Source organism: Streptomyces sp. NPDC050211, from assembly GCF_040656035.1.
Lineage (GTDB): Bacteria > Actinomycetota > Actinomycetes > Streptomycetales > Streptomycetaceae > Streptomyces.
Genome location: NZ_JBFALC010000020.1, coordinates 57672 through 113883, shown reverse-complemented (window position 1 = coordinate 113883; position 56212 = coordinate 57672). Strand labels below are relative to the sequence as shown.

The window sequence follows — 56212 nt, the reverse complement described above, 5'->3', positions numbered from 1 at the left end:
GGGTGAAACCGTCGTGCGCGGTGATGAAGTTGACCGAGGCGTAGGGGCGCCGCCCGCCCCACGCGTACAGGTCGCTGGACCCCGACAGCCGGTACCCCAGATCCCGTACGTCCGGCAGCGCGCCCCGCCAGAAGTCCCTAACGGCGTTGCGGTACCGGTCGTTCCACTCCGTCCACAGGGGCGGGAAGGCGCCCACTTGGTAGCCGCCCGACCCCACGTCCCACGGCTCGGCGATCAGCTTCACCCGCCGCAGCACCGGGTCCTGGGCGATGACGGCCAGGAACGGGGAGAGCATGTCGACGTCGTGCATGGAGCGGGCCAGCGCCGCCGCCAGGTCGAAGCGGAAGCCGTCGACGCCCATCTCGGTCACCCAGTAGCGCAGGGAGTCCGTGATCAGGCGCAGCACATGCGGCTGGACCACATGCAGGGTGTTGCCGCAGCCCGTGTAGTCCGCGTAACGGCGCGCGTCGTCCTGCAGCCGGTAGTAGCCCCGGTTGTCGATGCCCTTCAGCGACAGCATCGGGCCCAGCTCGCCCGCCTCCGCCGTGTGGTTGTAGACCACGTCGAGGATGACCTCGATCCCGGCCGAGTGCAGCGCCCGCACCATCCGCTTGAACTCGCCGACCTGCTGGCCCGCCGTGCCCGTCGCCGCGTACGCCGCGTGCGGGGCGAAGTAGCCGATGGAGTTGTAGCCCCAGTAGTTCTTCAGGCCCCGGCGCAGCAGATGGTCCTCGTGCGCGAACTGGTGCACCGGCAGCAGCTCGACGGCCGTGACGCCGAGCTTCACCAGGTGCTCGACGGCGGCGGGGTGCGCCAGACCGGCGTAGGTGCCCCGCAGTTCCTCGGGGATGTCCGGGTGCAGCTTGGTGAATCCCCGTACGTGCAGCTCGTAGATGACCGAGTCCGCCCAGGGCGTCTTCGGGCGGCGGTCGTCCATCCACTCGTCGTCGGTGGCGTCATCGTGGACGACCACGCCCTTCGGGACGTACGGCGCCGAGTCCCGGTCGTCGCGCACGGTGTCCGCGACCTGCTGCTGGGGCCAGTCCCGCACATGGCCGTACACCTCGGGCGGCAGGCTGAAGTCGCCGTCCACCGCGCGGGCGTACGGGTCGAGAAGCAGCTTGGCCGGGTTCCAGCGACCGCCGGTCCAGGGGTCCCAGCGGCCGTGCACGCGATAGCCGTAGCGCTGACCGGGCATCACGCCGGGTACGAAGCCGTGCCAGATCTCGTGCGTCAGCTCGGTCAGCCGGACCCGGGTCTCCTTGCCGTCCGCCCCGAACAGACACAGCTCGACCGCCTCGGCCCCGCCCGCCCACAGCGCGAAGTTGGTGCCGGCCACCCCGTCGGGACCGGTCCGGAACCGGGCCCCCAGCGGCATCGGCGCACCCGGCCACACCTGCGCACCCGGCGGCGCCGCCCGCCGCGCCCCGTTCACGACGGCACGCTCGGTCACGGCTTCCTGTGCGGCAGCGCGCCCCTCGGCCACCGCCTCCTGCTCGGCTGCGCTGGACACGTGACAGCCTCCCACGGCTCGCGGAACGACCCGCGGGAAGAGCGCGCAGCGACAGCCTTTCTCGGCTCCGCTCGCCTCCGGGGCGCTCCAGGCGGGATCGAGAGCCCGACCGTGCTCGACCCTTCGGGCCTGTGCGCGCTCGCCCTCCCGACACCGCCGCGCCCCTTCGGCTCCCTGTCGCTGCCGGGGCTCCCCGTCGTGTCGTCCTCCCCACTCTTCTGCCCAGAGCTTGGGCCGCACTCACGTTTCCCGGGAGCGGGCCCTGTCGTTGGGGTCGTTGTGAGGCACGTACATGGGCGCGCGCGGCGCGCGGGGGCCGCGCTGGCCGCCGTACTGACATGGGCAGGACTGCTGGCCGGGGCCGCCGGATGCACGTCGGACGACGGCTCGGGCGGGGCCGGCATCGACGCGGTCTTCGGCAAGGCCCGGGCACCGGAGGACGTCATCCTCGTCTCGCCGGACGACGGCAGCCGGGGCGTGAGACCCGACACGAGACTGCGGGTACGGGTGCCCAGCGGGCGCCTGGAATCGGTGCGGGTCGTCAAGTCCCAGGACGCGCAGGAGACCCCCGTCTCCGGGCACATCTCCGAGGACGGCCTGCGCTGGGAGCCCGACGACGAGAAGCTCGCGCTGGCCGCCGAGTACACCGTCGACGCGGTGGCACTGGACGGCAGGGGACGGCGCTCGGCACGGCACACGACCTTCACCACGTACGTCCCCGAGGAGCGGTTCATCGGATACGTCGCCCCGGAGAACCGCTCCACCGTCGGCACCGGAATGATCGTCTCCATCGAGTTCAACCGGGAGATCGCAGACCGCGCCGCCGTCGAACGCGCCGTCCACGTCAGCGCGAAGCCCGCCGTCGAGATCCGCCCGCACTGGTTCGGCAACGGCCGCCTCGACTTCCGCCCCGAGCACTACTGGAAACCGGGCACCCAGGTCAGCGTCGCCCTGCGCTTCCGCGACGTCGAAGGCGCACCCGGCGTCTACGGCCTCCAGTACAAGACGTTCTCCTTCACCGTCGGCCGCAGCCAGGTCTCCCTGGTCGACGCCCGCGCCCACACCATGGACGTACGCCGGGACGGCGAGCTGCTCGCGACCGTGCCGATCACCGCCGGCGCCCCCAAGCACACGACGTACAACGGCAAGATGGTGGTCACCGAGATGCTCGACCTGACCCGGATGAACGGCGCCACGGTCGGCTTCAAGAAGGCCAACGGCAAGGGCGAGTACGACATCCCGGACGTCCCGCACGCCATGCGCCTCACCGACTCCGGCACCTTCCTGCACGGCAACTACTGGGCGCCGGACACCGTATTCGGCCGGACCAACGTCAGCCACGGCTGCGTCGGCCTGCGCGATGCGAAGGGCGGCGGCTCGGACACCCCGGCCGGCTGGTTCTTCGACCGCAGCCTCGTCGGGGACGTCGTCGAGGTCGTCCACAGCAATGACAAAAAGGTCGCTCCCGACAACGGCCTCGGAGGGTGGAATATGGGCTGGAAGGAGTGGAAGGCGGGCAGTGCGGTGAAGTAACGGGAGTAGGGGGCGCCTTGGCCGACATTCTGTTGAAGTTCGGTACGGAACAGTGACAATCATGAAGCGACTATGCCGCTGGCCTTGTGGTTAATATGCGCCGAGCGCGCGGGACGCGCCCGGGGAGCGGGCCCGACCAGGCCCGGCAAGGGTCCGGTGGACGGACCCGGCGAGGGGAGAAAGAACTTGAACGTGCGGCCGATATCGGGGGCGTCGGTTGACGCGCGGGGGCGACGCAGGAAGGTGGCGGCATTGATGTGCGGGCTGCTTCTCGCCGTCAGTGCGTGCGGCGGGGGTGGCTCGGACTCGACGTCCGGGCCCGGCAAGGGCAAGGACTCCACCCAGGCCGAGAGCAAGCAGTCGCAGGCCGTCGTGACGATAGCCCCGAAGGACGGCGCCAAGTCGGTCGACACCAACGGCGCCCTCAAGGTCAGCGCCGCCAAGGGCCAACTGACCGAGGTCCAGGTCAAGGATGCCAAGGGCACCGAGATACCCGGGAAGATCACCGACGGCGGGGCCAGCTGGACGCCGTCCACCCATCTCGCCGCGTCCACCACGTACAAGGTCCACGCGGTCGCCGAGGACTCCAAGGGCCGCGAGGCCGCCGAGGACGCCAGCTTCACCACCCTGACGCCCGAGAACACGTTCATCGGTGAGTTCACCCCCGAGGACGGCTCCAAGGTCGGCGTGGGAATGCCGTTCTCGATCCGCTTCACCCGGGGCATCACCGCCCCCGAGGACGTCGAGAAGGCCATCAAGATCAAGACCGAGCCCGCCGTCGACGTCGAGGGCCACTGGTTCGGCAACGACCGCCTCGACTTCCGCCCCGAGAAATACTGGAAGCCGGGCACGAAGGTCACCGTCGATCTCAACCTCGACGGCGTGGAGGGCCGCGACGGCGTCTACGGCGAGCAGGCCAAGACCGTCTCCTTCACCATCGGCCGCAGCCAGGTCTCGGTCGTCGACGTCAAGAAGCGCACCATGGAGGTCAAGCGGGACGGCAAGGTCATCAGGACGATCCCCGTCACCACCGGCAAGCCCGGCTACGACACCTGGAACGGCCAGATGGTCATCACCGAGCAGCTCACGGTGACCCGTATGAACGGCGAAACGGTCGGCTACGGCGGCGAGTACGACATCAAGGACGTCCCGCACGCCCAGCGCCTCACCACCTCCGGCACCTTCATCCACGGCAACTACTGGGGCGGCGACGCCTTCGGCAACTACAACGCCAGCCACGGCTGCATCGGCCTGCGCGACGTCCGCGGCGGCTACGACAGCGGCGTCCCGGCCGCGTGGTTCTTCAACAACTCGATGATCGGCGACGTGGTCGTGGTGAAGAACTCCAACGACAGGATCGTGGACCCGGACAACGGGCTGAACGGCTGGAACATGCCGTGGGAGAAGTGGACCTCTTGAGAGACGCGAGGTGACGCGCCCCGAAAGGGGCGCGGGGAACTGCGCGACCAGCCACAACGAACCCGCACGGTGACGACGGCATTAGCCACCGTTAACCTGCGGAGCATGACCGTGAATCTCGAAGTCGCCGAAGGCGTCGGCACACTCCGTCTCGACCGCCCTCGCATGAACGCCCTGAACATCGAAACCCAGGACCGCCTCAAGGACCTGGCCGAGGAAGCGTCCCGCAGGGAAGACGTGCGCGCTGTGGTGATCTACGGGGGCGAGGATGTGTTCGCAGCGGGCGCGGACATCAAAGAGATGCAGGCCATGGACCACACCGCGATGGTCCTGCGCGCCCGCGCCCTGCAGGACTCCTTCACCGCCGTGGCCCGCATCCCCAAGCCGGTCGTCGCGGCCGTCACCGGCTACGCCCTCGGCGGCGGCTGCGAGTTGGCGCTCTGCGCGGACTTCCGCATCGCCGGGGAGAACGCCAAGCTGGGCCAGCCGGAGATCCTGCTCGGTCTGATCCCCGGCGCCGGCGGCACCCAGCGCCTGGCCCGGCTGATCGGCCCGTCCAAGGCGAAGGACCTGATCTTCACCGGCCGCCAGGTCAAGGCGGACGAGGCGCTGGCGCTGGGCCTGGTGGACCGGGTCGTCCCGGCCGCCGAGGTGTACGAGGCGGCGCACGCCTGGGCCGCGAAGCTGGCGCAGGGCCCCGCGATCGCCCTGCGCGCGGCGAAGGAATCCATCGACACCGGCCTGGAGACGGACATCGAGACCGGCCTGGCGGTGGAACGGAACTGGTTCGCGGGCCTGTTCGCCACCGAGGACCGCGAGCGCGGCATGCGCAGCTTCGTCGAGGAGGGTCCGGGGAAGGCGAAGTTCTTGTAAATCTCTCCCCCAAAGTCCCCGCAGGGCCTTGCAATTGACGCGGTGTCTGATCCGGGTCCCTCGATGGGGCGGTTTATGGGAGCCTTAAGGCAGCCTTAAGCCTGTCTTGTCGAGGGAGTCCGTCGATTGCCGCCAACCGAGCCTTCGCCGCAGCTCAGCGGGGCTGCAACCGACTCCGAACTGCCCTTGGCATATGCCGATCCACCGGTACGGAATGGTGGATTCCGGGGGGCGTATTCCGCAGAGACGCCCCCGGAGGGCGTTCGGGGCGGCCATGATGGGGGCATGGCGGGGCTGGAGGGTATCGAACAGCCGCGGGGACACGGCCGTGCGACCGCGGCGCGCTGGTCGCCGGCGGCCGAGGACGAACACGCTCTCAAGGTACTGGAGTTGTTCGGCAACCCGACGGAGTCGGAGGTGCCGCTGCCGTCCCGCCCCGAGTCCGCGGCCACCGCACGCAGACTGACCCAGGTCGTCGTACTGCGCCAGTGGGGACTCACCCCCAAGATGACGGAGGACGCGGTCTTACTCGTATCGGAACTCGTCGGCAACGCCGTACGGCACACCGGCGCCCGCGTCTTCGGACTGCGGCTGCGCCGCCGCCGGGGCTGGATCCGCGTCGAGGTCCGCGACCCCTCCCGGGGGCTGCCCTGCCTGATGCCGGTCCAGGAGATGGATGTGAGCGGGCGAGGACTGTTCCTCGTCGACAAGCTCTCCGACCGGTGGGGCGTGGATCTGCTGCCGCGCGGGAAGACGACGTGGTTCGAGATGCGGGTCGCCGACAGGTGACCACGCGTGTGGATGACCCCACCGCTTCGGACGACCACACCGTTTGGACGACCACACCACACCGCTTGGGCGGCCACACCGTTTACCGGACCTTGACCGCGCCTTGACCCCACCGCCAACCGGATCAATCGCGAGTTTTCGGACATAACGCCTCTTAAATGGTGCGGGTGACCACCACCGACCGACGGGCGGCGCTCCGTGCCGGAGCCGGCCTCGTTGCTGCCGCGGGCGGGCTCGCCGCAGGGTGTGCCGCACCCGGCGCCACAGCTCAGCACACCCGCCCGCCCAGCCCGTCCGCCCGACCCCCCGCCCCCGGACCCCGCCGCTTCCCCCGGCACCCCGCCCAGATCACCCACGGCCCCCGCGACCACCCCCGCGTCGCCCTCACCTTCCACGGCGCGGGCGACCCCGCCACCGCCCGCTCCCTGTTCGGCGCGGCCGAACGGCACGGCGCCCGGCTCACCGTGCTCGCCGTCGGCACCTGGCTCGACGAGCACCCGGAGCTGTCCCGCCGCATCCTCGACGGCGGCCACGACCTCGGCAACCACACCCACCGGCACCTGGACGTCAACGCCATGTCCGAGGCCGATGCCCACGCCGAGATCACCGAATGCGCCGAGCGGCTGAAGCGGCTGACCGGATCGATCGGCACCTGGTTCCGCCCGTCCCGCGCCGCGCGCGCCTCCCCGCTCGTCGAACGGCTGGCCCGCACCGCGGGCTACCCCCACGTCCTCTCCTACGACGTGGACTCCCTCGACTTCACCTCGCCCGGCCCCGACGCCGTCACCGGCAACGTCATGGCCGGGATCCGGGGCGGATCGATCGTGAGCCTGCACTTCGGCTACGCGGACACGGTCGCCGCGCTCCCCGCCGTACTGGAAGAACTCGACCACCGCGGACTGCGCGCGGTCACCACCACGGAGCTGCTGAGCTGATGCACCGGAACCTCGTCAAACGCACCCTGATCGCGGGCGCCGCCCTCGTCGCACTCGCCGCCTGCGGCACCCAGTCCCCGGACTCGGCACCCCAGGCCCTCAACACCAAGGCGGCCGTACCCGCACCGCCGAAGAAGACCGTCCAGGGCCTGCCCGGCATGCCGCCGGTCCTCGACCCGAAGGACGTCTACGCGGCGGACAGACCGAACCAACTCTCGCCCGTGGTCAAGGACTTCCCGTCCCGGGTCTACGTCCCCAACACCGAGTCCGACACGGTCTCGGTCATCGACCCGAAGACGTACGAGATCATCGAGACGATCCCCGTCGGCCGCCAGCCCCAGCACGTCGTGCCGTCCTGGGACCTGAAGACCCTCTGGGTCAACAACAACCGCGGCCACACCCTCACCCCCATCGACCCGAAGACCGGCAAGGCGGGCAAGGAGGTCGAGGTCCACGACCCGTACAACCTCTACTTCACGCCCAACGGCAAGTACGCCGTCGTCATGGCCTCCCTCGACCGCGAACTCGTCTTCCGCGACCCGCACACCATGGAGCGGATCAAGACCGAACCGGTCACCTGCTACGGCGTCAACCACGCCGACTTCTCCGCCGACGGCAAGTACTTCATCGTCTCCTGCGAGTTCAGCGGCGAACTGCTGAAGGTCGACACGGAGAAGATGGAGGTCGTCGGACAGCAGAAGCTCCCCTTCGACGGCGCCATGCCGCAGGACGTGAAGATCTCCCCGGACGGCAAGAAGTTCTACATCGCCGACATGATGGCCGACGGCATGTGGGTGCTGGACGGCGAGAAGTTCACCGAGCCCACCCTCCTGCCCACCGGCAAGGGCTGCCACGGGCTGTACGTCAGCCGGGACTCCCGCGAGATGTACGTCTCCAACCGCGGCGAGGGCTCCATCTCCGTCTTCGACTTCACACGGAACAAGCTCACCAAGAAGTGGCACCTCCCCGACGGCGGCAGCCCCGACATGGGCGGCGTCTCCGCCGACGGCAAGGTCCTGTGGCTCTCCGGCCGGTACGACGCCGAGGTCTACGCCATCGACACCCGCACCGGCACCCAACTCGCCCGCATCCCGGTCGGCGACGGCCCGCACGGCCTCGCGGTCTACCCACAACCGGGCCGCTACTCACTCGGCCACACCGGCATCTTCCGGTAGTGAAGATCCACAGCCCGCCGCCGCAGACCCGGAATCGTGCCCCGCATGATCCCAACCCGTCTGCGGCGGCGGGCGCCACTTGAGTCTCCACCCACTGGAAGCCCCAGACTCGCGGACATGAGCGAAGACGGCACCGCACTGTTCACCATCGGCGAGCTGGCCAGGGCCACCGGGCTGACCGTGCGCACCATCCGCTACTGGTCGGACGAGGGCGCCCTGCCCCCGGTGACCCGGTCGACGGGCGGCTACCGCCTGTACGACGCCGGGTCCGTCGCCCGCATGGAGCTGATCCGCACCTTGCGTGAACTGGGCCTCGGCCTGGACGACGTACGCAAGGTGGTCAGCGGCGAGCAGGACATCGCGTCCGTCGCGGCCACGCATGTGGCGGCGCTGGACGCGCAGATCCGGTCGCTGAAGGTGACCCGTGCGGTGCTGTCGACCGTGGCGCGACGCGGCTCGACCGCGGAGGAGATGACCCTGATGAACAAACTGGCGCGGCTGTCGGCCGCGGAGCGGCGGCGGATCATGGAAGCCTTCGTGGAGGAGGTGTTCGACGGACTCGACACGGTGGACCCGGACATCAAGCACCGGATGAGGCACGTCACCGTCGACCTGCCGGACGAGCCGACCCCACAGCAGGTCGACGCCTGGGTGGAGTTGGCGGAAATGGTCCAGGACCCGGACTTCAGGGCGCGGATGCGCGAGATGGTGGAATTCAACGCCCGGGACCGCGGCTCCGACACTCCGGAGGGCGCCTCGATGTGGTTCTTCAAACGGCTGGTGGAACTGGCGGAGCAGGCCCGACAGCAGGGCATCGCGCCGGACGCGCCGGAGGCCGAGCCGGTCCTGGACGAGCTGATCGGCCCCGACACCGACAAGGCCGCCGTCCTGGCCCGACTGGAGGCCGGCTTCCACGCCCAGGCCAATCGCTACCGCGAGCTGATCGCCCTGGTGAACGGCCGTGACCCCAAGCCGCGGCACGCCGAGGAGTTCGCCTGGGTGGTCGCCGCGCTGCGTCATCGGGTGGCCCGATAATCTGACCCCCGCACACACGGAACATGCATGACGAAGGGGCGGATCGGTGGCGGACATCGACGAAGCACGCAAGCAGTTCGAGCGGATCGACACGGACGGTGACGGCTTCATCACCGCAGCCGAGTTCAAGACTGCCCTCGCCCAGCAGGGCGACTGGAACGTCACCGAGGCGGTCGCCGAGGTGATCATCGGCAGCCGTGACCTCAACGGCGACAAGCTCCTGTCATTCGACGAGTTCTGGTCGTACCTGAACAAGTGACGTGAGCCGACGAAGGGGCGCCCGTCCGGCAGCGGACGGGCGCCCCTTCGCCATGCCCGGCGCAATAGCAACCCCGGAAGGGCCTGTCATGAAGATCGGCATCATCGGCGCGGGCAATATCGGCGGCAACCTCACCCGGCGGCTCACCGCCCTCGGTCACGACGTCTCCGCGGCCAACTCCCGCGGCCCGCACACGCTCACCGCACTCGCGGAGGAAACCGGCGCCAGGCCCGTCACGGTCGAAGAGGCGGCACGCCGACCGTTGCTGTTCCTCGACGTGGACGGGCCACTCAACCCCTATGCGGCCAAGCCGGAGAAGCGCCCCGACGGCTACACCACACTCAGAGTGCCCGAGGACAGCGGAACTCCGGACGAACACAGAGGGCTCTCGGCCCGGCGGCGACCCCTGCGGGTCTGGCTCAACCCGGAGCACGGGCGACCCCTGCTCCAGCTCGGCTACGAGCTGTGCTGGGCCACGACATGGATGGACCAAGCCAACCGGTGGATCGCCCCGGTGCTCGGCCTTCCCGAACTCCCCTTCGTCGACTTCGGCGACGCCTTGTTCCAGGACCGCCCCGACGGGGTCCACTGGAAGACCGGTCCCCTGGTGGACCACGCCAACGGCCGTCCCTTCGCCTGGGTGGACGACGAACAGAGCGATCTGGACCAGGCATACGTGACGACCCACCACCACGGGCCTGAGCTTCTGCACCACGTCAACCCGCGCATCGGTCTCCGCGAGGACGACTTCCGCACGCTCGCCGACTTCGCCCGGTCCTTGGGTACTCCACTGCGGAACAACCATTAGACGTTTGTGCGCGTTACGCATGTTCGAGTGGCTCGTTGATCGGATTGTGTGTCGGCGAGCGACTTTGGGGGGCATGTGAGGACGTGTGCGGCAGCGGGGAACGGATGGTCCTGCGACCGGACCTCCGACAGGTATCCACTGACGAAAGGGCTGTGCAGGACGCACTACATGCAGCATCTGAGAGGGCGCCACTACCAGCAGCAGAGCAATGGCCGACCACTCACGCCGCTGCGTAAAAGGAGAGCCAACGGCGCCGTCCAGATGATGATCAAGGGTGGACTCATCGAGTGTCTGGGGTGCGGCGAGCACAAGCCCGTAACCGAGTACTCGCCTGTCAACGCATTGGGCGCTCCCCGGCCGTACTGCAAGCCATGCAACGCAGCGCGCGTCCGCCTCAGTAACTACAACGTGACCGTGGAGTTCATTGGCCAGTTGCGCCGGTTTCAGCAGGACAGATGCGCGGTTTGCGGGACGACCCACATGGGTCGGCGGGCCATGGACATCGATCACGATCACGCATGTTGTTCAGGTGGGCGAAGCTGCGGTGAATGCGTGCGAGGCCTCATCTGCAACGACTGCAATGCCCGTGGCCTTGCGTGGTACGAGGGCTTGCCGCCCGAGCTTCGCACCTTCGACCTGTTGAACGCATACCTGGCGGACCCACCCGCCAGGCGGCTCCGGTGCGAACTGACTGCCTCAGCAGGCGGTTAGACACATCAGGCGTTGTCGGCCCATGCCCGCAGCGCCGCCTTGCTCTCGAAGTCCGCCACGTTCTTGTCGATCGGGTTGCTCGTGTACTGGTGGAAGCGCCACTTCGCCTGAATGCGGGGTTTGCCGGCGGCGACGTAGTCGGCGATCCAGAGGCCGTCACCGGCGTACGAGGTATCGTCAACGGTCAACCAAAAATGACGGTTGCAGTAGAGCACAACGCGGTGATTCGGCCGAAGCTCCTTCACCTTCCGGATGAACCGGTCCTTCTCCGCGTTGCTCGCGTGCGTGCCGTCGCCGGTGGTCTCCCAGTCGACGGCGAGGATGTCGCTGCCCTTTTCCGGGGCGTGCTTGACGAAGTACTCGGCCTGGGCGGTGAGGTTGCCGGGCCAGAGGAAGTGGTAGAAGCCGACGACCAGGCCGGCGTCGCGGCCCCTCTTCGTCTGGGCGGCGAGCTTCGGGTTGACGTACGAACGGCCTTCCGTCGCCTTGATGAAGACGAAGGAGAGGCCGTCGGTGTCGTAGGCGGAGGACTGGTAGGAACTCACGTCGATGCCGCGCAGCATGGGCGCTCCCGGAAGTGCTCGTGGGGGGACCGGAGTTGTTGAAGGTATGCCCCACCATGGCACGGGTGATCCGTCCGCGCGGGCGAGCGGCGGAATCTCACCCCCGGGTGCGCACCGGCATCAGCACTCGATGATATTCACCGCAAGCCCGCCCCGAGCCGTCTCCTTGTACTTCACGCTCATGTCGGCGCCTGTCTCCTTCATCGTCTTGATGACCTTGTCGAGGGAGACCTTGTGGGAGCCGTCGCCGCGCATGGCCATGCGGGCGGCGGTGACGGCCTTTACCGCGGCCATGCCGTTGCGTTCGATGCAGGGGATCTGGACGAGGCCGCCGACGGGGTCGCAGGTGAGGCCGAGGTTGTGTTCCATGCCGATCTCCGCGGCGTTCTCGACCTGTTCGGGGCTGCCGCCGAGGACTTCGGCGAGGGCGCCCGCCGCCATGGAGCAGGCGGAGCCGACCTCGCCCTGGCAGCCGACCTCGGCGCCAGAGATGGAGGCGTTCTCCTTGAAGAGCATGCCGATGGCGCCGGCGGCCAGCAGGAAGCGGACGATGTCGTCTTCCCTGTCTCCTTCGGAGGCGGCGCCGGGCACGAAGTTGATGTAGTAGTGCAGGACCGCCGGGATGATGCCGGCCGCGCCGTTCGTGGGGGCCGTCACGACCCTGCCGCCCGCCGCGTTCTCCTCGTTCACCGCCATCGCGTAGAGAGTGATCCACTCCATGGCCAGGGCCTTGGGGTCGCCCTCCGAGCGCAGCTTGCGGGCCGTGTTGGCGGCCCGCCGCCGTACCTTCAGGCCGCCGGGCAGGATGCCCTCGCGGGACATGCCGCGTGCCACGCAGTCCCGCATCGCCCGCCAGATCTCCAGCAGGCCCGCGCGGATCTCCTCCTCGGTCCGCCAGGCCCGCTCGTTCTCCAGCATCAGTGCGGAGATCGACAGGCCGGTCTCCTGCGTGAGGCGCAGCAACTCGTCGCCCGTGCGGAAGGGGTACTTCAGGACCGTGTCGTCGAGTTTGATGCGGTCGGCGCCGACCGCGTCCTCGTCGACGACGAAGCCGCCGCCCACGGAGTAGTAGGTCTTGGAGAGGAGTTCGGCGCCGGAGGCGTCGTGCGCCCAGAGCGTCATGCCGTTCGCGTGGTACGGGAGTGCCTTACGGCGGTGCAGGACCAGGTCCTTGTCGAAGTTGAAGGCGATCTCCCGCTCGTCGAGCAGCCGGAGCCGGCCCGCCGCCTTGATGTCCTCCACCCGCTGGTCGGCGGTCTCGACGTCCACCGTGCGCGGTGACGCGCCCTCCAGTCCGAGCAGTACCGCCTTGGGCGTGCCATGGCCGTGTCCGGTCGCGCCCAGGGAGCCGTACAGCTCGGCCCGTACGGACTCGGTGGAGTCCAGGACGCCTTCGCCTCGCAGCCGGAGGGCGAACATGCGGGCCGCGCGCATCGGACCCACGGTGTGGGAGCTGGACGGGCCGATGCCGATCGAGAACAGGTCGAAGACCGAGATGGCCACGGGGACTCCTCACAGCGGGGGTGGTGGGACACCCGGCGACCCGGCATCCGCGTGGCCGGGTGTCCCACCAGGGGGACTTACTTGTTCAGGCCGGGATACAGCGGGTGCTTGTCCGCGAGCGCGGTGACCCTGGCCTTGAGCGTTTCGATGTCGTACGACGGCTTGAGTACCTCGGCGATGACGTCCGCGACCTCGGTGAAGTCCTCGGTGGTGAAGCCGCGGGTGGCGAGGGCGGGGGTGCCGATGCGGAGGCCCGAGGTCACCATCGGCGGACGTGGGTCGTTCGGGATCGCGTTGCGGTTGACCGTGATACCGACCTCGTGGAGGCGGTCCTCGGCCTGCCGGCCGTCCAGCGCGGAGTTGCGCAGGTCGACCAGGACCAGGTGTACGTCCGTGCCGCCGGAGAGCACGTCGACGCCCTCCGCCTTCACGTCCTCCCGCACCAGACGCTCGGCGAGGATGCGGGCACCCTCCAGGGTACGGCGCTGCCGCTCCTTGAAGTCCTCCGAGGCGGCGACCTTGAAGGCGACCGCCTTGGCGGCGATCACATGCTCCAGGGGCCCGCCCTGCTGACCGGGGAACACCGCGGAGTTGATCTTCTTCGCCAGCTCGGCGGTGGAAAGGATCACTCCGCCGCGCGGGCCGCCCAGCGTCTTGTGGGTGGTCGTGGTGATCACGTGCGCGTGCGGGACGGGGTTCGGGTGCAGCCCGGCCGCCACCAGACCGGCGAAGTGTGCCATGTCGACCATCAGGTACGCGCCGACCTCGTCCGCGATCCGGCGGAACGCGGCGAAGTCCAGCTGCCGCGGGTAGGCCGACCAGCCCGCCACGATCAGCTTCGGCTTGGACTCCTTGGCCAGCCGCTCGACCTCGGCCATGTCGACGACACCGGAGTCGTCCACGTGGTAGGCGACCACGTCGTACAGCTTGCCGGAGAAGTTGATCTTCATGCCGTGGGTCAGATGCCCGCCGTGCGCGAGGTTCAGGCCCATGATCGTGTCACCGGGCTTGAGCAGCGCGAACATCGCCGCCGCGTTGGCCTGGGCGCCCGAGTGCGGTTGAACATTCGCATGTTCGGCGCCGAACAGCTCCTTCACGCGGTCGATCGCGATCTGCTCGACCACGTCGACGTGCTCGCAACCGCCGTAGTAGCGGCGGCCCGGGTAGCCCTCGGCGTACTTGTTGGTCAGAACCGAGCCCTGCGCCTCCATGACCGCGACGGGCGCGAAGTTCTCCGAGGCGATCATCTCGAGCGTGGACTGCTGGCGGTCCAGCTCGGCGTCGACGGCGGCGGCGACGTCCGGGTCCAGCTCGTGCAGGGGGGTGTTGAGGACAGACATGCTTGTACGACTCCTCAGCCGGCGGAAAAGGCGGTGTACTCGTCGGCGGAGAGCAGGTCGGACGGCTCCTCGGCGACACGTACCTTGAAGAGCCAACCGCCTTCGAAGGGGGCGGAGTTCACCAGCGACGGGTCGTTGACCACGTCCTCGTTGACCTCGGTGATCTCGCCGCTGACCGGGGAGTACAGGTCGCTGACCGACTTGGTCGACTCCAGCTCGCCGCAGGTCTCACCCGCGGTCACGGTGTCACCGACCGTGGGGAGGTCGACGAAGACGACATCGCCGAGCGCGTTGGCCGCGTGCTCCGTGATGCCGACTGTCGCGACGCCGTCCTCGGCGGCCGACAGCCACTCGTGCTCCTTGCTGTAGCGCAGCTGCTGGGGGTTGCTCATGGCCTGAATTCTCCTGTACGCGGGGGAGTGCTGGTGAATGGGGGACTGCGGAAGACGGTTGTGAGCAGGGAGGATGTGCCCGGCATCACAGCCCAGTGTCTACTTCTGGCGCTTGTAGAACGGCAGCGCCACGACCCCGTACGGCTCGTGGCTGCCGCGGATGTCCACACCGACCCCGGCCGTACCGGGTGCCGCGTGCGCGGCGTCGACGTAGGCCATCGCGATCGGCTTGCCCAGCGTGGGCGAAGGGGCGCCTGAGGTGACCTCGCCGATCACCTCGCCGCCGGCGACGACGGCGTACCCGGCGCGCGGCACCCGGCGGCCCTCGGCGACGAGCCCGACGAGGACGCGCGGCGGGCTCGACTGGGCCCGGGCGGCGGCCTCGGTGAGCGCCGTGCGCCCCACGAAGTCGCCCTCTTTCTCGAACTTCACCACCCGGCCGAGCCCGGCGTCGAAGGGCGTCAGGGCGGTCGACAGCTCATGCCCGTACAGCGGCATGCCCGCCTCCAGGCGCAGGGTGTCCCGGCAGGAGAGGCCGCACGGGACCAGGCCCGCGCTCTCGCCCGCCTTGGTCAGCGCCTGCCACAGCTCGACCGCGTGCTCCGGCTTCACGAACAGCTCGAAGCCGTCCTCGCCGGTGTAGCCGGTGCGGGCGATGAGAGCGGGGACGCCGGCGACGGTGCCGGGCAGGCCGGCGTAGTACTTCAGTCCGTCGAGGTCGGCGTCTGTGAGGGAGGCGAGGATGCCGGGGGACTCGGGGCCCTGGACGGCGATGAGGGCGTAGGCGTCGCGGTCGTCGCGCACTTCGGCGTCGTACGACTCGGAGCGCTCGATCAGCGCGTCCAGGACGATCTGCGCGTTGCCGGCATTCGCCACGACCAGGTACTCGGTCTCGGCCAGCCGGTAGACGATCAGGTCGTCGAGGATGCCGCCGTCCTCGCGGCAGATCATGGTGTAGCGGGCGCGGCCGGGCTTGACGGCGCTGATGTTGCCGACGAGGGCGTAGTCCAGCAGGGCGGCGGCCTGGGGGCCGGTCACCGTGATCTCGCCCATGTGCGAGAGGTCGAAGAGCCCGGCCCGGGTGCGTACGGCGAGGTGCTCCTCGCGCTCGGAGCCATAGCGCAGGGGCATGTCCCAGCCGGCGAAGTCGGTCATCGTCGCGCCCAGCGAACGATGCAGGGCATCGAGCGCGGTGTGACGGAGAGGCGTACTGCTCATCGGATCTGCTCCCAAAGGCATGACAGGCGAGGACGTTCCTCCCCATCTGTCATCGGAACCTGAGAGGTTCGCCGTGACCGGTGAAGATCACGGTTTGCACCTTGGGTGGAGCCACTGCGGCAGCGGCCCGCTTTTCAGATGTGCCTCGCCCGCGCGGTAACGGGGCCTGAGAGATTCAAGGGAGGGACTTGCTCCTTCGGCGCCCCAGCGACAGCTGTGCTGGGAACTCTCCCGCGCGGATTCAAGCGGCCGGTATGCAGTTGGCGGGCACATCATTGCACGCATCGGCCGACCGCGGCAGGGGGACCTTTCAAGGGGGCCATCCACAGGGACCGCTCAGGGTTCACAGTCGGGCACAGTGGCCTGTAGCAGGCTTGTTGCGGGAAGCGGACGTAAACGGGAGGGCCGCGTATTACCTTCTCTTTACACTCGACGGGGATGGGAACTCCCGACCCCATGGGGAGGACGATCACGGTGAACAGGATCACGGCGTACGCCACCAGCTCGGCCCTCGCGCTGCCCGAGCAGCACACGGCCCCGGCCAGGGAGGCCTGCGGCGCGCACCGGGCACCCGTCGTCCGGGATCTGCGCGACCGTGCCGGCCGCAGCCCGCACGCACTGCTCTTCGGCCCCAGGGACCTCGTCGTGATCACCGGCCTGCCCGGAAGCGGAAAGTCCACGCTGATGGCGCGCACGGTCAAGGGCCTCCGGATCGACTCCCAGGACACCCGCGACCGCTGGGACACCCGCGCGCCCCGCTTCCTGCCGTACGCGGTCTACCGCCCCCTGGTCCGCCTCGCGCACTACACCGGACTGCGCCGCGCCCTGCGCACCGGCACCGGAGTCGTCGTCCACGACTGCGGTACGCAGTCCTGGGTGCGCCGCTGGCTGTCCCGCGAGGCCCGCCGCCGCGGCGGCACCCTGCACCTCCTGCTGCTCGACGTCGCCCCCGACACCGCGCTGGAGGGCCAGCGCGAACGCGGCCGCGGTGTCTCCCGCTACGCCTTCCTGCGCCACCGCACGGCGGCCGCCCGGCTGATCCGCTCCGTGGAGCGCGGCGACCTGCCCGACGGCTGCGGCTCGGCGGTCCTGCTCGACCGCGACGCGGCGGACGTCCTGCGCAGGATCGGCTTCACGGGCTGAGGGTTCACGAGCTGAGCCTTCACGGGCTGAACCCGGTAGTCCACCCGCTAGCCTTTGAGTCACAGCAGTGATCTCGGCAGGCGGTTGACAGCAGATGGACTTCCCAGGGAACTTCCCGGACTTCCCGGCACAGGCACACCCCCACCCGCACGGGGGCTGGCCCGGCAACGAGTTGGAGGAGGTGCTCTCCGCCTCCCTCAACATCCCGGGGGCCGGCGGACGGATCATCGAAGTCCTCGGACGCAGCTTCATCTGGGTCCCGCTCCCCAACGGCGGCGGCCCGGACAGCGTCCCGCTCGACCTGCCCACACTCGAACTCGGCGGCCAGGCCTACGTCCCGGTCTTCAGCTCCGAGGAACAGTTCCGCCAGGTCGCCGGCTCCCACATGTCGTACACGATCGCCCCCGCGGTGGAGTTCGCCCGCGGCCTCCCCCCGCAGGTCGGCATCGCCGTGAACCCCGACGGCGTGGTCGGCATACCCCTCCCGCCCCCCGCCGTCGCCGAACTCTGCCGCGTCGGCCGCACCCCCCTGGACGGCCTCACCAGCGGCGGCCGGGTCAAGCTCTACGAGCCGGACTGGCAGGACGACCCCGTGGACTTCCTGTCCGCGGCAGCCACCGAGTTCGACCAGACCGGCGTGGTGACCACGGCCCGCCGCTGCCTCGCGGCGATCGAAACGGCCGACCCGGTCATGTTCGTCGGCGTCGAACTCAACCAGTGGGAGGGCGACATCAGAGCCCTCCCTCTGGACGCGCTGGGCCGAGCCCTGGCGAAGGTCCCCGTGAGGTGGCCGGTAAACCTGGTTCTCCTGGACGTAACACAAGACCCGGTAGCCGAGTGGATGCGCAACAGAGCCCGCCCCTTCTACCAACGGTGATTGCACCCACCTAGGGGCGCGGGGCTGTATCGATATGCGGCTCCGCCGCGTGGGCGCGACAAGCCACAACGAACCCGCACTCGCCGACAGGCAACCGGCCCCGACCTCTTGGGCGCTTAAGCTGGTTTCATATCCGGGGCAAACTCAGTGAAGGGGCGGTACAAGGTGAGCGCCAGCATCGCGACCGGCCAGGTCGAGCACATGCTGCGCCAGGTGACGCCCGGGCGCTACGACGCCTACGAGGCACTGCTGCGCGCCCTCGCGACCCCCTCCGCCGGCCAGGTCTGGATGCTCCTCTGGCACGGCCAGGCAGGCTCACCGGACGCGCAGTACGGAAACATGGAGGTCGACGGCCACGGCTACGCCCCCTGTGTCACCTCCGCCCAGGAACTTTCGGCCAGCGGCTGGAACCGCTCCTACGAAGTCGTCGACGGAGTGGACGTCGCCCGCACGCTCTACCCCGACCACTACGGCCTCTGGCTGAACCCGCACGCGCCCGGCGGCGGCGTCGGCATCCCCTGGCTCGACCTGCGCCGCATCGCCACCGGCCTGGAGCGGCAGCCCGCGGGGCCGTTGCGGCTGTCGGAGCCCGGCATCGAGATCCCGCAGTTCTACGCCCTGCTCGCGCAGAACGCCCACCGCACCCCGGCCGTCCGCTCTCTGCGCCGCGCCTGGGTGCAGCCGGCGCTCGGGGCGCCGTACCTCGCCATCGGCCTCGATGTATACGACACCAGCCCGGCCGCCGTGGACTCGGTGCGGGCGATGATGCAGCAGTCCATCGGCGCGGTCCCGGACGGCCTGCCGGTGTCGACGGTCGCCATGTCCGACGAGTACGACCCGGTCGCGATGTGGATGCGGTCCCAGGCCCGCCCCTTCTACGACCGCGAGGCCCACGGGGCCCCGGCCCAGGCGCCGGCGGCCGGGTACGGCTACCCGCCGGCCCACGGCGGATACTGAACACATGGCGCGCGGCCACCCTCCGCCACAGGGGCGGAGCCCTTCTTCGCGCGTAGACCGTGACGGAAAGCCATGACTCGCGCCAGATGCCCGACTTGTTCTCGTCCGGCCCCCGTTACCCGCTGTCCGGATAACGGAACCCCGGACGCCGCATCACGGTTACGCATCCTTTCACCGCCAAGTCTGGCAACGCGTCGCCAAAGCGTTGAAGACTCCCCCACCAGGGGTGTTCGAAACCCCAGTACGACGGACTGATCACGCCGCCACAGCGGCAAGTGCGGGCCGGTTACCACCGGTTGAGAGGGGTCCCTGCCAGATGACGGCACCATTGCACGAGCCGACCGCCGAGGCGGCCCCGAGCGCGGCCGAGGAAGCGGCGGTCGCAGGCACCGGCGCGAAGGCCGTACAGGGTCGCTCCCTGGGTCGGATCGCCTGGGAGCGCCTGAAGCGGGACAAGCTCGCTCTGACGGGCGGCGCCGTGGTGCTCCTCCTCGTGGTGGTCGCCCTGCTGGCGCCGGTCATCACCAACCTGCTCGGGCAGGATCCGAATGAGTATCACGAGGAGCTGATCGACCCGCTGTTCGGCACCCCCACGGGTTCGCTGGGCGGCATCAGCGGCGACCACCTGCTGGGTGTCGAGCCGGTCAACGGCCGCGACATCCTCGCCCGCATCCTCTACGGCGCCCGGATCTCGCTGCTGGTCGGCTTCCTGTCGGCCGTCGTCGCCGTCATCCTGGGCACCGTCCTCGGCATCCTCGCCGGCTTCTTCGGCGGCTGGGTCGACTCGGTCATCAGCCGGGTGATGGACGGTCTGCTGGCCTTCCCGCAGCTGCTCTTCATCATCGCGCTGGTCTCCGTCATGCCGAACGAGATGCTGGGCCTGACCGGGTCCAGCGTGCGTGTGTTCGTGATGATCCTGGTCATCGGCTTCTTCGGGTGGCCGTACATCGGACGCGTGGTGCGCGGCCAGACCCTGTCGCTGCGCGAGCGCGAGTACGTGGAAGCCGCCCGTTCCCTGGGCGCCGGGCGACTGTACATCCTGTTCAAGGAGCTGTTGCCCAACCTCGTCGCACCGATCGTCGTGTACACGACGATGATGATCCCCACCAACATCCTCACCGAGGCGGCACTCAGCTTCCTGGGCGTGGGCGTCAAGCCGCCCACGGCGTCCTGGGGGCAGATGCTTGCGAGCGCGATCGACTACTACGAGTCGGATCCCATGTACATGGTGGTCCCTGGTGTGGCGATCTTCATCACTGTCCTCGCCTTCAACCTCTTCGGCGACGGCGTGCGTGACGCGCTGGACCCGAAGGGCTCCCGCTGAACTGCCGTACCTAAAGCGTCCCGTGGCACTGACACGGGGTCTCTCATCAAAACCGGAGGATCCGAGATCGTGACTACCAAACGCACCTCAGGGCGGCGTAAGCAGGCATTTGCCGCTGTCGCCGCGGTCGCCGCGCTGCTGACCACGGCGGCGTGCGGCGGTGGCGACAGCGACAACGGCGAGGGCTCGAAGACCGGCGCGGCCGGCTTCGACGCCGCCAACAACAAGGTCGCCCAGGCCTCCCTGGCCAAGAAGGGCGGCACGCTGAAGTTCGGTGGCGCCCAGGACGCCGACTCGTGGGACACCACGCGCGGTTACTACGGCTTCATGTGGAACTTCGCGCGCTACTACAGCCGCCAGCTCGTCACGGGCAAGACGGAGCCCGGCAAGGCCGGCGCCGAGCTCACTCCGGACCTCGCCACCGGGCTCGCCAAGGTCTCCGACGACGGCAAGACCTACACGTACACCCTGCGTGACGGCATCACCTGGGAGGACGGCAAGCCGATCACCTCCAAGGACATCAAGTACGGCATCGAGCGTGTCTGGGCGCAGGACGTGCTGTCCGGCGGCCCGGTCTACCTGAAGGACATGCTCGACCCCGAGGGCGAGTACAAGGGTCCGTACAAGGACACGTCCAAGGACAAGCTGGGCCTGAAGGCGATCGAGACGCCGAACGACAAGACCATCACCTTCAAGCTGCCGACGCCCAACTCGGACTTCGAGGAGGTACTGGCCCTGATCTCGGCGTCCCCGGTCCGTCAGGACAAGGACACCAAGTCGAAGTACGGCCTGAAGCCGTTCTCCTCCGGCCCGTACAAGTTCGAGTCGTACAGCCCGGGCAAGGACATCACGCTGGTCCGCAACACGAACTGGAAGCAGGAGTCGGACCCGGTCCGCAAGGCGTACCCGGACAAGATCACCGTCCAGTTCTTCTCGGACGCCAACCAGCTGGACGAGCGCCTGCTCAACGGTGACCTGGACCTCGACATCAACCAGACCGGCATGTCGCCGCAGGGCCGCACCACCGCCCTGAAGGAGCACAAGGCCAACCTGGACAACCCGGTCTCCGGCTACATCCGTTACGCGGTCTTCCCGCAGAGCGTGAAGCCGTTCGACAACATCGAGTGCCGCAAGGCCGTCATCTACGGTGCCAACCACGTGTCGCTGCAGACCGCGCGCGGTGGCCCCATCGCCGGTGGTGACATCGGCACCAACATGCTGCCGCCGTCCGTCCCGGGCTCCGAGGGCCAGAAGTACGACCCGTACAAGATGGCGACCGACAACAAGGACGGCAACGAGGCCGAGGCCAAGAAGGCGCTGAAGGCCTGCGGTCAGCCGAACGGCTTCAAGACCACCATCGCCGTCCGCAACAACAAGCCGGTCGAGGTGGCCACCGCCCAGTCCCTGCAGGCGTCGCTGAAGAAGATCGGCATCACCGCCGACATCGACCAGTTCGACGGTTCGCAGACCTCCGGCATCATCGGCAGCCCCTCCAACGTGATCAAGAAGGGCTACGGCATCATCATCATGGGCTGGGGCCCGGACTTCCCGACCGTCCAGGGCTACGGCATGCCGCTGTGGGACAGCAAGTACATCCTGGAGAGCGGTAACAACAACTTCGCGCTGATCAAGGACAAGACGATCGACGGCCTGTTCGACGACTACGTCACCGAACTGGACGACGCGAAGAAGACCGAGATCTCCACGGAGATCAACCACAAGGTGATGGAGGGCGCGTACTACCTGCCCTTCGTCTTCGAGAAGTTCATCAACTGGCGCTCCGACCGCCTGGCGAACGTCTACACCACCGACGGCTACAGCGGTATGTACGACTTCGTCAACCTCGGTCTGAAGTCCGCAAGCTGACACCCGGCACACCCGCCATACGGCACGAAAGGCAGGTGAAGGCCGGCGCAGCGTGATCGTGGGCCACCGGACGATCTCCGGTGGCCCGCGGTCCGCGGCGGGCCGAGAGCTGTGCTCGCTTACCTCATCAGGCGGTTGTTCGCCGCCGCAGTGATGCTCGTGGTCATCATCATGGTGGTCTTCGGCATCTTCTTCCTCGTCCCCAAGTGGGCGGGCGTCGACATCGCCGCGAGCTTCGTGGGCAAGCAGGCCGACCCCGCCTCGGTGGAGGCGGTCCGGCAGAAGCTGGGTCTCAGTGACCCGATCTATGCCCAGGTCTGGGAGTTCTTCAAGGGCATCTTCATCGGCCGCACCTACTCGGGCGGCGGCGACGTCACCGAGTGCGCCGCGCCGTGCTTCGGCTACTCCTTCCGCAGTGAGCAGGCCATCTGGCCGGTGCTCACCGACCGCTTCCCGGTGACCATGAGCCTCGCGCTCGGTGCCGCCGTGCTGTGGCTGATCTTCGGTGTCGCGGCCGGTGTGCTCTCCGCGCTCAAGCGGGGCACCCTGTGGGACCGCGGCGCCATGGTCGTCGCCCTCGCCGGTGTCTCCCTGCCGATCTACTTCACCGGCCTGCTGAGCCTGGCGATCTTCGCCTTCGGGCTGGACTGGATCGACGCGTCGTACGTGCCCCTCGAAGACAGCTTCGGCGGCTGGCTCGGCGGCATGATCCTGCCCTGGATCACCCTCGCGTTCCTGTACGCGGCGATGTACGCCCGGATCACCAGAGCCACCATGCTGGAGATCCTCGGCGAGGACTACATCCGCACCGCGCGCGCCAAGGGCCTCAAGGAGCAGACCGTCATCGGCAAGCACGCCATGCGCTCGACGATGACGCCCATCCTGACCATGCTCGGCATGGACCTCGGCGCCCTCATCGGCGGTGCGATCCTGACCGAGACGACGTTCAATCTGCCCGGCCTCGGCCAGGCGGTGCTTCAGGCGATCAGGAACCAGGATCTGCCCGTCATCCTGGGCGTCACCCTGATCACATCCCTCGCGGTGCTCTTCGCCAACCTCGTGGTGGACATCCTGTACGCCGTGATCGACCCCCGAGTGAGGCTCGCATGACGGAACTCAGCAAGACCGGCGCGGCCGTCGGGGAGCCCACCGGCACCTCGCCCGCCCCGACCGCCTTCCTCGAAGTACGCGATCTGAAGGTGCACTTCCCGACCGACGACGGTCTGGTCAAGTCCGTCGACGGGCTCAGCTTCACGCTGGAGAAGGGCAAGACCCTCGGCATCGTGGGCGAGTCGGGCTCCGGCAAGTCGGTGACCTCGCTCGGCATCATGGGCCTGCACACCGCCGGTCAGTACGGCAAGCGCAAGGCGCAGATCTCCGGCGAGATCTGGCTGGACGGCACCGAGTTGCTCTCCGCCGACCCCGACCACGTGCGCAAGCTGCGCGGCCGCGACATGGCGATGATCTTCCAGGATCCGCTGTCCTCGCTGCACCCGTACTACACGATCGGCCAGCAGATCGTGGAGGCGTACCGCGTCCACCACAACGTGGACAAGAAGGTCGCCAAGCGGCGTGCGGTCGAGATGCTCGACCGGGTCGGCATCCCGCAGCCGGACAAGCGGGTCGACAGCTACCCGCACGAGTTCTCCGGTGGTATGCGGCAGCGCGCGATGATCGCCATGGCGCTGGTCAACAACCCCGAACTGCTCATCGCGGACGAGCCGACGACCGCCCTCGACGTGACGGTCCAGGCGCAGATCCTCGACCTGATTCGCGATCTGCAGAAGGAGTTCGGCTCCGCGGTCATCGTCATCACCCACGACCTGGGCGTCGTCGCCGAGCTCTCCGACGACATCCTGGTGATGTACGGCGGCCGCTGCGTGGAGCGCGGCCCCGCCGAGAAGGTGTTCTACGAGCCCCGCCACCCCTACACCTGGGGCCTGCTGGGCTCGATGCCGCGCCTGGACCGTGAGCAGCAGGAGCGGCTCATCCCGGTCAAGGGCTCCCCGCCGTCCCTGATCAACATCCCGTCCGGCTGCGCCTTCAACCCGCGCTGCCCGTACGCCGACATCCCCAAGGGCGACGTCACCCGCACGGTCCGTCCCGAGCTGGCCGAGGTCGGCAGCCAGCACTGGGCCGCCTGCCATATGACCACGGAGCAGCGGGAGCGGATCTGGACCGAAGAGATTGCGCCGAAGCTGTGAGCGAGGACAAAGTGAGCATCCCTCAGAGCGCAGGCACGGTGGTCACCAAGGGCGACGTCGCCCCCGGCGAGACCCTGCTGAAGGTGACCGGGCTCCAGAAGCACTTCCCGATCCGCAAGGGTCTGCTTCAGCGGCAGGTCGGCGCGGTACGCGCGGTCGACGGGATCGACTTCGAGGTCAAGTCCGGCGAAACCCTCGGTGTGGTCGGCGAGTCGGGCTGCGGCAAGTCGACGATGGGCCGGCTGATCACCCGGCTGCTCGAACCGACCGCCGGGACAGTCGAGTTCGAGGGCAAAGACATCACGCACCTGGGTGTGAGCGGGATGCGTCCGCTGCGCCGCGATGTCCAGATGATCTTCCAGGACCCGTACTCGTCGCTGAACCCGCGCCACACCATCGGCACCATCATCGGCGCCCCCTTCAAGCTGCAGGGCGTCACGCCCGAGGGCGGCATCAAGAAGGAAGTGCAGCGGCTGCTGTCGGTGGTGGGTCTCAACCCCGAGCACTACAACCGCTATCCGCACGAGTTCTCCGGCGGCCAGCGCCAGCGCATCGGCATCGCCCGCGCGCTCGCGCTCAACCCGAAGCTGGTCGTGGCCGACGAGCCGGTCTCCGCGCTGGACGTGTCCATCCAGGCGCAGGTCGTCAACCTCCTCGACGACCTCCAGCAGGAACTGGGCCTGACGTACGTGATCATCGCGCACGACCTGTCGGTCGTCCGGCATGTGTCGGACCGGATCGCGGTGATGTACCTCGGCAAGATCGTCGAACTCGCCGACCGTGAATCGCTGTACCGGGCGCCGATGCACCCGTACACCAAGGCGCTGATGTCGGCCGTGCCGATCCCGGACCCGCGGCGCAAGAACGCCAAGAGCGAGCGCATCCTCCTCAAGGGCGACGTGCCCTCGCCGATCGCCCCGCCGAGCGGCTGCCGTTTCCACACCCGGTGCTGGAAGGCGACGCAGATCTGCACGACCACCGAGCCGCCGCTGATCGAGCTGAAGCCTGGCCAGCAGGTCGCCTGCCACCACCCGGAGAACTTCGAGGACCAGGCACCGCAGGACACCGTCCTGCTCACCGCGGCCAAGGAGGCGGCGGAGCTGGTGTCGGACGAGGTGCTCGCGGAGTCGGCGGAGACCAGCGCGGCGGTGGCGGCCGAGGTGGAGGCCGCTGCGGACGCGGCGCCCGAAGCCTCCGCAGCCCCCGCGGACGAGGCGCCCGCCAAGGAGAAGTGAGCCCCCTCAGCGAGTCCTTTAAGTGAGCCCCCGCCTTCGTTTGTAAGGCGGGGGCTCACTTCTGGGTGAGAATATGCGGGTGCTCCAGCAACTGTTCACCCCATCCGTCCAGCACACGCTCGACCTGATCGGCATCTTCGTCTTCGCCATCTCCGGCGCGCTGCTGGCCGTCCGCAAGAACTTCGACGTGTTCGGCATCGCCGTACTCGCCGAGGTCACCGCGCTCGGCGGCGGGCTCTTCCGCGACCTGGTCATCGGCGCCGTACCGCCCGCGGCCTTCACGGATCTGGGGTACTTCCTCACCCCGCTGCTCGCCACGCTCCTGGTCTTCTTCCTGCATCCGCACGTGGAGCGGATCCAGGTCGGCGTGAACGTCTTCGACGCGGCGGGCCTCGGTCTGTTCTGTGTCTCGGGCACGACGAAGGCGTACGAGTACGGGCTCGGCCTGACCGCCTCGGCGACGCTGGGCCTGGCGACGGCGGTCGGCGGGGGTGTGCTGCGGGACGTCCTGGCCAACGAGGTGCCGTCGCTGCTGCGCTGGGACCGCGACCTGTACGCGGTCCCGGCGATCGTCGGCGCCACGATGGTCGTCCTGTGCATCCACTACGACGTGCTGACCCCGCTCGCCAGCGGGTTCGCGGCCCTCACGGCCTTCGTGCTGCGGTTGCTGGCGATGCGCTTCCACTGGCGAGCGCCGCGCGCGTGGAATCGGCGCTCGACGGTACGCGAGGAGTGACCGGCAGCTGCCGGGTCAGCCACTCGAAGGCCGGGACCACCTGCGGCTCCCACAGCGCCATCGTGTGACCGCCCGCGCTGCGCGGCACGAACACCACATCCACGGACGTCGGCGGCTTCGCGACCTGCTTCAGGGCCATGGCCGCCTCGTACCCGTCGTGCGGCTGGCCGGAGAGGTAGAGCGCGACCGGAGGCGGGGTGGGGGCCTTGCGCAGCAGCAGATACGGGTTGTTCGCGCGGCGCAAGGCAGGGGACTTCGCGGTCAGCGCGGCGTGCTCGGCCTTCGGGTCGTTGTAGCCGGACATGCTGACGGCGGCGCGGTAGCGGTCGGGATGGGCGACGGCGAGCTTCGTGGCGCAGTGCCCGCCCGCCGAGTACCCGGCGACCGCCCAGCCCTCGGGCGCGGACTGCGCCCGGAAGTTGTCCATCACCATCCGTGGCACATCGACACTCAGCCAGCTGTCGGCGTTCACCTTGCCCGGGATGTTCGCGCAGCCGGTGTCCACCCCGGGCAGCAGGGTGGTGCGCGGCGCCACCAGGATGAACGGCGCGACCCGGCCACTGCGCATCAGCGGCAGCAGCTGCTCATGCGCGTCCATCGTCCTGAACCACGCCCTCGCCGAACCGGGATAGCCCGGCAGCAGCTCCACCACCGGGAACTTGTGATCCCGGTAGGCCGGCTGGTCGTACTGCGGCGGCAGCCAGACGTAGACCTCGGCGCGCACACCCGAGACACGGCCCGCCAGATGCGTGACGCGCACACCGCCGGCCGAACCCATGCCCGGCCCGAGGGCTGGGGCGAACGACTGCCGGACCGGGGGCAGGTCCTTGAGGGAGATGCCGCCCGTGCCGTCCGGGCCGAGGTCGGCGGCCTGCTCCACGTGGTCGCTGGTGCCGAGCAGATCGCCCCAGTTGTCGTACAGCATGTTCTGGTTGTTGACCAGCACGAAGACGAGCGCGACGGCCGTGCCCTGGGCGAACAGCAGCATCAGCATCCGGGCCAGCGCGCGCAGGGCCCGGGGGCCGCGGATCCGCGACCAGAGGACGAGCGGCAGCGCGACGGCGACGAGGGACAGCGCGACCAGGGTGTAGAGGAACGGGGTCCCGGTGAGGCTCATGTCCCTACAGAGGGGAAGAGACGGCCTCAGGTTTACGGACCAGTACGGACACTTACCGAGAAATTGCGCGGTCCTCACCAGGAGAGGGGTGCTCGGGGCCCGAGAAAAGCTACCGCTTAGTATTTACCTGTTGTACCGTTCAGCCATGCCAGAAGCAGCCTCCGCCCCGGCCGCCCGGGCCACGATCGGCGACAGCGAGTTCGACCGCGACACCGCGCTCACCCCACGCGGACCCGGCGTCTACGACATCGACCTCTCCGCCGGCTGGACGATCCTCAACGCCGTCAACGGCGGCTATCTGCTGGCCGTCCTGGGCCGCGCCCTCGCGGACACGCTCCCGCACGGCGACCCCTTCACCGTCTCCGCGCACTACCTCACCGCCTCCCGCCCCGGCCCCGCGACCGTCCGCACGGACGTCGTCCGCACCGGCCGCACCCTCTCCACCGGCCAGGCCTCCCTCTTCCAGTACGACGACGAGGGCCGCGAAGTCGAACGCATCCGCGTCATCGCCTCATTCGGCGACCTCGACACCCTGCCGGACGACGTCCGTACGGCGGCCCTGCCGCCCGCGATCCCGCCCATGGACCAGTGCTTCGGCCCTGAGGACGGACCGGCCCCGGCCTCCGGCACCCCCGCGATCACCGACCGGCTGATGATGAAGCTCGACCCCTCGACCCTGGGCTGGGCGCTCGGATCCCCGTCCGGCAAGGGCGAGATGCGGGCCTGGTTCGGGCTGGCCGACGGCCGCGACGCCGACCCCTTCTCGCTGCTCCTCGCGGTGGACGCGCTGCCGCCGACCGCCTTCGAGCTCGGCCTCGGCGGCTGGGTCCCCACGGTCGAGCTGACCGTCCATGTCCGCTGCCGCCCCGCACCGGGCCCGCTGCGGGTGTCCCTCACCACCCGCAACCTCGCCGGCGGCTTCCTGGAGGAGGACGCCGAGGTCTGGGACAGCGAGGACCGACTGGTCGCGCAGTCACGGCAGTTGGCGCGCGTCCGGCTCTGATGACGCTTCTGTCACGGGGCTGTACCGGCGAGTAGGGTCGTGCCTGCCGTGAATCCGCAGGTCAGCGCGTTGTGTTGAGACGCACTTTGCCGGATTGACAGGCCTCGTACAGGGCGGCCCCAAGGAAGCCCTAAGCGCCGTTGATTGAGTGCCCGCCTCAGGACTCCCTCATCGTTCTTGGAGTTGTTTCTCATGAAGCGTGCGCGCCTCGTCCCCGCCGTGGCCCTGCTGGCACTGTCGCCGCTGCTGCTCACGGCCTGCGGCGGTTCGGACGACTCGTCGTCCACCTCGAACAGCGGCAACTCCGGGCAGCAGCAGACGGCCTGTCCGTCCGGAATGCCGAGCGGCAACCCGTCCGCCATGCCCAGCGGCAATCCCTCCGGCGCGCCTTCGGGCGTGCCGTCCGGTGCTCCCGGCGGCGGGCAGGGCGGTCCCGGCGGTGGCGGCTGCGGTGGCGGCCCGGGCGGGGGCGGTGGCGCCCCCAGCGGTCAGCCGAGCGGCCGGCCGACCGCACAGGCCACGAAGAGCTGACCACGGATCTCGTACGACGACGGCGGCGCCCCCGGTCAGCGGGGGCGCCGCCTTTCCGTGCGTGTCAGTCGAGCCAGTGCTGCCGGCCGATGCTGATGAGCCGCAGTTGCCGGCTCGCGACATGGGCGACGCGCTCGCGCTCCTCCGGCGGGGCGTCCAGGGCCTCCAGGAAGAGGGAGGCCGTGAACAGCATCTGGTCGACGTAGAGGCTGGCCAGCATCGAGAGGTCCTCGTCCGTCCACCCCTCGGCCTGGGGGTCCTTGACCAGCTGGGCCTTCACCTCCTCGGCGAACAGGGCGATTTGGTCACGGATGGCCTCGCGCACCGACCGGACCCCGCCGCTGCGCTCTCGGGCGATGAAGCGGATGTGGGCGGGGTGCGCCTCCACATGACCGGCGATCAACTCGATGGCGCGGGCTATGCGTTCGTCGGGATCGTCCGTCGCGGACACGAGCATCCGGATCATCGGGTGCAGACTGCCGAGCGCCTCCTCGACCAGTGCGACGCCGAGGTCCGCGATGGAGCGGAAGTGCCGGTAGAAGGCGGTCGGGGCGACGCCGACCTCGCGGGTGACCTCACGCAGGCCCAGGCTGCTCAGGCTCTGCTCCTCCAACAGCCCCAGGGCGGCGTCCAGGAGCGCCTGCCGGGTCTTCTGTTTCTGGGCCTGTCGGACGCCGAGGGTGTGACTCATGCCATGCAGTTAACAACTGTTCTCCGTAATTGGAAAGCCGTACGACGCGCTAGACTTGCAAGTCAGTGAACACTTGTAACTACAACCGTTCACTGAACCGTAACGGAGGGGGAACCCACCCATGCTGTTCATCGTCGCCGCACTTCTGCTGCTGGGCGTCGTGCTGGGCACCGTGGCCCACGCACCGCTCACCTTCACCGCCGTCGCCGCCGTAGTGATCGCCGTCTGGCTCGGCATCTTCGCGCTCCGCGAGCGGCACGGCCGCCGGCGCGCGTCATCCGTCAACTGACCGCTCATCCAGCCCGTCGGGAGCTGATCACCATGCAACTCACCGCACCTGCAACCCGTCAGACCACCGCCCGCGACACCGACGGCATGGCCGTCGCCTCCTTCATCCTCGGCCTCGTGGGCCTCCTCGTCCTCAACGTCTTCCTCGGCCCGATCGCCATCGCCCTCGCCTCCGCAGCCCTCTGGCGCGGCACGACCCGCAAGGGCCGCGCCTACCTGGGCCTGGGCCTAGGAATCGCCGACCTAGTGGTCCTGGTGGCCTTCATGCAGGCGGACAACACGGTGTCCTGGAGCTTCTGACCGCTGTACCGCTGTGGGCAGTCGTTCCGCAGGGCGATGGGGGTCCCCCCCGCTCGAGCGAAGCCGAGAGTGGGGGAGGGTGGGCACAGCCTGCAGCGCCGGGCGCATCGCAACGGGGTCCAGGCACAACCGTCGCCCAAGCCGAGCGCAGCGGCCCCGTAGAATCGGCGTCACCATGGCATACCTCGACCACGCCGCAACCACCCCGATGCTCCCCGAGGCAGTCGAGGCACTCACCACGCACCTCGGCGTCACCGGCAACGCGTCCTCCCTCCACGCATCGGGCCGCCAGGCAAGGCGAACCGTGGAGGAGGCCCGCGAAACCCTCGCGGAAGCCCTCGCCGCCCGCCCCAGCGAGGTCGTCTTCACCTCCGGCGGCACCGAGGCGGACAACCTCGCCGTCAAGGGCCTGTACTGGTCCCGCCGAGACGCCGACCCGGCCCGCATCCGGGTCCTCGCGAGCCCCGTCGAACACCACGCCGTTCTGGACGCCGTGCACTGGCTCGGCGAACACGAGGGCGCCACGGTCGAGTACCTCCCGGTCGACCCGTACGGCCGGGTCCACCCCGAGGCGCTGCGCGAAGCCATCGCCCGCAACCCCGACGACGTGGCCCTGGCCACCGTCATGTGGGCGAACAACGAGATCGGCACGGTCATGCCGATCCGCGAACTCGCCGAGACCGCCGCCGAGTTCGATGTCCCCCTGCACGCCGACGCCGTCCAGGCCTTCGGCCAGGTCCCCGTCGACTTCGCCGCCTCCGGCCTCGCCGCGATGACGGTCTCGGGCCACAAGATCGGCGGCCCGTACGGCATCGGCGCCCTGCTCCTCGGCCGCGAGTACAGCCCCGTACCGGTGCTGCACGGCGGCGGTCAGGAGCGCCACGTCCGCTCCGGCACCCTCGACGTCCCGGCCATCGCCTCCTTCGCGGTCGCCGGCCGCCTCGCCGCCGAACAGCGCGAGTGGTTCGCCCGGGAGATCGGCGGCCTGCGGGACGACCTGATCGAGGCGGTGCGTACGGCGGTCCCGGACGCGATGCTCGGAGGGGACCCCGCACGGGAGGGCCGCCTCCCGGCGAACGCCCACTTCACCTTCCCTGGCTGCGAGGGAGACTCGCTGCTCCTGCTCCTGGACGCCCAGGGCATCGAATGCTCCACCGGCTCGGCCTGTACCGCCGGCGTGGCCCAGCCCAGCCACGTCCTCCTGGCCACCGGCACCGACCCGGACCTCGCCCGCGGCACCCTCCGCTTCTCCCTCGGCCACACCTCCACGGAAGCCGACGTGGAGGCGCTGGCCAAGGCCATCGGCCCGGCGGTGGAACGGGCCCGCGCGGCGGGGCTGACCTAGACCGGCGTCAGGCCGACGCCGTACGGGCCTGCCGTACGAGCTTCATGTACCGGTCCCAGTCCCAGTGCTCCCCGGGGTCGGTGTGGTCCGTGCCCGGTACCTCCACGTGCCCGATGATGTGCTCGCGGTCGACGGGTATGTCGTACCGCGCGCATATCCGGGCCGTGAGCCGCGCCGACGCCTCGTACATCTCGTCCGTGAGGTCCTGGGGCCGGTCCACGAAGCCCTCGTGCTCGATGCCGATGCTCCGCTCGTTGTAGTCGCGGTTGCCCGCGTGGTACGCCACGTCCAGCTCGCGGATCATCTGCAGGACGCGTCCGTCCTGGGCGACGATGTAGTGGGCCGCGGCCTGGTGGCCCGGGTCCTGGAAGGCCTTCACCGCGCTGTCGAAGCTGCCCTGGGTGACATGGATGATCACCATGTCGACGCCGTAGTCGTCGGGCCGGTCCGCCAGCCGCCAGTTGGCGTCCGACGCCGCCTCCCACCGGGCGCCCGCGTAGTCGACCGCGCCCGCCTTGCGCGGCTTCTCCACCCCCGGCACCCGCCACCACAGGCGCCCCAGTTCGTCGCGCGCCAGCACGGCCGTGCCCACCGCGGTCGCGCCCAGGCCGGCCAGCAGCGCCCGCCGCCCGATGCGCCGGTCGCCGTCCTTGCCCCCGGAGTTCTCAGCCGTGTTCCCGGAGTCCTTGGTCGCTCTTCTCGCCCCCATGTGATCGTGAACGGATACTCGGCGGCCTTGGTTCCCGCGGGCCCTTACCCTGGAAGGGTTATGACTGAGATCCCGCAGCGCCCCCGCCCCCTCCGCGTACTCGCCGCCATGTCGGGCGGCGTGGACTCCGCCGTGGCCGCCGCCCGCGCCGCCGAGGCGGGCCACGACGTGACCGGCGTCCACCTCGCGCTTTCCGCGAACCCGCAGTCCTTCCGTACGGGCGCGCGCGGCTGTTGCACCATCGAGGACTCCCGCGACGCCCGCCGCGCCGCGGACGTCATCGGCATCCCCTTCTACGTCTGGGACCTCGCCGACCGCTTCCGCGAGGACGTGGTCGAGGACTTCGTCGCCGAGTACGAGGCGGGCCGCACTCCGAACCCCTGCCTGCGCTGCAACGAGAAGATCAAGTTTGCCGCCCTCCTGGACAAGGCCCTGGCGCTCGGCTTCGACGCGGTGTGCACCGGCCACTACGCCCAGGTGATCGTGAACGAGGACGGCGCCCGCGAACTGCACCGCGCCTCCGACATGGCGAAGGACCAGTCGTACGTCCTCGGCGTCCTGGACGACCGGCAGCTCGCCCACGCGATGTTCCCGCTCGGCGACACCGTGACGACGAAGGACGAGATCCGCGCGGAGGCCGAGCGCAGGGGGCTGGCGGTGGCCAAGAAGCCCGACTCGCACGACATCTGCTTCATCGCCGACGGCGACACCCAGGGCTTCCTGGCCAACAGGCTGGGCAAGGCGGAGGGCGACATCGTCGACGAGTCCGGCGCCAAGCTGGGCACGCACGAGGGCGCGTACGGCTTCACCATCGGCCAGCGCAAGGGGCTGCGGATCGGCCACCCGGCCCCCGACGGCAAGCCGCGCTACGTCCTCGACATCTCCCCGGTGGACAACACGGTGACCGTCGGCCCCGTCTCCGCCCTCGACGTCACCGCACTGACCGCGATCAAGCCCCGCTGGTGCGGCGCGGCCCCCTCCGGCCCCGGCACCTACACGGCCCAGCTCCGCGCCCACGGCGGCGAGACCGAGGTCACCGCCGAACTGATCGACGGCTCCCTGGAGGTGTCGTTCACCGTCCCGGTCCGTGGAGTCGCCCCCGGCCAGGCGATCGTCCTGTACGACGGCACGCGCGTGGTGGGCTCGGCGACGATCGCGTCGACGACGCGGGCGAAGGCCGTACCGGCGTGACCCGCGCGGGACGTACGGCGTAACCGCCCTCCACGCGCGCGTGCCCGTCGGCGGATGCCCGCCTACTGCGCTACTGCGCGTAGAACTCGGCGAGCACCGGCGCCAGGGACTGCGGATCCACCAGGTGCGTCTGCCCCTCCAGGCTCCGGTACGTCCCGTCGGGCACCGCCTCCGCGACCGCCTGCGCCGCCTCGCTCAGCCACGCGGGGCTCTCGTCGCCCGCGACGGCCAGGACGGGGACGGTGATCGCGGCCAGCCGGTGCCGGGGGACGAGTCCGTCGCCCATGACGGCGTTGTCGTACCCCAGGCTCGGCGCGATCGACTCCATGCCGGCCCACATGGGGGACTGGCGGGCGCCCTGGATCATCTCCTCGGCCAGCCCGGTCAGCCGCAGGAACAGCTCGACGGCGTCGCCGCGCCTCCCCTCCGCCAGTGCCCGAGTCAGCCCTTCGGTGTACTCGGCGCGTTCCTGCGCTCCGCCCTCGTACACCGCGAACGGCGTCTCGTAGACCGCGACTTTGCTGACCGGCAGCCCGCTCGCCGCGGCCTCGAGGGCCAGCGCGCCGCCCGACGAGATGCCGTACAGCGCCGCCTGACCGCCGACCGTCTCGATGAGCGCCGCGAGGTCCTCGATCTCCCGCTGCACCGCGTACGGCGGCGTGTCACCGCTCTCGCCGCGCCCCCGGCGGTCGTACACGACGGCCGTGAAGCCGTCGGCGAGCTGCCCGGCCAGCGGTGCCACCGTGTGGCCGGTGGACATCGCGCCGCTCACCAGAACGACCGCCGGGCCCCGGCCCGTGCGTTCGTATGCGATCGGGGTGCCGTCGCGCGAAAGCGTCTTTTTGTCCATGCCGGGAAGACTGCCACCCGGCGATGAACTAGTCAGTCACGACACCGCTCCTCACACCACTTCGACGTCGTAGAAGCAGAGATGGTCCTTGATCTGGGCGACGTCCGGCTTGGGGTCGGGGTACGACCAGACGAGGTCGGCCGCGTCGGGCAGCGACCAGTAGGAGGCGGTTCCCTTGAAGGGGCAGTAGGTGTGGGTCTCCGAGGGGGTCAGGAGGTCGAGGCGTACGTCCTCGGCGGGGAGGTAGTAGCGCGCGGGACAGCCGGTCTCGCGCAGGATCAACGGGCGGTCGGACTCCGCCAGTACCTGGTCGCCGCTGACCACCCGTACGCGCTGGGTGCCCTGTTCGATCGTGATCGTGTGTCCATCAGCCATACCCGGAAAGCACCCGCGGAGCGCTGGTTCTTCCCGCGTACGGTGACTTCATGCGAATCTGCGTCTTTCTCTCCGCCGCCGACCTGTCCGACCGTTACACGCGTCCCGCGCGGGAGTTCGCGAAGCTCATCGGCAAGGGCGGCCACACGCTGGTGTGGGGCGGCTCCGACGTGGGCCTGATGAAGGTGGTCGCCGACGGTGTGCAGGAAGCGGGCGGGCGGCTCGTCGGGGTCTCGGTCGAGTTCCTGTCCGCCAAGGTCCGTCCCGGCGTCGACGAGATGGTGATCGCGAAAGATCTCGCCGAGCGCAAGAAGCTGCTGCTGGAGAAGGCCGACGCCGTGGTGATCATGGTGGGTGGTACGGGGACGCTCGACGAGGCCACGGAGATCCTCGAGCTGAAGAAGCACGGCCACACCGACAAGCCGGTGGTGCTGCTCAACACCGCGGGCTTCTACGACGGGCTGAAGGAACAGTTCCGGCGCATGGAGGACGAGGGGTTCCTGCCCCGTCCGCTGACCGACCTGGTGTTCTTCGCGGAGGAGCCGGTGGGGGCGATGGCGTACCTGGAGACTGTGACATCAGCGGCTACCGCCGCGGGCCGGGGCGTGGCCTGATGCGACCATGGCGCACATGGCTACACATGTGATCACCGGGGCGGGCAGCGGCATCGGTTCGGCGGTCGCCCGCCGCCTCCACGCGCGCGGGCACGAACTCGTCCTGCACGCGCGCGACGCGGGCCGCGCGAAGGAACTGGCCGCTCAGTTCCCGGGTGCCAGGACACTGGTGGGCGACCTGGCCGACCCGGACAGGCTGAGCTGGGCCTTCTCGCACCAGACGCTGCCCGACCGCGTGGACTCCCTGCTGCACATCGCGGGCGTCGTCGATCTCGGCCCGGTCGGCGAGCTGACCCCCAAGTCCTGGCGCCACCAGCTCAACGTCAACCTCATCGCCCCCGCCGAGCTGACCCGCCACTTCCTGCCCCAACTCCGCGCCACCCACGGCCACGTGGTGTTCGTCAACTCGGGCGCGGGGCTCAGGGCCAGCGCCGACTGGTCCGCGTACGCCGCCTCCAAGCACGGCCTGAAGGCCCTCGCGGACGCGTTGCGCAACGAGGAGCACGACAACGGGGTCCGGGTCACCTCCGTCTATCCCGGTCGCACGGCGAGTCCCATGCAGGCCAAGGTGCACCAGCAGGAGGGCAAGGAGTACGACGCCGCGCAGTGGATCGACCCCGAGTCGGTGGCGACGACGATCCTGATGGCCCTTGACCTCCCGAGGGACGCGGAAATCAACGACCTGACGGTGCGCCCCGGCCGCTGACAGAGGTTTTCTCGCCCCCGCCGCCCCTACCCGTCCCATCCCTGGGGGCTGCGCCCCCAGACCCCCGCTTCGGCCTGAACGGCCTCGTCCTCAAACGCCGGACGGGCTAGTTAGCTATTGGAGCCGCTTCTATGCATCTTGACCACTCTCACGAGGGCGTTTCCGCCATCAGCGCCGACGCCCGCCGCCCCGACGGCTCCCGTCGTGCCCTCCGCATAGGGCTCGGTGGACCCGTCGGTTCTGGGAAGACCGCTACCGTCGCCGCGCTCTGTCGTGCCCTGCGTGACGAACTGTCCCTTGCCGTGGTCACCAACGACATCTACACGCGCGAGGACGCCGAGTTCCTGCTCAAGGAGGCCGTGTTGCCGCCGGAGCGGATCACCGCGGTGGAGACGGGGGCCTGTCCGCACACGGCGATTCGGGACGACATCTCGGCGAATCTGGAAGCCGTCGAGGATCTGGAGGACGAGGTCGGCCCGGTCGATCTGATCCTCGTGGAATCCGGTGGGGACAACCTCACCGCCACCTTCTCCAAGGGGCTCGTCGACGCGCAGATCTTCGTGATCGATGTCGCCGGAGGGGACGACATTCCGAGGAAGGGGGGACCCGGCGTCACCACCGCCGATCTGCTGGTCGTGAACAAGACCGACCTGGCACCGTACGTCGGCTCTGACCTGGCGCGGATGGCGGCCGACGCCAAGGCGCAGCGGGCCGAACTGCCGGTCGTGTTCCAGTCGTTGAGGAGCGAGGCCGGTGTGGCGGACGTCGCCGGATGGGTGCGGGCGCAGCTGGCTTCGTGGAGGGCGTGACCGTGACCGGTGTGCGGGCGACCGCGCGGATCGGCGCCCGGGAGGACGGACGCGGTGGTACGGCCCTGCCGGTGCTGGAGGGCGAGGGGCCGATCGCCCTGCGGCGTACGCGGGGGAGTGGCTCTCAGGCGCATGTCATGCTCGTCGGCGCGATGAGCGGGCCGCTCGGCGGGGACCACTTCACGGTGGTCGCGGACGTGGCCGAAGGAGCCCGGTTGCGGGTCGGGTCGGCCGCGGCGACCATCGCGCTGCCCGGGCAGACGAAGGGCGAGGCGCGCTACGACGTGCGGCTCTCCGTCGCCGACGGAGGTGAACTGCGCTGGCTGCCCGAGCAGTTGATCTCAGCGGGCGGCAGCGATCTGTGTGTCGGCACACAGGTCGACCTCGCTGCGAGCGCCCGGCTCGTGCTCCGCGAGGAACAGGTACTCGGTCGCGTCGGTGAGGAACCCGGGAGGCTCACCAGCCGTCTCACTGTGCGGATCGCAGGGCGGACCGTCCTCGACCAGGAGCTGGTCTGCGGGCCCGGGGCGCCCGGAGGCTGGGACGGGCCCGCCGTCCTCGGCGGGCGTCGGGCCGTGGGGCAACTGGTCGTCGTACGACCGGAGTTCGCGACCGAGCCCGCGGTGGCCCGGGTCATCGGGGACACGGCCGCCGTGACTCCGCTCGCCGGGCCGGCCGCGCTGGTCACGGCCGTCGCGCCGGACGCGCTGCGGCTGCGCCGGGTGCTGGACGAGGCGTTGGTGACGCTCGAGGGAAGTCCCGCCGAGCGAACAGCGTAATCCGGTTATCGGATTGGCAAAGAACTCCCGTCAACCCTGTTCTCAGGGATCACACAGCCGAGAGGATCCCCGTACTCAACTCAACGACGTACGGGGAGGTCCCACTTGAGGGACATCAGACCGAAAAGGCGGGCTGCCGCTCTCGGCTCGGCCGGAGTGCTCGTCACGGCGACCCTGGTCGCCGGAGCCGTCGCCGCGCCCTCGGCCAGTGCGGACGCCCGGCACGGCAAGGACCGTGAGGGCTTCGGTGTCGCCGTCGCCGCGGCCCGTGCCGCGAAGGCCGGGATCGACTGGCAGGACTGCCCCGCCGACTGGGGACTGGAGAAGCCCATCCAGTGCGGCTGGGTCACCGTCCCGCTCGACTACGCCAAGCCGTTCGGCAAGCAGATCAAGCTCGCCGTCGACCGCATCGGCAACACGGGCACCAAGGCGGAGCGCCAGGGAGCGCTCCTCTACAACCCCGGCGGCCCCGGCGGTTCCGGCCTGCGCTTCCCGCGCCGCGTCACGACCAAGGCGCCGGTGTGGGCGAACACGGCCAAGGCGTACGACTTCGTGGGCTTCGACCCGCGCGGCGTCGGCAAGTCGGCGCCCATCTCCTGCGCCGACCCACAGGAGTTCGTGAAGGCGCCCAAGCTGGACCCGGTGCCGGATTCCGAGGCCGACAAGCTCGCACAGCGCAAGCTGGCCCGCGAGTACGCCGAGGGCTGCTACGAGCGCAGCGGCGAGATGCTGCCGCACATGACCACGCCGAACACCGCACGCGACCTGGACGTGATCCGGGCCGCGCTGGGAGAGAAGAAGCTCAACTTCCTCGGCGTCTCCTACGGCACCTACCTCGGCGCGGTCTACGGCACCATGTTCCCGGGCCATGTCCGCCGGATGGTCGTCGACAGCGTCGTCAACCCGTCGCGGGAGAAGATCTGGTACGAGGCCAACCTCGACCAGGACGTCGCCTTCGAGATGCGCTGGAAGGACTGGCAGGACTGGGTCGCCGCCAACGACGCCACCTTCCACCTCGGCACCACCCGCGAAGCCGTCCAGGCGAAGTGGCTCGAACTGCGTGCCACGGCCAAGAAGAACCCCATCGGCGGGGTCGTCGGACCGGCCGAGCTGATCGGCTTCTTCCAGGGTGCGCCGTACTACGACTCCTCCTGGGTGCCCGTCGCCACGGTGTTCAGCAAGTACTTCGCGGGCGACACCCAGGCGCTGGTCGACGCGGCCGCTCCCGACCTGTCGGACACCGCGGGCAACGCGGCCTCGGAGAACGGCAACGCCGTCTACACGGCCGTCGAGTGCACCGACGCCAAGTGGCCCACCAGCTGGAAGAAGTGGGACCGCGACAACTCGAAGCTGCACCAGAACTACCCGTTCCTGACCTGGTCCAACGCCTGGATGAACCTGCCGTGCGCCACCTGGCCGGTCAAGCAGCAGACCCCGGTGAACGTGAAGACCGGCAAGGGCCTGCCGGGCGTGCTGATCGTGCAGTCCACGCGTGACGCGGCCACCCCGTACGGGGGAGCCGTCGAACTGCACAAGCGCTTCAAGGGCTCCCGCCTGATCACCGAGAAGAACGCGGGCTCCCACGGCGTGACCAGCCTGGTCAACCCGTGCATCAACGAGCGGGTGGACACCTACCTGCTCACCGGCAAGCTGGGCGGCGCCGACGTGACCTGCGCACCGCACGCCACGCCGAAGCCGTAGAGAGTCGTACGACATGAGGGGCGGCCGGAGTCTCCGGCCGCCCCTTGCTCACGCCTCCAGCCAGGCGTCCTCCGCCGCGTAGTCGAAGAGGTCGCCGTACGTCTGGAGCATCCTCGGGTACGCCTCCCGCCAGTCCCGCCCGGCCAGTTGGCGCTCGATCCAGGCGACCGTGTCGGGGAGCGTCTCCGCGTACCGCGCCACCGGGCGGTAGCCCAGCTCCCGTTCGGCGGCGGACATGGCGCAGACCACGGGCGCCGGCACCGACCACGGAGTGTCGCCCACGGTCGGTGCCGGAGGCGGCCCGTCCACGAGCACGCTCTCCGTCTCCACACCCATGACCGCGTCGATCGCCCCGGCGATCTCCGCCACCGTCGGCGCGTCGGGATCGACGGCGTTGAGCACCCGCGTGCCGGGCTGCGCGGCGGCCAGCCGGATCAGTTCCGCGATGTTGTGCACGCTCGCCGGATGGAAGCGGCTCCCGCCACCGAAGGGGAGGATCCGCCGGGTCCGGCCGTCCAGGTTGCGCTTGACGAAGTACAGCTCGCGCGGGGTCTGGCAGTGCGGGCCGTGGATCGCGCCCGCGCGCAGCAGAGTCGTCGGCAACTGGTTTCCGGCGGCGAGGAGTTCACGCTCCAGCGCGGCCTTGCGGGTGCTGTACGAGGCGTCGCCCGGCTGGACCGTGCGCTGGTCCTCCGTCAGCGGCACCGGATATGCGGGGAAGCCGTCCGGCTCGTCCTGCGTGTCGAAGTTCCGGCCCTTGTCGTCCTCGTACACCGACACGCTGGAGATCACCACGGCCGAGCCCACGCGACCGGCGAGCGAGGTCAACTGCCGTGCGTGCTCGGTCCCGTAGGCGACCATGTCCACCAGCACGTCATGGCCGTCGCCGACTGTGCTGTGGTGATCGGAGCGACAGGACGGATCGGGCGGCCCGCGGTGGGTGCGCTGGCCCGGGATGAAGGTGATCTCGTCGCCCGTACCGTCGTCGTATGCCGGTCGACCCGCGCCACCCGCACCCCCTCTGGCCAGCCCTCGTCCCGCCCGCCGCCCCGCGAGACGGCGGTCACGCAGAGTTCAGCCCAGCGGCAGCCGCGGGAACCGGCGCTCCTTGGCCGCGCCCGCCGCGGCCTGCTCGGCCTTGACGACGGCCGCGTACTGGTCGACGTACTCCTGCTCGGAGAGCGAGAGGATCGCGTACATGATCTCGTCGGTGATGGCGCGCAGGATCGCCTTCTCGTTCTCCATGCCGGCATAGCGGGAGAAGTCGAGGGGCTTGCCGAAGCGGATCACCACGGGGTGGATTTTCGGGATCTTCTTTCCGGGCGGCTGGGCCTCGAAGGTGCCGATCATCGCGCAGGGGATGACGGGTACCTGGGCCTTCAGCGCCATCACCGCCACTCCGACCTTGCCCTTGTAGAGGCGGCCGTCGTGCGAGCGGGTGCCCTCCGGATAGATGCCGAGCAGCTCGTCCTTGCGCAGCACGCCGAGGCCCTCGCGGATCGCGGCCTGGCCCGCCTCCTTGCCGGAGCGGTCGACCGGGATCTGCCCGGCACTGCGGAAGAAGGTCGCGATCAGCCGGCCCTTGAGACCGGGGCCGGTGAAGTACTCGGCCTTCGCCAGGAAGGTGATGCGCCGCTTGAGGATCGCGGGCATCAGGAAGTGGTCCGAGAAGGAGAGATGGTTGCCGGCGACGATGGCGGGGCCGGTCGCGGGAATGTGCTCGAGTCCCTCGATCCGGGGGCGGAAGACCAGTCTCAGCAGCGGACCCAGCAACACGTACTTGAGCACGTAGTAGAACAAGGGGTGGCTCCTCACTCCGGTGGTTCGGCTCAACCGCCGTGTTCTAGCAGGTCAACCGGCACGTCGTGGGCTGTCAGTGTAGGGGCAGGCGGCACCGGCCGGAACCGTCGTGCCCCTTCTGTGGCTCTGGAACAACTATGGGCGTATCACCACCCGGGGACGATGCCCGTGAGCCGAAGAGGATGTAATGCTCCGCATTCATTTCACCCCCCATGACCTGCAGAATATTCGAATTCTCCGCAGACCGGATCCGCTGTGGGAGCTGATCTGCAGTGTGTGCCGCCTGAAAACAGGCCAGGGGCCGCTGGAATTCGGCCACTGGCGTCGCTCGGTGCACGCCAGAATGGAAGGGGACCGGGTTCTGGGGGCGGCGCTGCAGCCGTTACGGACACTGGTCCCCAGCGTCGGATACATTCCCGATTTCCTCACACCCCCGGCCGCCGGCGGGGAGCTGTCCGACGTACTGGACCTGGTGCGTGGCACCCCACGTCGGCGGATCGCAGGCGAGCTGACCCGGCTCGGCGAGCGCCGGGCCCTGCCGGGCTGGACCGTGACGCTGGGCAGGCCGGGGGACGAGGGGCTGGCCGCGCTGACCCGCGCGCTGGACGCGTACTTCGGCGCCGCGCTGCGGCCGCACTGGTCCCACATCCGAGCGGTCGTCGGCAACGACATCGACCTGCGCACCCGCACCCTCCTGGACGGGGGCACCCAGGCACTGCTCAACGGCCTGTATCCGCTGGCCCGTTGGAACGCTCCCGTCCTGGAGGTCGACTACCCCGTACGGCGCGACCTCCGCCTCGAAGGCCGCGGACTGCTCCTCGTCCCGTCCTTCTTCTGCTGGCGCCGGCCCACCGCCCTGGCCGACCCCGCGCTGCCTCCGGTGCTCGTCTACCCCGTGGCGAAAGCCCCGTTGGACGTCGCCCGGGCCACCGGGGAAGGCGTCGAACGCCTGCTCGGCCGCACGCGGGCCGCCATCCTGGCCGATGTCGCCCGGCGGGACGGCCGTACCAGCTCCGAGATCGCCGAAGCGATCGGTATCGCGCCGGCCAGCGTGAGTTACCAGATCGGCGTCCTGCGAGCCGGCGGACTGGTGGACAGCCAACGCGCCGGTAAATACGTCCTCCACGCGGCAACCGCATTGGGCTTACGGTTACTCGACGCGCGGTGACGCGGCGGTGCGACATTTCGAACCACATTGAAGTGTTTGAGCTTCGCCTCCGCCGATGCGAATGTGACGGCTGTCCTTGCGATCGACTGTTTGAGGCCTGTGCGTTGCGCCGGGCCGAACCAGGGGGAAACGCATGAGATATGCCGCAGGACCTGGGAGAAATCACGCGCCACGCCGCCGGGCGATATGGGCGGCCGTCCTCGCACTGCTGGCCGGAGTGTTCTCGACGGCTCAACTCGCCGGTGCCGACCGCGCGTCCGCGCTGCCGCCGCCGCCCCAACCGGCCATGAACTGCGACAAGCCGTGGGTGATCATCAATGCCTATGGCACGGCCGAGTATGTGACACCGGGCGTGACCACGCCTTACGGATCCATCGGAGTCAATGACACCTACGTCAGGGCGGTGAACGCGGCGCTCAATGCGCAGGGAGTGCCGGACAGTGACATCACCGCGCGCAATCTGCCCTATCCCGCGTCGGCGGTCGACTGGGACCTGCCGTGGCCTCCCTTCCTGGGAGACAACCCGGGACCCGACGACTACTGGGAGTCGATGTGGAAGGGCCGCGACGAACTGGTCCGTGAGATCGAGTTCTACTCCGACTGCCCGAGCCGCCCGACGCTGGTGCTGATCGGATACTCGCAGGGTGGTCAGGTGATCAAGAACGCCCTCGCCAACTCGGCCGTCGCCGGGGACCAGCGCCGTTCCGACTCGGTGGGCGCCGCCATCACCATCGGGGACGCGTCCCGCCACAACGGCCAGGTCGGGATGGCGCAGAACAGGCAGATGCTGACCCTCAACCGCGACTACCAGGAGACCACCACCACCATCGACCGCGGCGGACTGATGCAGCGGGTGTCGGTGCCGTCGGTGTTCGCCGGGTTCATCGGTGACGGACGGTACTTCGACGTCTGCCGCACCGACGACCTCGTGTGCAACAAGCCGGGACGCCCCGGCACTGGCAACTGGCTGGCCGAGTTCGGCCTGAGCATCGACGACGGTACGACCAACCCGCCGCACATCGCCTACCGGGACAACGCCCGCACCAACGGGAACCCCAGGATCGTGTGGCAGAACCAGCAAGGCGCACGCGTCGCGGCCGATGTCGCCGAACGTGCCGTGGCCTCGGCGGTCGCCCAGCGGAACATCGTCCACCCGCCGCCCGAGCCGGAAGTGCCGCCCGGCACCACCCCGGTCGAGATGTGGGCGACCGATGTCAACGTGCGCACGGCCCCGACGACCGACGCCGCGATCACCCACCGGTTCCCCGGTCCCACCACCGTCTACGCCCAGTGCCAGAAGCACGCCGAGTCGGTGACGGACGGCGGTGTCACCAACGACGTCTGGACCTATCTGCCCGTCCAGCACGGCTGGATCAGCAACGTCTATCTGCGGGGACCCGCGTGGATTCCGGGTGTGCCGGAGTGCGCGGGCTCCACCCCACCGCCCGAGCAGGGGCTCTACCACTGCGACATCGGCGGTGACCCCGAGAGCTGGTGCGCCCGGGTGACCGGCATCGACCAGGGATCGTTCCTCGGCATGTACAACGAACCGAACTACGATCACGGGCGGAGCTCGTCCTACCAGGGCCACAACGGCGACGAGTTGATCGTGCTCTGCTGGACGACGGGCGCGGTCGACGCCGACGGAACCGGCAACCGGTACTGGTTCTTCGCCGACACCGGCGGAGCCCTGCCGGGCGGTTACGTCAACGACCACTACCTGACGACGGGCAAGTTCGCGGACTGGAGCCAGGTCATCCCGCCCTGCTGAAACCTGAGCGGATCGTCGTACGGCTCAGCGCCATCACAGCCGTACGACGATCAGCGCCGTGTCGTCGGTGGCACCTCCCGGCGGCAGCAGTTCCAGCAGGACGGCGTCGGCGAGGGTCTCGGGGTCGGCCCCCAGATGGCGGCCGAGTGATTCGGCGAGGCGGGACAGGCCGGTGTCGATGTCCTCGTGGCGGCGTTCGATCAGGCCGTCCGTGTACAGCACGAGCGTCGCGCCCTCGGCGAAGGTGGTGCGGGCCTCCGGTCGGGGGATCGGGCTCGGGCGGGCGTCCAGCGGGGGATCGGTGGCGCGGTCGAGGAACTCCACCCGGCCGTCGGGGTGCAGCAGCGCGGGCGGGGGGTGTCCGGCGCTGCTGTAGGTGATGGTGTGGGCGTCGAAGTCGATGAACGTGGTGACCGCGGTGGCCGATTCGGCGCCGTCGACCACGTGGGCGTAGCGGCCCAGGACGTCCAGGGCCTGCGCGGGCCCGTCGGCGACGCGCGAGGTGGCGGTGAGCGCGCTGCGCAGCTGGCCCATGACACCGGCGGCCTCCAGGCCGTGGCCGACCACGTCGCCCACGGAGACGCCGATGCGGTTGCCGCCCACCAGGTCGACCAGGTCGTACCAGTCCCCGCACACGTTCAGAGCGCCGACGGCCGGACGGTAGCGGACCGCGGCGCGCTGGTCGCCGACCTGGCGGCGGGCGGGGAGCATCGCCTCCTGGAGGGCGAGTGCGACCTCGCGCTCGCGGGCGTGGGCCTGGCGCAACCGGTCGTTGAGTTCCTGGAGTTCACGGCCGCGCGTGTACAACTCGGCCTCCAGTACCCGGGCGCGGCCCCCCATGGGACCGCCGCGGGCCCGGATGAGTTCGGTGACCTCTTCGACCCGGTGCACCACCAGCACGACTGTGCCGTCCGGTCCGAACACCGGCGCGTTCACCGGGCTCCAGTAGCGCTCCTCCCACTGCCCGGGGCGCTCGGGGGATTCGACGTCGTACCGCTGCAGTGCCATGGTGTCGCGCTCGCCCGTGGCCACCACCCGGCGCATGGAGGTCTGCACGTTGTGCATGCCCTTGGACGTCGGGTTGTCGGGGTTCTCCGGGAAGACGTCGAAGATGTAGCGCCCCACGACCTGCTCGCGCGTGCGCCCGGAGATGCGCAGGAAGTCCTCGTTGACGTCCGCGTACACCAGCTCGGGGGTGAGCAGCGCGACCATTCCGGGCAGGCCCTTGAAGACCGCCTCGTAGTCGATCGACGCGTCCTTCATGGCTGCCGCCTCACCGCCGGTTCACCCCAGTTTCGCACGATATAAACCGGGGTTTGTGGCTCATTGCGGTTCCGTCAGGGACTGCTCGGCCCAGATGATCTTCCCCTCGGGCACGAACCGGGTGCCCCAGTGCTGGGTGAACTGGGAGACCAGCAGCAGCCCGCGCCCGCCCTCGTCCGTCGTGCGGGGATGACGCAGATGGGGTGCGGTGGCGCCGCCGTCGAAGACCTCACAGACCAGGGAGCGCTCCCTGATCAGCCGCAGCCGCACGGGCCCGTCGGAGTGCCGGATGGCGTTGGTGACCAGCTCGCTGACGACCAGCTCCGTGGTGAAGGCCAGCTCCTCCAGGCCCCACTCCGTCAGCTGCCGGGCCGCGGCCTTGCGGGCGTCGGCGACCATCGCCGGATCCATGGGCAGGTCCCAGTCCGCGACCTGGTCGGCGCCCAGCAGCCGGGTACCGGCCATCAGCAGGGCCACGTCGTCGTGCGGGCGTTCCGGGGACAGCGCGTCGACCACGGTCCGGCAGCGCAGGTCGAGCGAGGACGCGCGCTCCTCCAGCGCGCGGCGCAGCCGGTCCCGGCCCGCGTCCAGGGCCCAGTCCTCCTCCCCGCGTGCCAGCAGTCCGTCGGTGTGCAGCGCGAGCGTGCTGCCCTCCGCCAGCGCCAGCTCGACCGCCTCGAAGGGCGGTCCGCCCGCACCGAGCGGCGACCCCTGCGGAAGGTCGACGAAGGTCACGGAGCCGTCGGGCAGGATCACGGCGGGCGCGGGATGCCCGGCCGCGGCCATGGAGCACTGCCCGTCGACGGGGTCGTACACGACGTACACGCACCCGGAGCCCGCGGTGCCCGCCTCTCCGGAGTCCGGCGCGACGCCTTCCTCGCGCGCCGACCGGGCGGCCAGGTCGTCGAGGTGGGCCAGCACCTCCTCGGGCGGCAGATCCAGCGCGGCGAGCGTCCGTACGGCGGTCCGCAGCCGTCCCATGGCGGCGGCCGCGTCGATGCCGTGACCGGGCACCTCGCCCACGACGAGGGCGACGCGGGCACCGGAGAGCTGGACGACGTCGTACCAGTCGCCGCCGAGGCCGGTCAGCTCGTCGGCCGGGCGGTAGCAGGCGGCCACCTCCACCGCGTCCTGCTCGGGCAGCCGGTGCGGGAGCAGACTGCGCTGCAGCACCAGCGCCGCGTCCCGCTCGCGGGTGTAGCGCCGGGCGTTGTCCACACAGGCGGCCGCCCGCGAGACGAGATCCTCGGCCAGGGCGAGGTCGTCCTCGTCGAACGGTTCCTGGCGATGGCGCCGGAAGAACGTGGTGACGCCCAGCGTGGTGCCCCGCGCCCGGATCGGCACGATCACGACGCTGTGCAGCCCCAGCTCCAGGAAGGTCGCCTCCCGGCCGCCCGGGATGTCCGTGGCCCACTCCCGGGCGAGCGGGTCGAGCCGCTCCTCGCGCCAGGACAGACCGGTGCTGAGCGAACGGACGGGGGGCGACCCGGCGACGTAGGCGGCCACGGAGCCGACGGGGACGACCGCCTCGGGGACGTTCTCGTGCACCGACCGCTGACCGGCCCGGCGCAGCGGCACATGGTCCAGGTCGCCGATCGGCCCCGGCGTCAGCTCCGCTCCCCGCAGCACCGGCTCCAGCAGGTCCACGGTGACGAAGTCCGCGAAGTCCGGCACGGCCACGTCGGCCAGCTCCTGCGCGGTCCGCATGATGTCCAGGCTGCGGCCGATGTGCTCGCCGGCCCGGTCCAGCAGCGCCAGCCGCTGCCGGGCACGGTGCCGCTCGGTGATGTCGACGACGGTGTAGTACACGCCCATCGGACGGCCCCGGTCGTCGTGCAGCCGGGTGAACGACATGACGTGCGCCGTCTCCCGGTGCGGCGCGGACCGCACCTGGCCCACGTGCTCGTAACCGACCACCGGCTCACCGGTCTCCAGCACGTGCCGCATCTGCGCCTCTATGCCGTCGGCGTCCAGGCCCGGCTGGATGTCCGCGAGACGCAGCCCGAGCCGGTGCACGGGCGGTCCGCCGCCGTACTGCTCCAGGGCCGCGTTGGACCACACGAAGCGCAGGTCCGTGTCGACGATGGCGATGCCGACCGGCGACCGGTCGGCGATCTGCTCGAGCACCGAGCGGCTCATGTCCCAGCCGGGCGCCCCCGCCAGCTCCGAGAGCAGCACCAGCCACCGCGTCCGGCTCCCGGGCTCCTCCGCGCCGGTGATCCGCACCATGAGCCTGACCTGCTGTCCGTCGCCGCGCCTGACCGTCAGCAGGCCCGCCCAGCCGCCGTCCCTGCGGCACCGCTCGACGATCCCCGGCATCCGCTCCGCGTCCTCGGCGGACAGCAGGTCGGCCACGCTCGTCCCGATCACCTCGGAGGCCGCGTGGCCCAGCAGCCGCCTGGCCTCGTCGGTCCAGCCGGTCACCACGCCCTGCGCGTCGAGCAGCAGGGGCGCGGCGTCGGCCACGTCGAACCGTGGCCGGGCAAGGTCGTGCTCCTCATATGTGCCCACGGCCGACCTCTCTGTCGCTGAGAGTGGTCTACCACCTCTTGTCCCCATCTTCACCCTTCGGGACGGACCGGGGCGCGGGCGGTGTGGTGACCGGGTGGCAGGGCGCGTACGGACCGGTGCCGCGCGCCCTGCCACCCTCGTTCAGGCCCCCAGCACCTTCTCCAGCGCCACCAGAGCCTGGGTGAGTTCCCCGGCGGTGATGGTGAGCGGCGGGGCGAGGCGGATCGTCGAGCCGTGGGTGTCCTTGACCAGGACGCCCTCCCGCATGAGGCGTTCACTGACCTCACGCCCGCTGCCGAGGGCCGGGTCGACGTCGACGCCCGCCCACAGCCCGCGCGAGCGGAAACCGACGACGCCCTTGCCGACCAGCGCGGACAGCCCGTCCCGCAGCACCGTGCCCAGTTCGGCCGCCCGCTTCTGGAACTCACCCGTCTCCAGAAGCTCGACGACCGCCGTGCCCACCGCCGCCGCCAGCGGGTTGCCGCCGAACGTCGACCCGTGCTCGCCGGGCCGCAGCACACCCAGCACATCCCGGCGCGCGACCACCGCCGACACCGGCACGATGCCGCCGCCGAGCGCCTTGCCGAGCAGCAGGACGTCGGGGACCACCGACTCGTGCTCGACGGCGAGCGTACGGCCCGTGCGGCCCAGCCCCGACTGGATCTCGTCCGCGATGAACAAGCAGCCCTTGCGGCGGGTCAGCTCACGTACGCCGGCCAGATAGCCGGCGTCCGGGATGACCACTCCGGCCTCGCCCTGGATCGGCTCGATCAGCACCGCCGCCGTCGTCTCGTCGACGGCCGCCTCCAGCGCGGCCAGGTCGTTGTACGGCACGATCCGGAAGCCCGGTGTGAAGGGGCCGAAGCCGGTGCGGGCGGTCTCGTCGGTGGAGAAGCTGACGATGGTCGTCGTACGGCCGTGGAAGTTCTCCGCCGCGACCACGATCGTCGCCCGGTCGGCGGGGACGCCCTTCACGTCGTACGCCCATTTGCGGGCCACCTTGATGCCGCTCTCCACGGCCTCGGCGCCCGTGTTCATGGGCAGCACCATGTCCAGGCCGGTGAGTGCGGCGAGCCGTTCGGCGAACTCGGCGAGCTTGTCGTTGTGGAAGGCGCGCGAGGTCAGCGTCAGCCGGTCGAGTTGGGCGTGGGCGGCCTCGATCAGGGCGGGGTGGCGGTGGCCGAAGTTGAGGGCCGAGTAGCCGGCCAGCATGTCGAGGTAGCGGCGGCCCTCGACGTCCTCCACCCAGGTGCCCTCGGCGCGGGCGACGACCACGGGCAGCGGGTGGTAGTTGTGCGCGAGGACCGGCTCCTCGGCGCGGATCAGGTCGGCGGAGGAACGGGTGCGGGCGGGCGCTGTCATGGGCGGATCTCCTGGGTGCAGCACTTGATGCCACCGCCGGCCTTCTGGAACTCGGAGAGGTCGACGGGGACGGGAACATAGCCGTGGTCGTCCAGCTTGGCGGCGAGGGACTCGGCCTGGGGCGCGATGAAGACATGGCGTCCGTCGGACACGGAGTTCAGCCCGAACGCCATCGCGTCGTCGCGGGTCGCGAGCACGGCGTCCGGGTACAGCCGCGCGAGGACCTCACGGCTGCCCGGCGAGAAGGCCTCCGGGTAGTACACGATGGTGTCCTCGTCGAGGACGAACAGCGCCGTGTCCAGGTGGTAGAAGTACGGGTCGACCAGCGTCAGGCTGATCACCGGGTGCCCGAAGAACTCCTGCGCCTCGCGGTGCGCCTCCCGCGTCGTCCGGAATCCGGTGCCGGCCAGGACGTACCGGCCCGTCCAGACCAGGTCTCCCTCGCCCTCGCAGACCGATTCCGGACGGTGGACGGCGAAGCCCGCCGCCTTGAACCACATGTCGTAGTGCGTGGACTCGGGGCGCCGCTCTGGTGCGTGGAAGAGCGAGCCGAAGACGCGGCCGTCCACGACGACCGCCGAGTTCGCGGCGAACACCATGTCCGGGAGACCGGGCACCGGCTCCACGGTGTCGACGGTGTGGCCGTGGGCCCGGTAGGTGCTGATCAGGGACTGCCACTGCTCCTGGGCCAGATCGACGTCCACACGGACGTCGGGATGCATCCAGGGGTTGATCGCGTACTGCACGGCGAAATGTCTGGGTTCACAGACGAGGAAGCGCCGCCGGCGCGGGACACGGCTTTCGGACACAGAGGGGTTCCTCCGCTTCCTGGGGTGTCGACTGGGGTTGACACCACGTTAGGAAGTGACCGATACGCCCGACAAGAAACAAAGCTTGCGTGTCCGCGCAGGAATGCTGCGTCTTTACGATCCTCAGCGCACGTCTCATGCGCCCTCGGGGGCGGGCTGGCTGGCGCCCGCCTCCGGACTCTCCGGGATCAGATGGGACAGCACCATCACACTGATCGTCTTCCGGATGAACGGCTCCGCACGGATCCGCTCCAGCACCTCCTCGAAGTGCTCCACATCCCGCGCCCGCACATGCAGCAGCGCGTCCGCACCGCCGGTCACCGTCATCGCCGCCGTGATCTCCGGATGGTTGCGCACCACCTCCGCCAGCCGCCGCGGCGGCGCCGCCCCCTCGCAGTACACCTCGACATACGCCTCCGTGCGCCAGCCCAGCGCCGACGGCTGCACCGTCGCCGTGAACCCGGTGATCACCCCCGTCTCCCGCAGCCGGTCCACCCGCCGCTTGACGGCCGTGGCGGACAGCCCGACAGCCGTCCCGATCTCGGCGAAACTGGTTCGCGCGTTGGCCATCAGCGCGGTGATGATCTTCCGGTCGAGGTCGTCGAAGGAATCGGCCCTGCTGTTCATGGCCGCACTGTATCCAGCGGAAACGTCCCCCCGAGCACGTGCGCAGGCGTACGAATTGCTCCTAGACTCCGGGTTCATGCTGCGCGCCCTCGCCGTCGACGACGAACGACCCTCGCTGGAGGAGTTGCTCTACCTCCTGAACGCGGATCCCCGGATCGGCACAGCCGAGGGCGCGAGCGACGCCACCGAGGCGCTGCGCCGCATCAACCGGGCCCTGGAATCGGGCCCGCACGGCCCCGAGGCCATCGACGTCGTCTTCCTCGACATCAACATGCCCGGCCTCGACGGACTCGACCTGGCCCGGCTGCTCACCGGCTTCGCCCAGCCGCCGCTCGTCGTGTTCGTCACCGCCCACGAGGACTTCGCCGTGCAGGCCTTCGACCTCAAGGCCGTGGACTACGTGCTCAAGCCCGTCCGCAAGGAACGGCTGGCCGAGGCGATCCGCCGCGCCGCCGAGCTGCGGGACAGCGCCCCGCAGCACATACCCGTGCACGAACCCGACCCCGACCACATACCCGTCGAGCTCGGCGGCGTGACCCGCTTCGTCGCCGTCGAGGACATCACCCACGTCGAGGCCCAGGGCGACTACGCCCGGCTGCACACCGACAAGGGCAGTCACCTCGTACGCATCCCGCTGTCCACCCTGGAGGAGCGCTGGCGCTCCCGCGGCTTCGTCCGCATCCACCGCCGCCATCTCGTCGCCCTGCGCCACATCGGCGAGCTCCGGCTGGACGCCGGCACCGTGAGCGTCGTGGTCGGCTCCGAGGAACTCCAGGTCAGCCGGCGCCACACCCGCGAACTGCGGGACCTGCTGATGAGGAGGCCGTAGCCGTGCCGAACCAGGACCCCGCCGAACGGCGCGTCGTCGTCACCGGCCCGCCGCGCCGTAGCCGCCCCACTTCCGGCTACTACCGCCCCCGCACCGAGATCGACGAACAGACCACCCTCGGCCACACCTACGTCCGCTCCCTGATGCGCACCCAGCTGCGCGCCGCCCTCGCCGTGTTCGCCGTCCTCGGACTCCTCATCGGCCCGCTGCCGCTGCTCTTCGTGACCGTGCCGGACGCCCACGGCGTCCAATGGGCCGTCCTCGGCTTCGGCATCTACGTCCCGCTCGTCCTGCTCGCCCGCTGGTATGTGGGGCGTGCCGAGCGCAACGAGCGGGACTTCGTGCGCCTCGTCGAAGACCGCTGAAGCCGCGGACCGATGAACTCGAGCTACGCCGTCCCCGCTGTCGCCCTCGTCGTCCTCGCGACGGTCTTCGTCGGCGCGTTCGGCCTGCGCATCTCCCGCACCACCTCCGACTTCTACGTCGCCTCCCGCACCGTCGGCCCCCGCCTCAACGCGGCCGCCATCAGCGGCGAGTACCTCTCCGCCGCGTCCTTCCTGGGCATCGCGGGCCTGGTCCTGGTGCAGGGCCCCGACATGCTCTGGTACCCCGTCGGCTACACGGCGGGCTATCTGGTGCTGCTGATCTTCGTCGCCGCCCCGCTGCGCCGCTCCGGCGCCTACACGCTGCCCGACTTCGCCGAGGCCCGCCTCGCCTCCCAGGCGGTACGGCGGCTCGCGGGCGCCTTCGTCGTCGGCGTCGGCTGGCTCTACCTGCTGCCCCAGCTCCAGGGCGCCGGACTGACGTTGACTGTCCTGACCGGAGCGCCGGACTACCTCGGCGGGCTGATCGTCGCGGTCGTCGTGGTCGCCACGGTCGCCGCCGGCGGCATGCGCAGCATCACCTTCGTGCAGGCCTTCCAGTACTGGCTCAAGCTCACCGCCCTGCTGGTCCCCGCCCTCTTCCTGGTCCTCGCCTGGCAGGGCGACGGATCACCGACCCGGGCCTTCGAGGAACCGGCCACCTTCCGCGAACAGCGCGTCGTCCGCGTCGACGACAGCCTCGACATGAAGCTGGACGCTCCGCTGACGGTCACGGTGAGTGGCACCGTCGACGGCCGCGCCCACGAGGACACCGAACTGCGGCTCCCCGCGGGCACCCACCACATCGACGCCGGCACCCGGCTGACCTTCGCCAAGGGCGCCCCCGTCCCCGAGGCCGACCGCGTCGGTGACGGCAGCCTGTCACCCTCGCAGGCCGAGAGCCGCGGCGAACGCCCGCTGTACGCGACGTACGGACTGATCCTCGCCACCTTCCTCGGCACCATGGGCCTGCCGCACGTCGTCGTCCGCTTCTACACCAGCCCGCACGGAGTCGCCGCCCGCCGCACCACCGTCGCCGTCCTGGGCCTGATCGGCGCCTTCTACCTGCTGCCCCCGGTCTACGGCGCCCTGGGCCGCCTGTACGCCCCCGAGCTCACCCTCACCGGCGACGCGGACGCCGCCGTACTGCTCCTGCCCGACCGCATGATCGGCGGCCTCGGTGGTGACCTGCTCGGCGCGCTGGTCGCCGGGGGAGCCTTCGCCGCGTTCCTGTCGACGGCGTCGGGACTGACGATGGCCGTGGCGGGCGTGCTCACCCAGGACGTGCTCCCGTCACGTGGCGTACGCCACTTCAGGCTCGGTACGGTCCTCGCGATGGCCGTACCCGTGGCCGCCAGCGTCCTGGTCGGCGGACTGCCGGTCGCCGACGCCGTCGGGCTGGCCTTCGCCGTGTCCGCGTCGTCGTTCTGCCCGCTGCTCGTGCTCGGGATCTGGTGGCGGCGGCTCACCCCGCCCGGTGCCGCCGCCGGAATGCTGGTGGGCGGCGGCTCCGCACTCGTCGCCGTCGCCGCGACCATGGCGGGCTTCCCGGGCAGCGGCGCCTTCCACGCCCTGCTCGCCTGGCCCGCCATCTGGTCGGTGCCGCTGGGCTTCCTCACCATGGTGCTGGTGTCCCTGGCCACACCGAGCCGGGTACCGGCGGGCACGGCGGCGATCCTGGCCCGGTTCCATCTGCCGGAGGAGCTGCGCACGGAGGTGAAGGCATGAGCGGATTCATCGCAGGTCTGTGCGTGGCGATCCTTCCGCTGCTGGCCGCCGGGTTCTGGCTCGGCCGCCGCACCGCGCGCCCCGAGAGCCTCGTCGGCCTCGGCACCCCGGTCGAGCACGCCACCTTCCAGACCCTGCACACCGCCTCCCTCGCCGCGCCCCCGCTGCGCGCGGGCCTGACCGAGGAGACCGCCCGCAAGTCGGCCCGCAGACTGCGCACGCTGCTCGGCACGGACGCGCTGTGCCTGGCGGACCAGAAGGAGGTGCTGGTCTGGGACGGGGTGGGCGGGCATCACCGGGCGGAGATCATGGACCGCCTCGCCGGCCCCCTGGAGTCGGGCCGGGGCGAGGCCTTCCCGCTGACCTGCGAGACGCCCGACTGCCCGGTCCGCTGGGCCGTCGTCGCCCCGCTCACCGTCGACGACCGGGTGCACGGAGCGCTCGTCGCCTGCGCGCCCCGGGAATCGGCGGTGCTCGTGCGCGCCGCCGGTGAGGTCGCCCGCTGGGTCTCCGTCCAGCTGGAGCTGGCCGACCTGGACCAGTCCCGCACCCGCCTGATCGAGGCCGAGATCAAGGCCCTGCGCGCCCAGATATCCCCCCACTTCATCTTCAACTCGCTCGCGGTGATCGCCTCGTTCGTGCGCACCGACCCCGAGCGCGCCCGCGAACTGCTCCTGGAATTCGCCGACTTCACCCGCTACTCGTTCCGCAGGCACGGCGATTTCACCACCCTCGCCGACGAGCTCCACGCCATCGACCACTACTTGGCGCTCGTGCGGGCACGCTTCGGCGACCGCCTCTCCGTCACCCTCCAGATCGCCCCGGAGGTGCTGCCGGTCGCCCTGCCCTTCCTCTGCCTCCAGCCGCTCGTCGAGAACGCCGTGAAGCACGGGCTCGAAGGCAAGGCGGCCTCCGCGGGCAAGTGCCACATCAGCATCACCGCACAGGACGCCGGAGCCGAGGCGCTGGTCGTCATCGAGGACGACGGGGCCGGAATGGACCCCGTCGCCCTGCGCCGCATCCTCGCCGGCGAGGCCAGCCCGTCGGGCGGCATTGGCCTGTCCAACGTCGACGACCGGCTCCGCCAGGTGTACGGAGACGACTACGGCCTCGTCATCGAGACCGCCGTGGGAGCGGGCATGAAGGTGACCGCCCGGCTGCCGAAGTACCAGCCGGGCGTGCACTCGGCGAGTCGGCTGACCCGCCCCTGACGCTCACGTGCTCTTGGTGACGATCATTCCGAGGGTGATCAGCCCCAGTACGACCCAGCCGAACCACAGCCAGCCACTGCTGCCGAGCGCCACCGTATAGGCGGTCACCACGACCAGTCCGCCGACCGTGAGCACCCCCATCGCCTTGGTCGATCCGTCCGAAGAACCGGGCATCGCAACACCCTCCTCATGGTCCGTCCCCCCCCATGGTGCCCCCGTTCTGCCTCCGCACGGTGCACACGACGAAATGCGTTCCCGACTTCCATGGCCCGGCGCTCGTCCACGACCCCGCCAGATACACCGACGGATCGAAGCCGTAGTCCCGCGGCGGCACATCCCGCGCACACGCCGCATCCGACTCGGTACGCGCCTCCGTGAGCGTGACGTCGGCGCCCAGCCGGGTGAATCCGAGCACCATCTCGTCGTACGGACCCTCGCAGGAGACCAGTCGCGCAGCCCGGTTCGACGGTACGTCCAGACAGTCCCGCTTCTGCATCGTCGACGTGTCCGCGAACTCCGTCCCCACCTCGCGGTGCCCGCCCAGCGGCCCGTACACCGGCCCGTGCGCACCCAGCACCAGACAGGCGGTCCGCCCCCCGGCCGCCTCGAACCCCGCCCCGGACGGCACGACGGCAAGACTCCGGACGTCCGCGAGCTTCCCGCGGATCTCCTGCGTCCGCTCCTCACAGCGCGCAGCCCCCTCGACGGCAGCCTCCTTGGCGGACGCGGTCTCGACGAACGCCATCACCTGCCCGTCCGGCGCCCGGCCACCGCAGCCGGCGTCCACGGTCAGGCGCGGCGTGCCCTGGAACCGGGTCGCCGTGGGCCAGTCGGCGAGCACACAGTCACCGTCCTTCAGCGGCTCGGCCAGCCCTACGGCCGCTCCGTACGGCAGCCGGGTCCCGTCCGCGCCGCTGCCCGTCCGCTGGGCCATGGCGTACCAGACGCCGCTTCCCGCGAGCGCCAGCCCGAGCAGACCGGCGACGACGGCCCGAACGGCGTTCGGACGGGAACGTCGGCGCCTGCCGGGCGGCGCGAGGACAACGGGCCCGAACCCCTGAGGAGGAGGCTCCGGTGCGACGGCCCAGGGTGGCTGTGACCCGAGGTCGGTCTGAGTCCGCGCATACGGCTCGGCCTGCGGCGTCACGATCCGCGACAGCTCCGCCTCCGCCTCCGCCGCGGAGATCCGCTGCCCTGGATCCTTGACGAGCATCGCCTGGATCACCGGCCCGAGCGCACCCGCGCGCTCCGGTGGAGGCGGCTCCTCGGTCACCACCGCGGTGATCTCCGCGAGATGCGACTCCCGCTCGAACGGCCCCATCCCCTCGACCGCGTGATACAGCGTGCAGCCCAG

At 70.0% G+C, this 56212-nt stretch carries 55 protein-coding genes, 2 pseudogenes and 1 riboswitch (2 of these 58 only partly in view); of the genes and pseudogenes, 37 read left to right on the top strand and 20 right to left on the bottom strand.

The features are described 5' to 3' along the window. Positions 1 to 1513, bottom strand: the 5' portion of a protein-coding gene (gene glgX / locus AB0I98_RS21585) for a glycogen debranching protein GlgX (protein ID WP_362944087.1). It extends 752 nt beyond the left edge of the window; the window shows 1513 of its 2265 coding nt (coding positions 1–1513); its start codon is at positions 1511 to 1513; its stop codon lies beyond the left edge, outside the window. A 279-nt stretch (positions 1514 to 1792) separates the two neighbouring features. On the opposite strand from glgX, the gene AB0I98_RS21580 reads away from it, so the two are divergent. The 11 genes and pseudogenes from AB0I98_RS21580 to AB0I98_RS21530 all read left to right on the top strand — a co-directional run bounded on the left by AB0I98_RS21580 (position 1793) and on the right by AB0I98_RS21530 (position 11050). Continuing rightward, a complete protein-coding gene (locus tag AB0I98_RS21580) occupies positions 1793 to 3046 on the top strand; it encodes an Ig-like domain-containing protein (protein WP_362944085.1) in 1254 nt (417 codons plus the stop codon). A 186-nt stretch (positions 3047 to 3232) separates the two neighbouring features. Then, positions 3233 to 4465: an Ig-like domain-containing protein gene (locus tag AB0I98_RS21575; RefSeq protein ID WP_362944083.1), complete on the top strand. Its 1233-nt coding sequence runs from the start codon at positions 3233 to 3235 to the stop codon at positions 4463 to 4465. Between the two features lie 105 nt (positions 4466 to 4570). Beyond that, the gene (locus AB0I98_RS21570) at positions 4571 to 5338 is read left to right on the top strand and encodes an enoyl-CoA hydratase-related protein (protein ID WP_362944081.1); all 768 of its coding nucleotides are present in this window, start codon (positions 4571 to 4573) and stop codon (positions 5336 to 5338) included. Positions 5339 to 5623: 285 nt separating this feature from the next. After that, the gene (locus tag AB0I98_RS21565) at positions 5624 to 6127 is read left to right on the top strand and encodes an ATP-binding protein (protein ID WP_362944079.1); all 504 of its coding nucleotides are present in this window, start codon (positions 5624 to 5626) and stop codon (positions 6125 to 6127) included. A gap of 158 nt (positions 6128 to 6285) precedes the next feature. After that, the gene (locus AB0I98_RS21560) at positions 6286 to 7062 is read left to right on the top strand and encodes a polysaccharide deacetylase family protein (RefSeq protein ID WP_362944077.1); all 777 of its coding nucleotides are present in this window, start codon (positions 6286 to 6288) and stop codon (positions 7060 to 7062) included. After that, positions 7062 to 8237, top strand: a complete 1176-nt coding sequence (locus AB0I98_RS21555; protein WP_362944075.1) for a YncE family protein — start codon at positions 7062 to 7064, stop codon at positions 8235 to 8237. The genes AB0I98_RS21560 and AB0I98_RS21555 overlap by 1 nt, the downstream gene beginning before the upstream one ends. A gap of 117 nt (positions 8238 to 8354) precedes the next feature. Then, positions 8355 to 9272 (top strand): MerR family transcriptional regulator, encoded by a 918-nt coding sequence (locus tag AB0I98_RS21550; protein WP_362944073.1) that lies wholly within the window; start codon positions 8355 to 8357, stop codon positions 9270 to 9272. Positions 9273 to 9318: 46 nt separating this feature from the next. Next, complete coding sequence (locus AB0I98_RS21545; protein ID WP_301984412.1) at positions 9319 to 9531, top strand: EF-hand domain-containing protein; 213 nt, start codon at positions 9319 to 9321, stop codon at positions 9529 to 9531. 52 nt (positions 9532 to 9583) lie between these two features. Next, positions 9584 to 9775, top strand: a pseudogene (locus AB0I98_RS21540) (NAD(P)-binding domain-containing protein); the annotation flags it as partial. 18 nt (positions 9776 to 9793) lie between these two features. Next, positions 9794 to 10339, top strand: a complete 546-nt coding sequence (locus AB0I98_RS21535) for a hypothetical protein (protein WP_362944111.1) — start codon at positions 9794 to 9796, stop codon at positions 10337 to 10339. A 168-nt stretch (positions 10340 to 10507) separates the two neighbouring features. Then, complete coding sequence (locus tag AB0I98_RS21530) at positions 10508 to 11050, top strand: endonuclease domain-containing protein (protein ID WP_362944071.1); 543 nt, start codon at positions 10508 to 10510, stop codon at positions 11048 to 11050. A gap of 5 nt (positions 11051 to 11055) precedes the next feature. On the opposite strand, the gene AB0I98_RS21525 is transcribed toward AB0I98_RS21530, so the two are convergent. The 5 genes from AB0I98_RS21525 to gcvT form a co-directional block, all read right to left on the bottom strand. Next, the gene (locus AB0I98_RS21525) at positions 11056 to 11613 is read right to left on the bottom strand and encodes a glycoside hydrolase family 25 protein (RefSeq protein WP_362944069.1); all 558 of its coding nucleotides are present in this window, start codon (positions 11611 to 11613) and stop codon (positions 11056 to 11058) included. A gap of 120 nt (positions 11614 to 11733) precedes the next feature. Continuing rightward, entirely contained in the window at positions 11734 to 13116 is a 1383-nt protein-coding gene (locus AB0I98_RS21520; RefSeq protein ID WP_362944067.1) for an L-serine ammonia-lyase, read from the bottom strand. Between the two features lie 77 nt (positions 13117 to 13193). After that, positions 13194 to 14456, bottom strand: a complete 1263-nt coding sequence (glyA, locus tag AB0I98_RS21515; protein ID WP_362944065.1) for a serine hydroxymethyltransferase — start codon at positions 14454 to 14456, stop codon at positions 13194 to 13196. Between the two features lie 14 nt (positions 14457 to 14470). Then, positions 14471 to 14848: a glycine cleavage system protein GcvH gene (gcvH, locus tag AB0I98_RS21510; protein WP_362944063.1), complete on the bottom strand. Its 378-nt coding sequence runs from the start codon at positions 14846 to 14848 to the stop codon at positions 14471 to 14473. 99 nt (positions 14849 to 14947) lie between these two features. Beyond that, positions 14948 to 16066: a glycine cleavage system aminomethyltransferase GcvT gene (gene gcvT / locus AB0I98_RS21505; protein ID WP_362944061.1), complete on the bottom strand. Its 1119-nt coding sequence runs from the start codon at positions 16064 to 16066 to the stop codon at positions 14948 to 14950. Positions 16067 to 16210: 144 nt separating this feature from the next. Beyond that, positions 16211 to 16310, bottom strand: a riboswitch (glycine riboswitch). Between the two features lie 230 nt (positions 16311 to 16540). On the opposite strand from gcvT, the gene AB0I98_RS21500 reads away from it, so the two are divergent. The 9 genes from AB0I98_RS21500 (at position 16541) to AB0I98_RS21460 (ending at position 26408) form a co-directional block, all read left to right on the top strand. Next, positions 16541 to 17209 (top strand): AAA family ATPase, encoded by a 669-nt coding sequence (locus tag AB0I98_RS21500; RefSeq protein WP_362944059.1) that lies wholly within the window; start codon positions 16541 to 16543, stop codon positions 17207 to 17209. Between the two features lie 94 nt (positions 17210 to 17303). Beyond that, a complete protein-coding gene (locus AB0I98_RS21495; RefSeq protein ID WP_362944057.1) occupies positions 17304 to 18086 on the top strand; it encodes an enhanced serine sensitivity protein SseB in 783 nt (260 codons plus the stop codon). A 165-nt stretch (positions 18087 to 18251) separates the two neighbouring features. After that, the gene (locus AB0I98_RS21490; RefSeq protein WP_362944055.1) at positions 18252 to 19043 is read left to right on the top strand and encodes an enhanced serine sensitivity protein SseB C-terminal domain-containing protein; all 792 of its coding nucleotides are present in this window, start codon (positions 18252 to 18254) and stop codon (positions 19041 to 19043) included. Between the two features lie 316 nt (positions 19044 to 19359). Continuing rightward, a complete protein-coding gene (locus AB0I98_RS21485; RefSeq protein ID WP_362944053.1) occupies positions 19360 to 20367 on the top strand; it encodes an ABC transporter permease in 1008 nt (335 codons plus the stop codon). A gap of 69 nt (positions 20368 to 20436) precedes the next feature. Continuing rightward, complete coding sequence (locus AB0I98_RS21480; protein ID WP_362944051.1) at positions 20437 to 22233, top strand: ABC transporter substrate-binding protein; 1797 nt, start codon at positions 20437 to 20439, stop codon at positions 22231 to 22233. A 111-nt stretch (positions 22234 to 22344) separates the two neighbouring features. After that, positions 22345 to 23343 carry an ABC transporter permease gene (locus AB0I98_RS21475; protein WP_362944049.1) on the top strand — a complete coding sequence of 333 codons (999 nt, stop codon included), beginning with the start codon at positions 22345 to 22347 and terminating at the stop codon, positions 23341 to 23343. After that, the gene (locus AB0I98_RS21470; protein WP_362944048.1) at positions 23340 to 24437 is read left to right on the top strand and encodes an ABC transporter ATP-binding protein; all 1098 of its coding nucleotides are present in this window, start codon (positions 23340 to 23342) and stop codon (positions 24435 to 24437) included. Before AB0I98_RS21475 ends, AB0I98_RS21470 begins: the two co-directional genes overlap by 4 nt. A gap of 11 nt (positions 24438 to 24448) precedes the next feature. Next, positions 24449 to 25672 carry a dipeptide ABC transporter ATP-binding protein gene (locus AB0I98_RS21465; protein WP_362944046.1) on the top strand — a complete coding sequence of 408 codons (1224 nt, stop codon included), beginning with the start codon at positions 24449 to 24451 and terminating at the stop codon, positions 25670 to 25672. Between the two features lie 79 nt (positions 25673 to 25751). Further along, the gene (locus AB0I98_RS21460) at positions 25752 to 26408 is read left to right on the top strand and encodes a trimeric intracellular cation channel family protein (protein ID WP_362944044.1); all 657 of its coding nucleotides are present in this window, start codon (positions 25752 to 25754) and stop codon (positions 26406 to 26408) included. Here the strand turns inward: AB0I98_RS21460 and AB0I98_RS21455 are convergent. Continuing rightward, positions 26317 to 27525 (bottom strand): alpha/beta hydrolase-fold protein, encoded by a 1209-nt coding sequence (locus AB0I98_RS21455; protein ID WP_362944042.1) that lies wholly within the window; start codon positions 27523 to 27525, stop codon positions 26317 to 26319. The genes AB0I98_RS21460 and AB0I98_RS21455 overlap by 92 nt on opposite strands. A 145-nt stretch (positions 27526 to 27670) precedes the next feature. On the opposite strand from AB0I98_RS21455, the gene AB0I98_RS21450 reads away from it, so the two are divergent. Continuing rightward, entirely contained in the window at positions 27671 to 28528 is an 858-nt protein-coding gene (locus tag AB0I98_RS21450) for a thioesterase family protein (protein ID WP_362944041.1), read from the top strand. A 192-nt stretch (positions 28529 to 28720) separates the two neighbouring features. Then, positions 28721 to 29059 carry a hypothetical protein gene (locus AB0I98_RS21445; RefSeq protein WP_362944039.1) on the top strand — a complete coding sequence of 113 codons (339 nt, stop codon included), beginning with the start codon at positions 28721 to 28723 and terminating at the stop codon, positions 29057 to 29059. A gap of 64 nt (positions 29060 to 29123) precedes the next feature. On the opposite strand, the gene AB0I98_RS21440 is transcribed toward AB0I98_RS21445, so the two are convergent. After that, complete coding sequence (locus tag AB0I98_RS21440; protein WP_362944037.1) at positions 29124 to 29750, bottom strand: TetR family transcriptional regulator; 627 nt, start codon at positions 29748 to 29750, stop codon at positions 29124 to 29126. A gap of 121 nt (positions 29751 to 29871) precedes the next feature. Here AB0I98_RS21440 and AB0I98_RS21435 point away from each other — a divergent pair, with 121 nt between their 5' ends. The 3 genes from AB0I98_RS21435 to AB0I98_RS21425 all read left to right on the top strand — a co-directional run bounded on the left by AB0I98_RS21435 (position 29872) and on the right by AB0I98_RS21425 (position 31683). Further along, complete coding sequence (locus tag AB0I98_RS21435; RefSeq protein ID WP_362944035.1) at positions 29872 to 30039, top strand: hypothetical protein; 168 nt, start codon at positions 29872 to 29874, stop codon at positions 30037 to 30039. A 32-nt stretch (positions 30040 to 30071) separates the two neighbouring features. Further along, positions 30072 to 30338, top strand: coding sequence for a DUF4190 domain-containing protein (locus AB0I98_RS21430; RefSeq protein ID WP_362944033.1), 267 nt, complete (start codon positions 30072 to 30074; stop codon positions 30336 to 30338). Between the two features lie 175 nt (positions 30339 to 30513). Next, on the top strand, positions 30514 to 31683 hold the full coding sequence (locus AB0I98_RS21425) for a cysteine desulfurase family protein (RefSeq protein ID WP_362944032.1): 1170 nt from the start codon (positions 30514 to 30516) through the stop codon (positions 31681 to 31683). Between the two features lie 7 nt (positions 31684 to 31690). Here AB0I98_RS21425 and AB0I98_RS21420 read toward each other — a convergent pair whose 3' ends face one another. Further along, positions 31691 to 32392: a peptidoglycan recognition family protein gene (locus AB0I98_RS21420; RefSeq protein ID WP_362944030.1), complete on the bottom strand. Its 702-nt coding sequence runs from the start codon at positions 32390 to 32392 to the stop codon at positions 31691 to 31693. 60 nt (positions 32393 to 32452) lie between these two features. Between AB0I98_RS21420 and mnmA the strand changes: the two genes are divergently transcribed. Next, positions 32453 to 33583, top strand: coding sequence for a tRNA 2-thiouridine(34) synthase MnmA (gene mnmA, locus AB0I98_RS21415; protein ID WP_362944028.1), 1131 nt, complete (start codon positions 32453 to 32455; stop codon positions 33581 to 33583). 70 nt (positions 33584 to 33653) lie between these two features. Here mnmA and AB0I98_RS21410 read toward each other — a convergent pair whose 3' ends face one another. Together AB0I98_RS21410 and AB0I98_RS21405 are read right to left on the bottom strand one after the other, a co-directional pair. Continuing rightward, the gene (locus AB0I98_RS21410) at positions 33654 to 34433 is read right to left on the bottom strand and encodes an alpha/beta fold hydrolase (RefSeq protein ID WP_362944026.1); all 780 of its coding nucleotides are present in this window, start codon (positions 34431 to 34433) and stop codon (positions 33654 to 33656) included. 51 nt (positions 34434 to 34484) lie between these two features. Next, the gene (locus tag AB0I98_RS21405) at positions 34485 to 34808 is read right to left on the bottom strand and encodes a DUF427 domain-containing protein (protein WP_362944024.1); all 324 of its coding nucleotides are present in this window, start codon (positions 34806 to 34808) and stop codon (positions 34485 to 34487) included. A gap of 50 nt (positions 34809 to 34858) precedes the next feature. On the opposite strand from AB0I98_RS21405, the gene AB0I98_RS21400 reads away from it, so the two are divergent. The 5 genes from AB0I98_RS21400 to AB0I98_RS21380 all read left to right on the top strand — a co-directional run bounded on the left by AB0I98_RS21400 (position 34859) and on the right by AB0I98_RS21380 (position 39417). Further along, positions 34859 to 35422 (top strand): TIGR00730 family Rossman fold protein, encoded by a 564-nt coding sequence (locus tag AB0I98_RS21400; protein WP_362944022.1) that lies wholly within the window; start codon positions 34859 to 34861, stop codon positions 35420 to 35422. A 7-nt stretch (positions 35423 to 35429) separates the two neighbouring features. Further along, entirely contained in the window at positions 35430 to 36128 is a 699-nt protein-coding gene (locus AB0I98_RS21395) for an SDR family oxidoreductase (protein WP_362944020.1), read from the top strand. Positions 36129 to 36259: 131 nt separating this feature from the next. Next, positions 36260 to 36937 carry an urease accessory protein UreG gene (gene ureG / locus AB0I98_RS21390; RefSeq protein ID WP_328441763.1) on the top strand — a complete coding sequence of 226 codons (678 nt, stop codon included), beginning with the start codon at positions 36260 to 36262 and terminating at the stop codon, positions 36935 to 36937. Continuing rightward, positions 36901 to 37716 (top strand): urease accessory protein UreD, encoded by an 816-nt coding sequence (locus AB0I98_RS21385; RefSeq protein ID WP_362944018.1) that lies wholly within the window; start codon positions 36901 to 36903, stop codon positions 37714 to 37716. Before ureG ends, AB0I98_RS21385 begins: the two co-directional genes overlap by 37 nt. 105 nt (positions 37717 to 37821) lie before the next feature. Then, positions 37822 to 39417 carry an alpha/beta hydrolase gene (locus AB0I98_RS21380; RefSeq protein WP_362944016.1) on the top strand — a complete coding sequence of 532 codons (1596 nt, stop codon included), beginning with the start codon at positions 37822 to 37824 and terminating at the stop codon, positions 39415 to 39417. A gap of 48 nt (positions 39418 to 39465) precedes the next feature. Here the strand turns inward: AB0I98_RS21380 and AB0I98_RS21375 are convergent. Together AB0I98_RS21375 and AB0I98_RS21370 are read right to left on the bottom strand one after the other, a co-directional pair. After that, a pseudogene (locus AB0I98_RS21375) lies at positions 39466 to 40484 on the bottom strand (NAD(P)-dependent oxidoreductase). 7 nt (positions 40485 to 40491) lie between these two features. Further along, positions 40492 to 41217, bottom strand: a complete 726-nt coding sequence (locus AB0I98_RS21370; protein WP_362944014.1) for a lysophospholipid acyltransferase family protein — start codon at positions 41215 to 41217, stop codon at positions 40492 to 40494. Positions 41218 to 41548: 331 nt separating this feature from the next. Between AB0I98_RS21370 and AB0I98_RS21365 the strand changes: the two genes are divergently transcribed. Together AB0I98_RS21365 and AB0I98_RS21360 are read left to right on the top strand one after the other, a co-directional pair. Next, positions 41549 to 42385, top strand: a complete 837-nt coding sequence (locus AB0I98_RS21365) for a helix-turn-helix domain-containing protein (protein WP_362944012.1) — start codon at positions 41549 to 41551, stop codon at positions 42383 to 42385. A 133-nt stretch (positions 42386 to 42518) separates the two neighbouring features. Further along, complete coding sequence (locus tag AB0I98_RS21360) at positions 42519 to 44156, top strand: cutinase family protein (RefSeq protein ID WP_362944010.1); 1638 nt, start codon at positions 42519 to 42521, stop codon at positions 44154 to 44156. 33 nt (positions 44157 to 44189) lie between these two features. Here the strand turns inward: AB0I98_RS21360 and AB0I98_RS21355 are convergent, their stop codons facing one another. The 5 genes from AB0I98_RS21355 to AB0I98_RS21335 all read right to left on the bottom strand — a co-directional run bounded on the left by AB0I98_RS21355 (position 44190) and on the right by AB0I98_RS21335 (position 50728). Further along, positions 44190 to 45419, bottom strand: a complete 1230-nt coding sequence (locus AB0I98_RS21355) for a SpoIIE family protein phosphatase (protein WP_362944008.1) — start codon at positions 45417 to 45419, stop codon at positions 44190 to 44192. 60 nt (positions 45420 to 45479) lie between these two features. After that, positions 45480 to 47930, bottom strand: a complete 2451-nt coding sequence (locus tag AB0I98_RS21350; protein ID WP_362944006.1) for a SpoIIE family protein phosphatase — start codon at positions 47928 to 47930, stop codon at positions 45480 to 45482. A gap of 141 nt (positions 47931 to 48071) precedes the next feature. Continuing rightward, positions 48072 to 49292 carry an ornithine--oxo-acid transaminase gene (gene rocD / locus AB0I98_RS21345; RefSeq protein WP_362944004.1) on the bottom strand — a complete coding sequence of 407 codons (1221 nt, stop codon included), beginning with the start codon at positions 49290 to 49292 and terminating at the stop codon, positions 48072 to 48074. Further along, positions 49289 to 50101, bottom strand: a complete 813-nt coding sequence (ddaH, locus tag AB0I98_RS21340) for a dimethylargininase (RefSeq protein WP_362944002.1) — start codon at positions 50099 to 50101, stop codon at positions 49289 to 49291. The genes rocD and ddaH overlap by 4 nt, the downstream gene beginning before the upstream one ends. Before the next feature lie 135 nt (positions 50102 to 50236). Beyond that, positions 50237 to 50728, bottom strand: coding sequence for an Lrp/AsnC family transcriptional regulator (locus AB0I98_RS21335; RefSeq protein WP_362944000.1), 492 nt, complete (start codon positions 50726 to 50728; stop codon positions 50237 to 50239). Between the two features lie 76 nt (positions 50729 to 50804). Between AB0I98_RS21335 and AB0I98_RS21330 the strand changes: the two genes are divergently transcribed. Genes AB0I98_RS21330 through AB0I98_RS21315 form a run of 4 tightly spaced genes read left to right on the top strand, consistent with a single transcriptional unit; the run spans position 50805 to position 54858 of the window. Beyond that, positions 50805 to 51557, top strand: coding sequence for a LytTR family transcriptional regulator DNA-binding domain-containing protein (locus AB0I98_RS21330; RefSeq protein ID WP_362943998.1), 753 nt, complete (start codon positions 50805 to 50807; stop codon positions 51555 to 51557). 2 nt (positions 51558 to 51559) lie between these two features. After that, positions 51560 to 51922, top strand: coding sequence for a hypothetical protein (locus AB0I98_RS21325; protein ID WP_362943996.1), 363 nt, complete (start codon positions 51560 to 51562; stop codon positions 51920 to 51922). Between the two features lie 12 nt (positions 51923 to 51934). After that, a complete protein-coding gene (locus tag AB0I98_RS21320) occupies positions 51935 to 53647 on the top strand; it encodes a cation acetate symporter (protein WP_362943995.1) in 1713 nt (570 codons plus the stop codon). Continuing rightward, positions 53644 to 54858 carry a histidine kinase gene (locus AB0I98_RS21315; RefSeq protein ID WP_362943993.1) on the top strand — a complete coding sequence of 405 codons (1215 nt, stop codon included), beginning with the start codon at positions 53644 to 53646 and terminating at the stop codon, positions 54856 to 54858. Before AB0I98_RS21320 ends, AB0I98_RS21315 begins: the two co-directional genes overlap by 4 nt. 3 nt (positions 54859 to 54861) lie before the next feature. Here the strand turns inward: AB0I98_RS21315 and AB0I98_RS21310 are convergent, their stop codons facing one another. Together AB0I98_RS21310 and AB0I98_RS21305 are read right to left on the bottom strand one after the other, a co-directional pair. Continuing rightward, positions 54862 to 55032, bottom strand: coding sequence for a hypothetical protein (locus AB0I98_RS21310; RefSeq protein WP_301978043.1), 171 nt, complete (start codon positions 55030 to 55032; stop codon positions 54862 to 54864). 13 nt (positions 55033 to 55045) lie between these two features. After that, positions 55046 to 56212, bottom strand: partial view of a protein kinase gene (locus tag AB0I98_RS21305; RefSeq protein WP_362943991.1) — the 3' portion only. The gene runs 651 nt beyond the window's last position; only the last 1167 of its 1818 coding nucleotides appear in the window; its start codon lies off the right edge, out of view; its stop codon occupies positions 55046 to 55048.

Bases quoted from the DNA above. Each gene is read 5' to 3' on its own strand.
- AB0I98_RS21570 (WP_362944081.1), top strand. From the start codon at position 4,571: ATGACCGTGAATCTCGAAGTCGCCGAAGGCGTCGGCACACTCCGTCTC.
- AB0I98_RS21565 (WP_362944079.1), top strand. From the start codon at position 5,624: ATGGCGGGGCTGGAGGGTATCGAACAGCCGCGGGGACACGGCCGTGCG.
- AB0I98_RS21560 (WP_362944077.1), top strand. From the start codon at position 6,286: ATGGTGCGGGTGACCACCACCGACCGACGGGCGGCGCTCCGTGCCGGA.
- AB0I98_RS21555 (WP_362944075.1), top strand. From the start codon at position 7,062: ATGCACCGGAACCTCGTCAAACGCACCCTGATCGCGGGCGCCGCCCTC.
- AB0I98_RS21550 (WP_362944073.1), top strand. From the start codon at position 8,355: ATGAGCGAAGACGGCACCGCACTGTTCACCATCGGCGAGCTGGCCAGG.
- AB0I98_RS21530 (WP_362944071.1), top strand. From the start codon at position 10,508: ATGCAGCATCTGAGAGGGCGCCACTACCAGCAGCAGAGCAATGGCCGA.
- AB0I98_RS21525 (WP_362944069.1), bottom strand. From the start codon at position 11,613: ATGCTGCGCGGCATCGACGTGAGTTCCTACCAGTCCTCCGCCTACGAC.
- glyA (WP_362944065.1), bottom strand. From the start codon at position 14,456: ATGTCTGTCCTCAACACCCCCCTGCACGAGCTGGACCCGGACGTCGCC.
- gcvH (WP_362944063.1), bottom strand. From the start codon at position 14,848: ATGAGCAACCCCCAGCAGCTGCGCTACAGCAAGGAGCACGAGTGGCTG.
- gcvT (WP_362944061.1), bottom strand. From the start codon at position 16,066: ATGAGCAGTACGCCTCTCCGTCACACCGCGCTCGATGCCCTGCATCGT.
- AB0I98_RS21495 (WP_362944057.1), top strand. From the start codon at position 17,304: ATGGACTTCCCAGGGAACTTCCCGGACTTCCCGGCACAGGCACACCCC.
- AB0I98_RS21485 (WP_362944053.1), top strand. From the start codon at position 19,360: ATGACGGCACCATTGCACGAGCCGACCGCCGAGGCGGCCCCGAGCGCG.
- AB0I98_RS21470 (WP_362944048.1), top strand. From the start codon at position 23,340: ATGACGGAACTCAGCAAGACCGGCGCGGCCGTCGGGGAGCCCACCGGC.
- AB0I98_RS21455 (WP_362944042.1), bottom strand. From the start codon at position 27,525: ATGAGCCTCACCGGGACCCCGTTCCTCTACACCCTGGTCGCGCTGTCC.
- AB0I98_RS21450 (WP_362944041.1), top strand. From the start codon at position 27,671: ATGCCAGAAGCAGCCTCCGCCCCGGCCGCCCGGGCCACGATCGGCGAC.
- AB0I98_RS21445 (WP_362944039.1), top strand. From the start codon at position 28,721: ATGAAGCGTGCGCGCCTCGTCCCCGCCGTGGCCCTGCTGGCACTGTCG.
- AB0I98_RS21440 (WP_362944037.1), bottom strand. From the start codon at position 29,750: ATGAGTCACACCCTCGGCGTCCGACAGGCCCAGAAACAGAAGACCCGG.
- AB0I98_RS21435 (WP_362944035.1), top strand. From the start codon at position 29,872: ATGCTGTTCATCGTCGCCGCACTTCTGCTGCTGGGCGTCGTGCTGGGC.
- AB0I98_RS21430 (WP_362944033.1), top strand. From the start codon at position 30,072: ATGCAACTCACCGCACCTGCAACCCGTCAGACCACCGCCCGCGACACC.
- AB0I98_RS21425 (WP_362944032.1), top strand. From the start codon at position 30,514: ATGGCATACCTCGACCACGCCGCAACCACCCCGATGCTCCCCGAGGCA.
- AB0I98_RS21420 (WP_362944030.1), bottom strand. From the start codon at position 32,392: ATGGGGGCGAGAAGAGCGACCAAGGACTCCGGGAACACGGCTGAGAAC.
- mnmA (WP_362944028.1), top strand. From the start codon at position 32,453: ATGACTGAGATCCCGCAGCGCCCCCGCCCCCTCCGCGTACTCGCCGCC.
- AB0I98_RS21410 (WP_362944026.1), bottom strand. From the start codon at position 34,433: ATGGACAAAAAGACGCTTTCGCGCGACGGCACCCCGATCGCATACGAA.
- AB0I98_RS21405 (WP_362944024.1), bottom strand. From the start codon at position 34,808: ATGGCTGATGGACACACGATCACGATCGAACAGGGCACCCAGCGCGTA.
- AB0I98_RS21400 (WP_362944022.1), top strand. From the start codon at position 34,859: ATGCGAATCTGCGTCTTTCTCTCCGCCGCCGACCTGTCCGACCGTTAC.
- AB0I98_RS21395 (WP_362944020.1), top strand. From the start codon at position 35,430: ATGGCGCACATGGCTACACATGTGATCACCGGGGCGGGCAGCGGCATC.
- ureG (WP_328441763.1), top strand. From the start codon at position 36,260: ATGCATCTTGACCACTCTCACGAGGGCGTTTCCGCCATCAGCGCCGAC.
- AB0I98_RS21385 (WP_362944018.1), top strand. From the start codon at position 36,901: ATGGGTGCGGGCGCAGCTGGCTTCGTGGAGGGCGTGACCGTGACCGGT.
- AB0I98_RS21360 (WP_362944010.1), top strand. From the start codon at position 42,519: ATGAGATATGCCGCAGGACCTGGGAGAAATCACGCGCCACGCCGCCGG.
- AB0I98_RS21355 (WP_362944008.1), bottom strand. From the start codon at position 45,419: ATGAAGGACGCGTCGATCGACTACGAGGCGGTCTTCAAGGGCCTGCCC.
- rocD (WP_362944004.1), bottom strand. From the start codon at position 49,292: ATGACAGCGCCCGCCCGCACCCGTTCCTCCGCCGACCTGATCCGCGCC.
- AB0I98_RS21335 (WP_362944000.1), bottom strand. From the start codon at position 50,728: ATGAACAGCAGGGCCGATTCCTTCGACGACCTCGACCGGAAGATCATC.
- AB0I98_RS21330 (WP_362943998.1), top strand. From the start codon at position 50,805: ATGCTGCGCGCCCTCGCCGTCGACGACGAACGACCCTCGCTGGAGGAG.
- AB0I98_RS21320 (WP_362943995.1), top strand. From the start codon at position 51,935: ATGAACTCGAGCTACGCCGTCCCCGCTGTCGCCCTCGTCGTCCTCGCG.
- AB0I98_RS21315 (WP_362943993.1), top strand. From the start codon at position 53,644: ATGAGCGGATTCATCGCAGGTCTGTGCGTGGCGATCCTTCCGCTGCTG.
- AB0I98_RS21310 (WP_301978043.1), bottom strand. From the start codon at position 55,032: ATGCCCGGTTCTTCGGACGGATCGACCAAGGCGATGGGGGTGCTCACG.